The organism is Croceibacter sp., assembly GCF_002716225.1.
GTDB classification, from domain to species: Bacteria; Bacteroidota; Bacteroidia; order Flavobacteriales; family Flavobacteriaceae; genus Croceibacter; species Croceibacter atlanticus.
Map to the genome: position 1 here is coordinate 57,672 of NZ_PAZX01000011.1, position 57,671 is coordinate 115,342.

The following is a 57,671-nucleotide window of genomic DNA, read 5'->3' on the forward strand; positions in this document are numbered from 1 at the left end:
TCTATTTCTGTTTTTGCAGAAGCTANACTTGCTATGCAAAAGGAAAAAAGTATTGCTGTTAACNTGACATCACAATATTTTGAATTGGTTGTNATACAAGACAATGCTCTTAAATTAGCAAACCGATTTACCTACAGTTCTAAGGAAGATTTTATATACTATATATTATTTACGTATGAACAACTAAACTTAGATCGAGAAGAAGATATCCTTTATGTTGCTGGCCTNATTGAAGAAGGAGATGANAATTACGAGATGGCATTTAAGTATATTAGACATATAGNATTTTTAGAGTATTCTGGATATGAGTCTGACACGTCTTTAGAGTTACAACCTCATCAACATTTATTAATTCGCCAAGCCCTAATATGAGAATTGTTTCAGGAAAATATAAAAGTAAACGTATAACAGCTCCAAAAAATCTTCCTGTAAGGCCAACTACAGATATGGCTAAGGAAGGTCTATTTAATAGGTTAAACAACTGGTATAGCTTTAGATCAATTAAGGTATTAGACTTGTTTGCTGGTACAGGAAACATATCTTTTGAGTTTCTCTCAAGAGGTACAGAACATATTGTTGCGGTTGATAATCATAACAACTGTTTAAAGTTTATAAATACTATTGCAAAAGAATTGAACGGTGAGATNACCACTATTAAAAGTGATGTCTTAAAATATCTAGAAAAAGCTTCTGGTTCTTTTGAAGTTGTATTTGCAGATCCACCTTATGCCCTACCACAAGAAGATTTTGAAACCCTAGTACAACTCGTTTTTAAACATAATTGGTTAACCGATAACGGTACTTTAATTGTTGAGCATTCACAACAAACAGATCTTGCACATTTAGAGCATTTTACTGAAGCTAGACGCTATGGCAGTTCTGTCTTTAGTTTCTTTGAAATGTAATCTTCTACTATTCAAAACATTATAACATATTTAGCGTATTAGATTTTAATGTATCTTTAGGTAAACAACCTTAAAAACTAACACCAATGACAACATCTCACAAACCAAATGTCTTNTTCTGGGTAATAGNCATTATTGGCTTAATTTGGAATGCTATGGGCGTATTTCAATTTTTTGCTGAAAANTTTATGAAAGAAACCTTATATGAAGGCTACACTGAAGAGCAAATTGCNNTAATGGACAATATGCCCGCTTGGATTTCTGTAATTTTTGCTATTGCTGTATTTTCTGGATTTTTAGGCTGCGTACTTTTGGTAATGCGAAAAAACACTGCCGTTGCTTTATTCTTAATCTCATTAGTAGCAGTAATCATACAGATGAGCTATTGGTTATTTTTCACCAATGCTAAGGANGTTATGGGTGATGGCGTAGAATATATGCCTATAACAGTAATAGTTGTAGCAGCCATACTCTATTTTTATAGTAAGCACGCTCTAAAAAAAGGATGGCTACTTAAGTAAAAAGAAAAGGCTAGAAATTATTTTCTAGCCTTTTACTTTATAACCATTTCTTACGTTTAAAATACCAAAGTAACCCGAAGAACACAATTAACATTGCTCCCCAAAGATAAAAGTACCCATACTTAAACTGTAGTTCTGGTATATACTCAAAGTTCATCCCATAAATNCCTGCCATAAATGTGAGCGGTATAAAAATACTNGCCATAANGGTAAGTACTTTCATAACTTCATTCATTTTGTTGCTTATGGTAGTCATATACATATCCATAAGACCCCAAATCATTTCTCNGTAAATNTCTACACTTTCATTNACTTGAATAATGTGGTCGTAAAGGTCTCTTAAGAATGTGCTTGTTTTCTCTTCAATTAAAGGACTGTCTATTTTCTCAATTCTATTTACNACTTCTCTTAATGGTAAGGTAGCTCTGCGTATTTTNAGAATTTCTCGTTTTAAATCCTGAATATCTTGAGTTATATCTTTAGTATCTTCTTGTGCAAACAATAAATCCTCAAGAGTTTCTACCTTATCACTTATAGTTTCCATTACTGTAAAGTAATTATCTACCACGGCATCTAATATTGCGAACATNAGATAATCTGCTCCATTGTTTCTTATTCTACCTTTGGAGTTAGCTATTCGGGAGCGTAAGCCATCAAAAACATCNCCATCAGATTCTTGGAAGGTTAATACATAATCTTCTCCCATTATAAGAGACATATGCTCATTTATAAACTCACCATCTTCTCTATGATACATCATCTTAAACACTATAAATAAATAGTTTGCATACTCATCTATCTTNGGTCGTTGTGCAGTATCTACTATATCTTCTAATATAAGTGGGTGTATATTATAATGTTCTCCAAGCTTTTCTATTTCTTCTGTATTATGTAGCCCGTTTATGTTAATCCAAGAAATGTGCTTGGTATTGCGTTTATCAAAAGCATCTTCTATACTGTTAGATTCTTTATACTCGTAATAATCTGNTGTATAGTCGAAAACCTCTATTTTAGTAGGCAAACCACTTTTNTCTCCAGTATACTCTAAGGTTCCAGGAACTTCATTTTTTTTAGATTTTCTCCCTTTCTTTATATTCATCTTGGGAGCTCTAAATTTTGGCTTCTTCATAAGTATCTTTTATAGCACATTAAAGTTAATGCTAATTTCTATTTTAATGTAACCGATTGTAATATTAGACCACTTGCTTGTGCAATATGCGTAAGTTTTATAAACTCTGTTGAGGTAAGTGTCTTCTTAAAGAATTGCATATCAAATTCACCTGAACCTAAATCGAATAAAGCGCCCATCATTAACCGTATTTGGTGTCTTTTAAAACCTTGGCCCACAACTTTTAGCATGTAAGATTTTTCAGGAAAAAAGTTTGCTGTATATACTGTGTTTTCTGATAATTCACAAGCATCTATAACACCAATGGTTTGTGTGTCTTCGGTTGGTTTATAGGTGTAGTTCTTAAAATCATGTTCGCCTTGAAATAACGCTGCTGCTTCTTGCATTAATTCAATATTTAATGGTTTGTTGTAACAAACCATATAAGGTGCACAAAAAGGATGCATTTTTTCTCCGTACGTAAACAGGTATATATATTCCTTTAGTTTAGGGTGCTGTATTATATTAAAATTAGCATCTGTTTCTTTAATAGAGAGTGCTTTAATATCTTGCGGCAAGTTGACGTTAAAGTCTTTAAAGAATGAATCTACCTCTAAGGGTTTATCATCTATAAACAATTCAACAAACGTATTATTTACAGACACTTTAGCATCTGTACGGCCAGATGCTAGCAATTTAAATTTTTTATGCCCTAATACGTAGGCTANCGTTCTCTCTACCATACGNTCTACTGTATTAACATCNGGTTGTTTTTGCCAGCCGTGAAATCTAAATCCTAAATATTGTAATTGTATGATATAATAATAACGTAAACGCTGCACACTTTTTAATTTGCTCAAAGATATTAAAAGTGAATTTTAGGCTTAACTTATGGTAGTTTATATTATACCAACTTTAATAAAACTTTAGCGCAANNACTACCAAAGGATTATCATAAAGCCAGTATCTTTTTAAAAAAAATATATTAAATGGAAAATTTACAAGATAAAGTAGCATTAATTACTGGCGGAAGCAAAGGTATTGGGTTTGGTATAGCAGAATCATTCTTAAAACAAGGGATGAAAGTTGCTGTTACNAGCAGGTCTTTAACTAATGCAGAAGATGTTGCGAAAGAATTAAATGCTAAATATGAAGGAAAAGCAATTGGTATAAAAGCTGATGTGCGTAATTACATAGACCAACAAGAAGCTGTACGTAAAACTGTAGATACATTTGGATCTTTAGATGTGCTTATTGCCAATGCTGGCTTAGGTCATTTTGGAAGTATTGAAGAGATAACAGATAAAGAGTGGAAAGAAGTAATAGACACNAACCTAACAGGTGTCTTCTACTCTATTAAATCTGCAGTAGATGAGCTTAAGAAAAGTAAAGGTTATTTTATTTCTATCTCAAGTTTAGCCGGAACAAATTTCTTTGCAGGTGGCTCTGCATATAATGCTAGTAAATTTGGTGTTACAGGATTTACACAAGCTGTAATGTTAGATTTAAGACAACACGGTATTAAAGTAAGTACAATTATGCCAGGTTCTGTAGCCACACANTTTAANGGTCATACGCCTAATGAAGATGATGCCTGGAAAATACAAAAGGAAGATTTAGGACAACTTACAGTTGATTTACTTAAGATGCCAGAAAATGCATTGCCTAGTAANGTAGAAATAAGGCCTACTACACCNCCAAGTAAATAAAGATTTATCATATTTTAAAAGTCCCAACTGTTTATTTATAGTTGGGGCTTTTACTTTATGTTTTAATTAATTGAATAACCATCTGCTGTTGTTTGATTAGTACCAAAACCAGCTTCAAATGTTTCTGGATCTGAACCTATAGTTGTTAATGTTACATTTCCTGAGATAGTTGTTTCATCTACATCTATATGTGTTGTTCCAGTAGAAAGAGTTGCCACCCAAGATCCATCTGNATCNGTAGTTAAAGTAAATGTAAACCCATTAGATGAAATTATATTTATATCAACTCCTGCAATTCCAATATCATCACCNTTTTGAATACCATCACCATTTAGATCATTAAAAACTTGACCANTAATATAGGTTTGATCACTATAGCCATCTGGTTGAGATTCTGTAGTTGTATTTGTTGATACATAAATAGTTTCCGGATCACTTCCAAAAGTNACTAATTGAACTTGACTTGGAAAAGAATCTTCAAGAACATCAATAGTTACATTACCAGTAGGAGCTATAGCAGACCAATAACCATTAGCATCTGTTTGTACTGTTTCAGAATAGCCAGAATTATTGGTAAGTAACACATCTATACTAGCAGCATCAAGTTCTCCTACGTCATGTACACCGTTGCCATTTTCATCATAAAAAACATTACCTGTTAGTTCTCCTGTATATTCTTCTACTAGAGTTATAGTTGGATCATTTTCTGTAACAGAATCATTGTCAGATAAATCAAAAATGGTTTCTGAAAGTTGATTTAAACCAGAAACTTGAGCTTGGTTTTCTACTTCACCGTTAGCAAAATCATTTTGTGTGATAGCATAAATACCTTCATACACCCAAATTTCATTTGTTTCTAAAATGCTATTTTCATTGTCATCACCACTGGTGTATTGTATTGCTTGCACTATTTGAGGGTCTGTAATTTCAATATTAGAAATTGGAGAATCTCCTACATTATGTACATAAAATGTATAATCAATAGCATTTGCAAAAAACGCAGATTGCAACCCTNCTTTTATTAAAGCGATATNCCCAATAGGTGCTTCTGAAAAATCTTGACAAGAAACTGTTTGTCCTAAAGGTGTTANAGGCTGNTCNAAAGTATTGNTATAATNGGGTGTNGTTAAGTTATTNTCACTATCTANAANTCTGTANGNAAANTTTANATTNTCATCACAATANCCGTAGTTTAATTGAAAGTTACCATTTGTAATNGGANANTAAGATGCTTNAGANTNATANTTNATNAANATATANCCATTAGTAATNGGCTCNTCTTNNCAATTTAANAATGNACCNTCTAATGANGTTTGTANNTAATTANNTGNATTNGNNATNNTNATTTCTATNGAANNATCTTGNGANNANGGACCAATTNCANCNCTTANNANACTANCNCACATTNNNTNATTTCCNCTATNAANANTTAATTGTTCATNAGCAGGAATAATNCCACATACNNNACCATNTTCATTAGTNANNCCACTTTGTAGTANNNTNNAAATTTTCAGAATAAAGATANACAGTTTCATAACTCCTAGGTGTACCATCTTCACCTAAAAGAGTAATACAAAGTGTAACGTACTCAGTTGGTATGTCACAATTCCAGAATGAAAAATGTGCAACGTCTCCTACATACATACCATCTTGCAATGTAGCTTCACCTTCTTCTATCCAATAGCCTAAATCTTCATCAAAATACCATAATGGAATAGTTGACGGAGGACTACCTTGGGATTGTGAAACAGGAAAACGTAATTGTGCAGTAGTATTTTCTGCCAACTGTAATTCTTGACCTTTGCTTCCTCTTAACTCCACAGAAATCATCCCGTATGTAATTAAAGCTGTGGCATTTCCGGCGGTAGTTTGTGCAAATAACATTCCTGGCATTTTATCTGCCATATTCTCATCTTCTGTACTTAGATGATTTAGGATTACATTTACATCACCTGTATAAGTCAAACCACTATCATCTACAAAATCTCCAGAAAAACTTACNGAAGAACCNTCTTCTAAACTTACTGTAGCTGNACTACCGGAAGGTATAATTTGAGTGACAGATGCAGATAGTAACATAATCTTTACAAGATTGTTTCCATTTGTAGGAACAATAGCTCTGGAACCATTTACAAAGCCCAGTTTGGAAGCTTTTATGTAAGCAAATTTTGTAAAAACCGTAGCTTGTGGTACAGAGAATACTCCATTTGCATCTGTTGTANTTGTAACATCTCCTATGGTAATTGTAACATCTTCAATAGGCTCTTGCTGTTCATCTATAATTTGTCCTAAAAACCTAGCTATAATTTCTGGACCCAATTCATCTTGAATTGCTAATGGTTGTTCACCTTGTCCTCTAGGATCTCTATCGCCATTTAATGTTCGGAAATCATTATCATCATCACACGCCGTTAACACACTAAGCGTAAAAAAAATTAATGCAATGTATTTTAGCTTCATAAGAGTCTAGTTATTAAGGTGAAGGATTTTAAATATACTTATTAATTCTGTAATTTGTTTAACTGCCTTAAACTATCATCTATTTTAAGTTGAAGCATTTTATAATCTTTAGGAGAGTTTACACGTAAATCTAATGCTGCTTGGTATTTTTCTGTAGCTTCAACAAAATCTTTTATGCCATAAAAATAATCTCCAACCAATGTGTAAGCTTGCCATTGATGCGGGTTTAAAAGTATAAGCCGTTGTAATAATGCATCTGGCACAGGTTGGTTAAGTTTTATCTGTTCAGCTATTAAATTGTAAAGCGATTTATAAGATGCATATTTGTTATACGTCTCAGAATTTAGAAAAGGATCTTCTGCTATAACTTCTTTTAAATAAGCAACACTAGTAGTTACAGCTACTGTATCTTCAAAACGGGCAAAACTTTCTTTAACATCATAAGACACATATTTTCCCATATTATAAGAGTGTGCAGATACCCACAGCTTATAATCTTGTGGTTTAAAAACAATACCGTGGTGTGCTTTTAATTGATTTATTGCGCGTTTATTGCCAAAGCCTAAAAGAGAATCCTGTAAACCACGCTTTTCTCTTAATACCTTAACTGCTTTTTTAGGAGTCATTTTATCTTCTGCATTTAACAGCTCATACATACGCTCAAATCTATGCATGGAGTTGGTATTATAAGTTGCATCTCGATTGTAAGGGTCATCATAAAATGCATCACTTTGAAAATGATTGGCACAAACTATAGTCGTTGTATTTTCTGCTCTATACACAGCTTGTTGCTCGGCAGACTTTTCAATAATTAAAGCTTCACGTTCTATAGCACTTCCTATTAGGATAGATTCACTTGCAAAGACATTAAAACCTTCTGCTATGCGTCTTGCTTCGTAGGTATTTTTAGAATATTGTAATATTTCTCTAGCCACATAACTTATAGGTGTTTGCGCTTCTTTTTCTGTATGAGATAATCCAGAGTTTATTGTTACCGTTATTCCATATTCATTCATACCACTTACAACGCCCATAAATCCTGGCCAAGAATAAGTAACAAATCGATGTCCCTTATCTGGTTTTATAAACGTAATAAGCTTAGTTTCATTAAAGGCTTCATTTATATGAAAATCATAATTACGAGCAATTATAAGTTTACCATCAAAAGATTTGTTGCCCCAAACTGCAAAAGATGAGCATCCAGACTCAAAGATTTCTTCAAAGTCATGTGCAATATCTGGCAACGCCTGCAAGTACCATAATCTGTTAATAGGTTTTATAAGTGTGTCTAAAGTTTTGTCTGTAAATTTAGCCAAGCCAGATAATTCTCTGTAATACTCGTTAGGTATGCTTTCGTCAATATTAACTGCGTAGGAATTGTAAAATTTTGAAAGTTGATTAGTACTATCTTTTCCAGAAGCAGCATTAGTTATTCTTTTTACTAAAGCTTGTTCTTGTTTTGTTATAAGTTCGCGAGTTAAACTTCCTGCGGCAAGACCTCTTTGATAGGCATTACCTTCTAAATACAATTCCCAAATACCAAATTGGTTTTTGTGTAACTGATTTTTACCTACTCTATAAAATGTATCGTTAACTTTCTCTCTAAGCGTATCGTTAACTGTAATTGTATCAGTAACCTTAGTTGTAGCTACAAAAGGTTTAGCAGTGTTAAAAATAGCTACACTACAACTAATGGTGAAGAATACGAAGACACATAAAATGAAACGTAGTAATAATTTAAGCATCAAGAGATTTAAGAGGTTTTCAAGCTGAAATATACATAATTTAAACTCAAATTAATTTTTACAATTTGTAATTCGCTACATTTTTAAAATGGTTTTAATATTCATAAAAGACTAAGAATGTATATATTTAAATATTAACCAAATTTAACCATATAACCATGTTTAAACCTTTCAGAAAATTATTTTATATAAGCTGTTTAACGCTATTTATAACTTCTTCTGTAACACAAGCCCAACGCATAAATACCAAAATATATGATATTATTGATGCGGTTTCTGCTGAACGTATAGAGGCAGATATCACCACATTGGCAAATTTTGGAACTCGCCATACGTTAAGTGATACCATCTCTAATACTCGAGGAATTGGTGCTGCAAGACGATGGATAAAATCTGAGTTTGACAAGGTCTCCTCTAATTGTAATAATTGCCTAGAAGTGTTTTATCAAAACAATATTGTAAAAGAAGATGGCCGCCGCATTTTTAAAAATGTTAATGTGGTTAATGTTGTTGCTATACAAAAAGGAACAACCTATCCTAACCGCTACGTAATTATGAGTGGTGATATAGATTCTCGCGTAACAGATGCTAATGACGCTACAAGCGACTCGCCTGGAGCTAATGATAATGCAAGTGGTATGGCTGGCACTATTGAAGCTGCACGTGTGTTAAGCAATTATTCTTTTGAAAATAGTATTATCTATGTTGGGCTATCTGGTGAAGAACAAGGATTGTATGGCGGAAAAGGTTTAGCAGAGTATGCCAAGGAAAATGGCTGGGATATTATTGGAGTACTTAATAATGATATGATTGGTAATATTGAAGGTGTAGATGGTGTGATAGACAATAGAAGCTTTAGGATATTCTCAGAACCTGTACCACCAAATGAAACAGAGCGTGAGCGAAATGCAAGACGTTTTTACGGAGGCGAAGTAGATGGCATATCTAGACAGCTGGCACGTTACATTCATAAAACAACTAAAACCTATATGCCAGAAATGAATCCTATGATGATTTACAGGTTAGATCGTTTTGGGCGTGGTGGCCATCATAGACCATTTAACGACGTTGGTTTTCCAGGCATACGTATTATGGAAGCACATGAAAATTATACACAACAACATCAAGACATACGTACAGAAGATGGTATTGAGTACGGCGATAAACTAAAATTTGTAAACTTTAAATATGCTGCAAAGTTAACTGCTGTTAATGCCATAAATTTAGCAAGTTTGGCTTGGGCACCGCCAAGCCCTAAAAGTGTGAGTATTGGTGGTATTGTAGAGCCAAGTGCAAAATTATCTTGGAGCGCTGTAAAAGGTGCCGTGGCCTATAAAGTATATTGGAGAGATACCACTTCTCCTACTTGGGATAATTTTAGAGTTGTAAAAAATGCCACAGAAGTAACTTTAGATGGTATCGTTCTGGATAATTTCTTTTTTGGTGTATCTGCAATTGGCGAACACGGACATGAAAGTGTTGTTGTATTTCCTAACAATATTATGAGATAATATTGGAAAGGCCAGAACTTTATTTTCTCAGAGATGTAGAGTGGCGAGCTTGGCTACAAAACAATTACAATAATTTTCCAAACGTTGTATATTTAATCTTTTATAAATTAGAAAATAACCAACCTTCTATGCGTTGGGAAGAAGCTGTTAAAGTAGCGTTGTGCTTTGGATGGATAGATAGTACTGTAAAAAGCTTGGGACATGGCAAGCGCCAACAATATTTTTGTCCAAGACGAAAAAAAAGTCCTTGGAGTGCTTTAAACAAGTCTTATATAAAAGAATTAACAGCTAAAGGCCTTATACACGAAAGTGGTTGGCAGAGTATAGAGAGCGCCAAAGAAGATGGCAGTTGGACTATGATGGATGCTGTTGAAAACGGTATCATACCAGATGATCTTAAACGCGCTTTTTCTAAACATGAAAATGCTTTTAAAAATTACGAAGCATTTAGTAAAGGTTATAAAAAAAGCTATCTCTCTTGGCTTAATTCAGCAAAACGAGAAGCTACTCGCCAAAAACGCATCACTCAGATTATAAATCTTTGTGAAGCTAATATAAAAACACGCTCTTAAAACTTAAGCGTTAACAACTCATCCCATTGTGTGGTATATCTAGGACTGCGTTCTTTTCTTATAAGTTCCCATTCTTCATTTCTAGAACCTAATAATGCCGACTTTATGGTAGATTTTCCATACTTGGCATTTATAGCATCAAAAGTCTTCATAAAGTCTTTTTGCTTCCAAGATTTAGGGGTCTCAAACAAATTACCTTGCACAAACTCTTTGGGAATAATGCCCGTTAAACAAACACCTACTTTCTTGTAGCGGTAACCTGGCTTATAAATACGATGCAGCGCTTTTCTTGCTTCAGTAATAAGTGTAAAGGTATCATGTGTAGGTACAGATAAGGTTACTGTCGTACTTTTAGAGTACTGCTTGTCTATATCACTATGATAATTAGTATGTATAAAAACTTGCAAATATGTGGCACAAGAGTTTTGTTGCCTCAACGTTTCTGCAACTTCACTTATATAGTAACTACAGGCTTCTTCAATAAGGTCTAAACGCTCTAATTTATGTCCAAAAGACTTAGCTGTGCCTATACCCTTTTTTGTTTTGGGGATCGTTTGTATTTCTAGACACTGTTCTCCTTTTAGCTCTTTCCAAATACGCTCTCCCACTACGGTTAAATGTTTACGCACCCAAGATAAAGACATAGCTGTAAAGTCTAATCCTGTATGTGTACCTAGAGTTTGTAAACGCTCGGCATGCTTTTTTCCAATACCCCAAATGTCTTTTATCTTAGCCCATTGCAAAGCTTCAATACGTTTATCTTCAGTATCTATCACCCATATATAATTAGAGGTTTCAATCTTCTTTGCCATACGGTTTGCCAATTTTGCTAATACTTTAGTTGGTGCTATTCCCACACCAACAGGCAAGCCTGTCTCCTTAAAAATGGTGTCTCTAATTGTCTTGGCCACATCTTCTAAATTAAAGAAGGACATACCAGAAAGATCTACAAAAGATTCGTCTATACTGTACACTTCAACCTCTGGAGAAAATCGTGTGAGAATATTCATGACACGTTGAGACATTTCTGCATAAAGCGTATAATTAGAGGAAAAAAATGTGACATTATTTGCTAGAAGTTGATCCTTAATCTTAAATATCGGTTCAAACATAGGGATGTGCGCCAATGCCTTAGCTTCTTTGTTAGCTGCTATAATACAGCCATCATTATTGCTAAGAACCACAACAGGTTTTCCTTGCAAGTCTGGACGAAATACCTGCTCTACAGAAGCATAAAAGCTATTACAGTCTACAAGTGCAATCATCTTATCGCGTGTATTATATAGGTTACAACTCCCCAAAGCATAAATGCATTTGTTTCAGACTGCTTCGGAATTCTAAGAAGGTTAAATTCACCATCTACAATAACTAGTGCTAAATCATTTTCTTTAGCAAGTAGAGATCGATCTATAATAAGTACATCATTTTCAAAAATGAGATGCTCCGGATAGTTTTCCATAATTCTCACATAAAACGTAGCATCTTTGTTACCTATAAGCTCTTTATTCAAATCTATAACTGCTTCTTGATAATGCGTTGCAGGACTAGGAAATCCAGTTTGTTTAGAGACTTCTGCTTGGTGGCGTTCTGCAGGACGTTGTACTTTATGTGCATTAAAAATTTCCATACCACAAAACTACAAAATTGGATTATTTCCTAAAGTTGGATTATTTCCAACTTATGAACAATTTTAAAAATGAACTATATTCGCTCAAAAAAGCGTTGACAGCACATCAAAAAACTCAGAACCTCTTTAAAAACTATGGCATTGCTGTATTGTGTTTCTTAGCATACTTTACCTTAGTAGGCATATTAACTGTGGTGTTTCCTGAGTTACAATTAGATGCTATAAAAGACACCAGATTAGATGCTATGATTAAAGAGAACCCATTAAAGTTCTTTATTCTAGCTGTTATTCTTGCTCCTTTATTGGAAGAAGGTGTTTACAGAACTTTAATAGCCCCTAAACCTTGGGAAATAGCATTCTTTTTAGCTTGCTTAACATTACTCTTTGCAGGACGTTTTTTTCCAGAAGATGTTTTGTGGTGGCTAAAGTGTATTATTAGCGTGTTGTCTTTAGTTATAATTTATAAATTATTTAGAGAACTATTACCTGTACAACTAACTCAACAAGTCTGTAACATACTAACAAGATTTAAAATTCCTATTGTAATAATAAGTTCTATAATCTTTGGGTTTGCACACGTTTATAACTATGTAGATAGCTTTATAATAACACTGCCTTTATTTATAGCTATTGTGCCTAGAATTATTTTGGGACTTTTATTTGCTAAGGTTAAAATTGAAAACAATGGGCTACCTTGGGCTATGTATTTACATGCTATAAATAATGGTGTCATTTTTATAATAGCATACCTTAACTATAGCTATCAGCCACTTTAGATTCTGTATATTTGACCCCAAATTCATAGGTTATGGCAAATCGCGAAGCGATAAGTATTTTTCATATGTTAAAGATAGGTGTGGGACCTTCTAGCTCACACACATTAGGACCTTGGCGTGCAGCGCAACGTTGGATAGAAGAACTTAAAGAACAAAAAAAGTTTGATAAGGTTACAAAAGTTCAAGTAGATTTATATGGTTCATTATCACTTACCGGAAAAGGTCATGCTACAGATTTAGCATCACTCTTAGGATTAAGTGGATATGATCCTGTAACTATTCCTATTGAAAGTATTGATGGAGAGATAGCGCAAATAAAATCTACAGGAAAACTTCTACTAAACGGAGAAAAACCTATTGAATTCAGCTTTAAAGACGATGTTATATTCAACCGAAACTTTAAAAAATTTCATCCTAATGGAATGACGTTTAGTGCTGTTTTAGATAACCAAAAAACAACAAATAGTACCTTCTACTCTATTGGTGGTGGTTTTGTGGTTAAAGAGGAACGTAAGCGTGCCAAAAAGAAAGAAGAAAAATTTCAAGACTTCCCATTTCCTATAGATAAGGCTACAGAGCTTTTAGCATTTTGTCATCAAGAGAACAAGAAAGTGTCTGAAATTGTTTTAGAAAACGAACGTTCGTTAAGAACAGACGCAGAAATAGATGAAGAGCTAAAAGCTATATGGAATGTCATGTTAGAGTCTATGTTTGTAGGCTGCCATACAGAAGGTACTCTTCCTGGCGGTTTAAATGTAAGACGCCGCGCCTATGACACTAATAAAAGACTAATTGGTGATAAGCCATATACAACTAAAGAAGAATGGATAGCAGCCATAAGAAGCACCGAAGTTAAGTTTAGAGAAATTTTAAAATGGGTATCTTGTTTTGCGTTGGCAGTTAATGAAGTAAATGCTTCGTTAGGCCGTGTGGTAACTGCTCCTACAAATGGAAGTGCTGGTGTTATACCAGCCGTAATTATGTATTATGCGGTTATTGAAAATCACGATGCTAATTTTGAAGATATTAAGCAATTTTTATTGGTTGCAGGAGAAATAGGTAGCCTGTTTAAAAAAGGCGCAACAATTTCTGCAGCAATGGGTGGTTGCCAAGCAGAGATTGGTGTATCTTCTGCAATGGCTGCAGGTGCGCTAACTGAACTTATGGGTGGCTCTCCAGAACAAGTTCTTATGGCTAGCGAAATTGCAATGGAGCATCATTTAGGAATGACCTGCGATCCTATAGCAGGTTTGGTACAAATACCTTGTATAGAGCGAAATGCAATGGGTGCTATAAAAGCAATTAATGCTTGCGAACTAGCATTGGATACCGATGCAAAAAATGCAAAAGTTCCTTTAGATAAAGTAATTGAAACTATGTGGGAAACCGCAAAAGACATGACTTCCAAGTACAAAGAAACTAGTGAAGGTGGTTTAGCGGTAAAGGTAAATATGAGCGACTGTTAATTAACGTTACAGCCTTCTCGTGTTCTGGTATCTACAATTGCAATAACTTCCCAGACCCCATTATTTTTAAATAATGTAAAGTTATTTACGCCACAGTGGCTAAACGTTCCATTAAAATAAAACTCATAGGGCGTCCAAGCTAATGCCATAGCACCGTTTACAGCTATTTGATAATCTAAAATGCGTTCTTCGAAATTTTGAGAAGCAGGAATACTTTGTATAGATGCTACAAAGGCTTTAAAATTTGTGGCAGGCGTTAACTGCGGGTTTCCAGCTTGGTCATTACTTATACTTCTTAATGTCATTTCAGAATGAGAGACAGACTTTAAAATTGAAGAGTCTTGCTTATGAAAACCATCAAAGAACGTAATGATTGTTTCTTTTACCAAAGCACTTTCATCTACCTGTGCAGAGGCTACTACACTTATTAAACAAACAATTACAAATACAAGATGTTTCATGATATTTACTATTTAGGGTTCTTACTAAATTAGTACTTTTACATGAAACAAACTTAATTTTATGTCTACAGCTAAAAAAGAATATAAACGCATTACCGTAAAAAGCCTAGTTGATATGAAACGTAGAGACGAAAAAATCTCTATGTTAACTGCTTATGACTATACCATGGCCAAAATTGTTGATGCCGCTGGAATAGATGTTATTTTAGTTGGAGACTCTGCCTCTAATGTAATGGCTGGTCATGAAACTACATTACCTATTACATTAGACCAAATGATTTATCATGCCTCTTCTGTTGTAAGAGCTATTACAAGGAGTCTGGTAGTTGTAGATTTACCATTTGGAAGTTATCAAAGTGATCCGAAAGAAGCATTAAGATCTGCAATTAGAATAATGAAAGAAAGTGGTGGTCACGCTGTTAAATTAGAAGGCGGAAAAGAAGTAAAAGACAGTGTGAAACGTATTCTAAATGCAGGAATCCCAGTAATGGGTCATTTAGGGCTTACACCACAAAGCATATATAAATTTGGAACATACACCGTAAGAGCTAAGGAAGAGGAAGAAGCTCAAAAACTTAAAGACGATGCATTAATGCTTGAGAAAGCTGGTTGTTTTGCCATAGTTTTAGAGAAAGTACCTGCTAAGTTAGCCAAAGAGGTTGCAGAAAGTTTAACCATTCCCATAATTGGCATTGGTGCTGGTTCTGGAGTAGATGGACAGGTGTTAGTGCTTCACGATTTACTTGGGATGACACACGAGTTTAACCCACGCTTTTTAAGACGATACATGAATTTATATGACGACATGAGTTCTGCAATATCTCAATATGTAACAGATGTAAAAGCTGTAGATTTTCCAAATGAAGACGAGCAGTATTAATTCATAATCCATAATTAAAGTTGAAAAGTGTTTTGAAAGTGTTTCAACCTACTTCAGTTAAATTATTCTTTTATGATTGTTGATTAATGAAAACGTACTCAGACAAAAATAATCTCCAAGTTATTTATGAAGATAATCACTTAATTGTGGTTAATAAACGTGCTGGAGATATTGTACAAGGTGACAAAACGGGTGATAAACCATTAAGTGACGTTGTTAAATCTTATATAAAAAAAAAGTACAACAAACCAGGAGATGTATATCTTGGTGTAGTACATAGATTAGATAGACCAACTACTGGTGTCGTATTATTTTCTAAGACCTCTAAAGCCCTTACCAGATTAAATAAAATGTTCGCTAATCATGAGACCTCAAAAACATATTGGGCTGTTGTAAAAAATAATCCACCTAAAGAAAAGGACAGGTTAGTACACTATCTTAAACGTAATCCTAAGCAAAATAAATCCTACGCTCATAAACACGAAGTTCCTGATAGCAAGAAAGCTATATTAGATTACACCTTAAAATTCAGGTTAAATAATTATAATTTACTAGAGGTTAATCTTTTAACAGGAAGGCATCATCAAATTAGATCTCAGCTTTCATCAATAGAATGTCCTATAAAAGGAGATTTAAAATATGGTGCAGACCGTAGCAATCCCGATGGCAGTATACATTTGCACGCAAGGTTTTTAACTATACAGCATCCTGTAAAAAAAGAACCTATTACTTTTAAAGCACCACTTCCAGAAGATGCTATTTGGAAAGCTTGCGAAGACGCATAAAAAAAGCCTCTAAGTAAAACTTAGAGGCTTTTTATTTATGAGGTAATGTCCTTAAAACATTTCACGTCCAGCAAAATGGAAAGCTCCTTCTATCTGTGCATTCTCATCACTATCACTACCGTGTACAGCATTCTCACCGATTGATGCAGCATATAATTTACGTATAGTACCTTCTGCAGCGTCTTCTGGGTTTGTAGCACCAATAAGAGTTCTAAAATCCTCAACTGCGTTTTCTTTTTCTAAGATAGCAGCTACTATAGGACCACGAGTCATATATTCTACCAATTCTCCGAAAAATGGACGCTCTTTGTGCACAGCGTAAAACGTCTCTGCATCAGTTTGAGTCATTTGAGTTAATTTCATAGCAACTATACGGAAACCCGCAGATGCTATTTGCTCTAATATTGCACCAACGTGTCCTTTTTCAACAGCATCTGGCTTAAGCATTGTAAATGTTCTAATTCCTGACATTTTTATGATCTTTAAATTTGGTGCAAAAATAAGATATTCTATTTCAAAACCAATAGAATTACACAACTTAATGTAAACTTAAAATAAGATGACGCAAGTGCTCTATTTTGTATATTCGCACCTTATGGAAACACAGAAGTTACAAGAGCTTAAGCAGCTCTTAGAAAGCCCAAAGAAAATTGTAATAATTCCACATAGAAATCCCGATGGAGATGCCATGGGATCTACCCTAGCATTATCTTTATATTTAAATTTGAAAGGCCATACTAGTCGCGTAGTTGCTCCTAATGGTTATCCAGATTTTTTAAGCTGGTTACCACACAATGACAGTGTGTTTTTATTTGACAGTAATAATAGGCAATCTAAAGAAGCTATTGAAGTAGCAGACCTAGTTTTTACTTTAGATTTTAATCACCTATCTCGTGTAGGAAATGATATGCAAAATACACTTGAAAGTTGCGGAAAGACATTTGTGATGATAGATCATCACCAACAACCGGACACTTACGCGAAGTTTACTTATAGTGATACCACAATGAGCTCTACCTGTGAAATGGTATATCATTTTATAGACATGTTAGGTGATGCAAACTTAATAACCAAAGAAATTGCAACTTGCTTATATACTGGTATCATGACAGATACAGGTTCATTTAGGTTTAAAAGTACTACCGCAGCTACACATAAAGTAGCGGCTCAATTAATTGCAGCTGGTGCAGAAAACCAAATCATACATCAAAATTTTTATGACACCTATACACCAAGTAGACTTAAACTTTTAGGTATTGCTTTAAAAAACATGGTTGTTTTAGAGGAGTTTAATACTGCTTATATTTCGTTATCTCAAGAAGAATTAGATACAAATAATTTTCAAAAAGGTGATACAGAAGGATTTGTGAATTATTGTCTCACCTTATTAAATATAAAATTAGCCGCTATTTTTATTGAAAAGACTTCTGATAATATCGTGAAAATGTCTTTACGCAGTAAAGGTGATTTTTCTGTAAACGATATGGCAAGAACACATTTTGAAGGTGGTGGCCATACCAATGCAGCTGGCGGAAAATCTGACCTAAGTTTAAAAGATACCATTGCTAAATTTATTAGTATATTGCCAGACTATAAAGCAGAATTAACAGCGTGAAACACTTAATAACCTTAATACTTGTCGCAGTAATTTTTGGTAGTTGTAAACCTCCAGATGCAAGACGACCTATAAGTTCTTCTAGTGGAACAACTATTGAGGCTTCTGTGCTAAGAAATAAAAAGCTTATTGCAAATCAAGAGTCTCAAATTAAAAATATTATTTCTAAAGACTCTATTAATACCTATGAAACTTCAAGTAATGGATTCTGGTATTATTTTAAAACGCAAGACACTACGTCTCAAAAAATGCCAGAGTTTGGTGATTTAGTAAGCTATGATTATACTATAGAATCTCTTAGTGGCGACACAATTTATTCAGAAGAAGAAACTCCGAGTAAAACTTATGCAATGGACCAAGAGCAATTGGCTAGTGGTATAAGAGAAGGTTTAAAGCTAACTACAGAAGGAGATGAAATAGTCTTGTTATTACCGTCTCATAAAGCTTACGGCTATTATGGCGACAAGAATAAAATAGGAAGTAATATTCCTATCACAGTTAAATTAAAAGTAAAATCAATAACAACTCAAAATAACCCACAAGAATGAAACGATTAACATTTATATTAACCAGCATACTTGCGCTCGCCTTATTTAGTTGCGGAGAAAAGTACCCAGATTTAGAAGATGGTCTTTATGCTGAGTTTATTACCAATCAAGGTACATTTGTTGCTAAATTATACGAAGAACAAGCACCTTTAACCATTGCAAACTTCGTGTCTTTAGCAGAAGGTACAAATACAATGGTAGATAGTATATATAAAGGAAAGAACTTTTATAATGGTCTTATTTTTCATAGAGTTATTAAAGACTTTATGATACAAGGTGGTGATCCTGAAGGTACAGGTCGTGGTGGTCCTGGATACAAGTTTCCGGATGAAACTACAGAATCTCTAGCTCATAACGATAAGGGAATATTATCTATGGCTAACTCTGGTCCTAATACAAACGGAAGTCAATTTTTTGTTACTTTAAAAGCCACACCTTGGTTAGACGGTCGTCATACTATTTTTGGTAAAGTTATGATAGGTCAAGAAGTTGTAGATACTATAGGAAAAGTTGAAACTACTAAACCTGGAGATAAGCCTGTTGAAGATGTTGTAATTAATGAATTAAACATTATTAAAAAAGGTAGTAAATACAAAAAATATGATGGTGCAAAAGCTTATGAAGAAACTTTAAAAAACATTGAAACTTCAAAAATTGAGGAAGCTAAGCGTTTAGAAGAAGTTAAGATGAATAAGGCTAAAGAAATTGAAGCACTTAAAAAAGAAGCTACGACTTATGACAGTGGCTTATCTATGGTAATTACTACAGAAGGTGAAGGCCCTAAACCAAATACTGGAGATGCAGTTACTGTAAATTATGCTGGTTATTTAGAAGACGGAACTTTATTTGATTCTAACATTGAAAAGATTTCTAGAACATATAACATTTTTAATGCAAACCGTAAGAAAAAAGATGGGTATACACCAATGCCAACACTTTATAGCCCAGATGCAGGCCTTATACAAGGTTTTAAAGATGCAATGCAGATGATGAAAGTTGGAGATAAAGCTACTGTGTTTATTCCTTCTCATTTAGCTTATGGTGAACGTGGTGCAGGACAAGCAATTAAACCAAATACAGATTTAGTATTTGAGTTAGAGTTGGTTGAGATTACACCTAAGACAAAGAAGTAAAATAACTTTTTCTTGAAATTAAAGCTTAAGCGTCTCACATTAGTGAGGCGCTTTTTTAATTAAAAGTATATTTATACGAACCTGCTAAGCCAAGTAAGTTTCCAGAATAGCTTAAAATATCTAATCCAGTTTTAATGGTAAATTGGCCTACATTTTTTGTTTTATACGTAAGTCCCGCATAAGTATAAAGTGCCTTTCTCTTAGGGATAAAAGGCTGTGCATATGTTCCAAGACTTTCTATATAAGATGCTTTTAATTGTAGCTCAAACGATTTGTAAGATGATAATAAGCCAAAATGATGACCTTGCACCCTACTATTTCCCATAGGGTTATAAAAAGATTGTGGTTGTATAAAAGGTAAACCTATTGTTCTATTCTCATAAGTCCATCCGCTATCATAAATACCATTTCTAAAATAATTGTCATTTCCACTTACTGTACCGAAACCATTTTGATTTTTAGTATGTATATACTCATAGTTTACCGCTTTAAGTATTGAGTTATTAAAGGTTAAATGTGCTCCCCAAATACCATCTGGAAAATTTTTTAAAGCGGTTCCAGAACCATCTTCAAATAAATGTTGGTGGTACAACTCTAATGTTCCTTTATCTAATGTGTAGTTATAAGAAAGGTTATAAGAGCCTAAATGATTTCCTAAAGCGTTAATAACTTCACCTTCTGGAGCATCGTCTGATCCAGATCGTTTAGCGAAAAATACATCTATAAAATCTGAAATTTTACTTGGTTGTTTTCCAAATCTTGGTGAAGTTCCAGCCCATTGTGCAAAATGTTGTATTTCAAAATGAAGCTTACTCTTATCAGAAAGTTTTATATGAGCACCTAAATGTTTATAATGTATGTTCGCTCCTTTTACATAACGATCATCTATAAGTTCATAATGTCCAATTCCCCAATCTAACCCTAGCCAATCCCAAATTTTAATTGGTGCGTTAGCTTCTAATAAAATACCTGGTATAGCTCTTGTATTTCCAGACCAAAGAATATTTTTATTTGTAGATGATATACCATCTAACTCAATGTCTTGATGAAAACTACCAATTCTTGCATTTAGCCAAGAGTTTGTATACTGCAAATAGGCATTATCTATTTGTAATGTCTTCCCTGAAGTACCGTTTTGATATAAAAGTCCGGCATTAACCTTAAGATTTGAAGTTTCAGTTAACTTAAATTGGTGAGATGTTTCTCCTAAAACAAGAACATCTGTAGTTGGATCATTTCTGCCAAATTCATTTGTATAAAACCAAAATGGTGAAGTATCATTCGATAAAAATCCACTTGATGTAAAAGATGATTCTGTTTGGTAATTTTGTGCAGAGAGTGATGTTACAACACAAAATAAAGCTAGAACTAATGGCTTCATTGTCTTTAAAATATAAGCAAATGTAATGTTAGTTTTTCGGAACTGTATTGTTAATTTTGTTTCTCTTAATTTATATAGTATTTATGCTTTCAATTTTTAGCCCAAAAACATTTTTACGAGATTTATTAGTCGGATTCACAGATATTCATAATCATATTCTTCCAGGAATTGACGATGGTGCAAAGACCGTAGAAGAATCTATTGACCTTATAAACGGACTGAATAATTTAGGGTTTAAAGAATTTATAGCTACACCACACACTATGAATGATTATTACCCAAATACATATGAAACAATAACGAACGCGCACAATACAGTACTACAAGCTTTAACTAAAAACTTATCTAATATAAAAATTGGGTACTCCTCTGAATATATGATGGATTCTCATTTTGAGAATTTATTAGAAGACAATAAAATTATACCATTAAAGGATAGTTTAATTCTTGTTGAAATGTCCTATTTACAACCACCAATAAATTTAGAAGAAATAATTTATAAAATTGGTGTTGCTGGCTACGAACCTATTTTGGCACATCCTGAGCGTTATGCCTTTTATCATAAAAATTATGAATATTATAAGACACTAAAGAAATTAGGGTGTAAATTTCAACTGAACATGTTATCCCTAACTACACAATATGGTGAGTCTGTTACCAAAACAGCTAATAGACTATTAAAAGATGGAATGATAGATTATATAGCTAGCGATACACATCATAAAAGACATGTTTCTAAAATAGGATCCCTTAAATTAAATAAGAACCAAGTAACGTATTTAAAACCTATAATTACAGAAACTAACCTTATTTTCTCGTCTTAAAATCTTAATTTGGATTTTAATTTAGTGAAGAACGTTTCTTTTTCTGCACCATACGTGTAGCCATAACCGTACTTATTTCCATAGCCATAATTAGAAACACTAACATTATTAACTACAAATGCCATATTACGTAATTTCTTCTCGTGGTAAAGTTCAACCGGGAATTTAAGAAGTTTTTTATCTGTATATTCTGCTCTTGTTACATACACAGTAAAGTCTGCATGCTGGCTAATTAATAGTGTATCTGTTACTAACATAGTTGGAGCAGTATCTACAACTACGTAATCATACTTATCTTTAACCTCTTCTAATAAGTTTTTAAACCTATCTCTCATTAACAACTCAGCTGGATTTGGAGGTATCCTACCAGATAAAATTATACTTATATCTTTCTTATTAATTTTATAACTATCTGTAACACTTTCAATGGTTACTTTTTCATCATATAAGTATTCAGAAAGACCTTTGCTTTGCTCTGGCCTATCTATGTACCTATGTAATTGTGGGTTTCTAATATCTGATCCAATTAGCAAAACTTTTTTATCTGAAGTTGATAATGTAAGTGCAAGGTTAAATGCTACAAATGTTTTTCCCTCACCTTTAACCGTAGAAGTAACAAAGATTATGTTTTTCTCTTCACCTTTAATAGACTTTACAAAATAGCTTAAGTTGGTTCTTAATATCCTAAAGGCTTCTGCTAAAATAGATCTGTCATTAGTACCAACTGTTTCACTTTCCTTAGTATCAATCTTAGGAACTTCACCTAAAATAGGAATAAGCTTAGTTTCTTTTTCTACATCTGCCCTGTTATGAATCTTATTATCTAATAAATTTTTAACGTAAATTATAAGGAAAGGAATTATTAAACCTAAAATAAAAGCAGCTAAGTATATAATTTGCTTTTTAGGAAATATAGGAGACCTTGAACTATAAGCATCATCGATAACCTTTGCTGAAGGTGCTGTAATTGCTAAAGAAATTGCAGTTTCTTCACGCTTTTGCAATAGGTATAGAAAAAGATTTTCCTTAATATTTTGTTGCCTAGTAATATCTCTAAAGATTAAAGAGTTTTTAGGAACAGAAGAAATTTTAGAATCTAAATTATTTTGTTGGTTAACAATGTCTCTGCGTTTTACCTCAAGAGATTTAGTCTTATTATTTAAGCTAGCTAAAATATTAGATTTTATTACATCTATTTGATTATTCAGATTAATTACAATTGGGTTAGATGCAGTACCTGTTTGTAATTGATTATTCCTCTGAATAACTAACTGATTATACTCACTTATAGAACTCTCTATTCCTGAATCTGTTACACTTAAATTTGCGGGTAATAAATCTGAAGATCGGTTAGTGTCTGTTAAATAATCTTTTATATATTTTATTAACTCAAGTTGAGTTTCTACTTCTACTCTACTTTTTTGAATTTCTCTTATATCTTCAACATAAAGTTGAGCCTCAGAAGGAATATCTGTTATTTTATTTTCAGTTTGAAACTCTTTTTTGTTAGTTTCAACAGAATCTAATTCTTCCTGAATTATTTCTAAACGCTCTGCTATGAAGTTAAAAGTATTTTCTGAAACTAAATTTTTATCTACAATAGCATCATTATTAAATTGCTTAATAATGTTATTTAAAATATCCTCAGATTTTTTTGAATTTTCACTTTGCATTGAAAGTGATATAACGCTACTTCGTCTTCCTGTATTCTCAACTGTTAAAGCACTTTGATACTTGTTAATAGCGCTAAACTGAGGTAATAATCTAACTATATACTTCTTATTTGTCCAAGAGTTATTTTCTGAAAGATTAGTTTTATTTGGAACAATTGTAAACTTCCCGAAACCAAGATTAACTACATCACCAAAACTATGTTCACTACTAGTTTCTGTTGAAACTTCTTTAATTTTATATTTAGAATTAGATATAGGCTCTACCTCTAATTGTCGTGAGTACCCTTGATTGCCTAAAGAATCTTGACCAATAAATGTAAAATCAAATGGTTGACTATTGTAGAGTTCAACTGTTTTAATATTACCTTCTAACAGATATTGTGTTGTAAGGTTAAGATCATCAACAACACCAGACATTAAATTTTTAGACTTTAAAATATGGATTTCATCTTCTACATTTACAGATGAAAATCCTGGCGTACCAGAACCTAAGTCCTCTAATATTGAAGCTTCACCCTTTTTTTCATCCTTAACCAAAATTGTAGCTGTAGATTGATAAATAGGTGTTGCATATCTTAAGTATAAAAATGCACCAGTAAGAGTTATTATAACCCCTAACACAAACCATTTCCATTGAAACAGATACTTATCTATCTCTTCTCTTAAGTTATTATCTTCTTCTTTAAAAATAGGTGAATTTGAGGTACTGTTCATATTGATTTATCTTGAGATAATAACAATTACTGATAATAATAAAGAGGCTAAAGAGAAGAATATTCCTGTATTTGGATTAGATGCAGATCGCTGTACTTTTGCATAATTAGGGTCTACAACAACTACATCATTTTGCTTTAAATAATAATATGGTGAAGTGAATAAATCATTTTTTGTAAAGTCTAACTGAGCAGTAGTTTTACTACCATCTTCATTTTCCCTTATAATTAAAACATCTTGTCTACTTCCAGAAATTTGCATATCTCCAGCTAATCCAATTGCTTCAATAACAGAAACTTTTTCATTTTCTATATTATAAGTTCCTGGTCTGGCTACATCTCCAATAACAGTAACCCTAAAATTTAAAAGTCTAACATTTACAACGGGATCAATTATAAATTCTGTAAGTTTTTCTGTAATCTTATCTACCACTTGAGTTTTAGTTAAGCCGCTAACTTTAATCTCACCTAAACCAGGCATTTTGATAGAACCATTCTCATTAACTAAATAAGCTTGGTTACGCTGAACAGCTACATTTGCACCTATAGCGGTTTCTGTAGAAATTGCAGGCAAATTAAAAGGCTTAGCAGCAGCTTGATCTAATCCAGAAACAGATACAATAATAGATAAAAGATCATTTTTTTGAATAACTAACTTTTCTTGAGCAGCTTCTATAGTTCCTCTTGTTTCAATATCCTGAAAATAAAGCACGTCTTTTTTTGAGGCGCAAGAGGTAAATAACATAGAAAACAGCAATACTCCAATTACTATAAATTGGTTATTAACTGTTAACTTAAAATTTTGTATCATTTTCAGTAATTTTCTGCAAAAATAGACATTCTGTTTATTTAACTGCACTAAAGCTTTTTTATTTTAACGGCGTCCTCATTTATTATCTCGTTAAACGACACCTCTGCATCTAATGACTCATAAGATGAATTCTTACTTTTAAATTCTGGAATCATTTTTTTAAGCTTGTGAACCACACGCACATTATTATGATTATTTGCAGAATTAATAACGCTATCTATACTGCTTGAGATAAACTCATAGTTATCATTCCTATCTTTAGTAATCATAATTTTTTCATGATGAGTAGGTAGAGTTTTAGCTTCATCTGATAGCAGTTCTTCGTATAACTTTTCTCCTGGCCTTAATCCAGTTATTTTAATATGTATATCCTTGTTTGGTATAAATCCAGCCAACTTTATCATTTTCTTGGCTAAATCCATAATCTTGACAGGTTTACCCATATCAAAAATAAATATCTCACCACCTTTACCCATAGCACCAGCTTCCAAAACTAATTGACAGGCTTCTGGGATTGTCATAAAATATCTAATTATATCTGGATGTGTGATGGTAACTGGTCCGCCTTCTTCAATTTGTCTTTTAAATAAAGGGACAACAGATCCATTAGATCCTAAAACATTACCAAATCTTGTAGTTATAAATTTTGTAGCACATCTATCTTTCAGTTGTAAGTTATAATTTAGAGATTGCACATACATCTCTGAAGCTCTTTTAGAAGCTCCCATAACATTACTAGGGTTTACTGCTTTATCTGTAGATACCATTACAAAGTGACCTACTTTAAACTTTGCAGCTAAATCTGCAACTTGTTTTGTTCCAAGAATGTTTGTTAAAATAGCTTCATGAGGGTTGTTCTCCATAAGTGGCACATGTTTATATGCCGCTGCGTGATAGATAACATCAATATCAAATTCATCAAAAACACTTTGCAAGCGAACGTTGTTAGTAACATCACATATAATACATTTGTATTTAAGGTTAGGAAAGTGCTCATTTATCTCCAGTTGTATTTGATGCAAAGGAGATTCTGCTTGATCTAACACTAATAACATTTTAGGTTTGTATTCTGCTACTTGCCTAACAATTTCACTACCTATAGATCCTGCTCCACCAGTTACTAAAACAGTTCTATTTTTTAACTGATGTTCTTTATTTTTTTTATTTAAAACAATTGGCTCTCTTTCTAATAAATCCTCAATTTGCAGCTTTTGTATTTGTGGGGAATTGCCTTCCTCAAAATTTGATAAGATAGGAGAGCTATACATCTTAATTTCATTCTCTAAACACTCATCTACAATTTGCTGCTTTTCTTTTGGATCTATAGCAGAAGTAATTATTATAGCCTTTACATTTAATATTCTTAATGATGGTAAAATAGACTCCTTTACTCTAACAACAGGCTTTTCTAAAATTCTTAACTGTCTTTTAAAGTTATTTCTAGACACAAATCCCTTTACTAGAAAACGTTTAGGATGCTCCATTTCTAATGCTGCAGCAATAGAAATTGCGTTTTCATCTATTCCGAGAATTGCAACATCAATTAGGTCTTCTTCACGTTGTGCTATCTTAAAAAACTCATAGAGTTGTTTAATTGCTATCCTAAATAAAAATAAAATCGAAAATGATATAAATGAATACATTATAAGACCGGTAGTAATAAAAATCTTATCACCATAAGTGCCTTGATAAAATACATTTAACATAAGGCATACAACTGTGGTACTCATTGAAGCTAAAAACAGCTTTAATGCATCCATCATTGAAGAGTGTCTTATAAGTCCTGAGTATGTTTTATATAAAAAGAAGAAGATTACATTAACAGAAATTACAATAGATGCTTGAATGGAATATTCTAAAACATCCAAAGGACTTATTCTAATTCTATTAAGTATTATTATTGATACAATTAAAGAAATACAAATAAGTAATGTATCAATTATTAATACAACCCATCTTGGAAGATATTTAATATTGCGAACATTAATCTTATTTTCACTATAAGACATAATGATTCGAAATGCCTGTTTCAATTTCTCTAACATAAAGCTTAAAACTTAGTGTAAGTTAATTATTTTAATGTTATTCTTGAAAATAATTTAATATACCTTCCTTAATTCTACTAATTTCGTGTTCTCCTAAATTTGATCCAGATGGTAAACATAAACCATATATAAATAAATTCTCCGCTACGTTTGTACCGTAAAATGGTGCATTTGAGAACACTGGTTGCATATGCATTGGTTTCCATAAAGGTCTACTTTCTATATTTAATGTTTCTAAATATACTCTTAAACCTTCTCTTGACTTTCCATTGGTTTCATTTACAATAATTGCAGATAACCAATGATTAGAGTAATAATCTGAATTAGGTTCTTCAAAAACTGTTACATCATCAATCGAAGAAAATAAGTCTTTGTAAAACGAATTCATACGTCGCCTTAGGTTTACATGATCATCTAATACTTCCATTTGACCTCTACCAATTCCAGCACTAATGTTACTCATTCTGTAATTATACCCTATTTGTGTATGCTGATAATGTGGAGCTTGATCTCTAGCTTGTGTTGCCAAGAATACTGCCTTTTCTTTATGCTCCGGTAGTTTTGAAACTAATGCACCACCACCAGAAGTTGTAATAATCTTATTTCCATTAAACGATAAAATAGAAATATCACCTAAGGTTCCACAATTTTTATTTTTATAAGTACTTCCTAAAGCTTCTGCGCTATCTTCTATTATAGGAATATTATATGCTTTAGAAATTTCATTTAAAGCATCTGCTTTGTAAGGCATGCCATATAAGTGAACAGCTATTATTGCCTTAGGCTTTTTTCCTTTTTTTATTCTGTCTTCAATAGCAAGTTTTAAATGCTTTGGACAAATATTCCAAGTATCAGGTTCACTATCTACAAATACTGGTGTGGCTCCTTGATAAATAATAGGATTCGCAGAGGCTGCAAATGTAAAACTTTGGCAAATTACTTCATCATCTTTGCTTACGCCAAGTAAAATAAGAGCTAAGTGAAGTGCGGCAGTTCCGGAACTTAATGCGGCTACCTCTACTCCATTTCCTAAATAAGTTTTGATACTTTCTTCAAAATTATTAACGTTAGGACCTAATGGAGCTATCCAATTTGCATCGAATGCTTCATTTATATAAGAGAGTTCATTACCTCCCATATGAGGTGAGGATAACCAAATTTTAGAATTCATAGGTAATTAGTTTGTGCCATCAAATGGAGCGGTTGTGGCTTGGTTAGCAGCATTTATATCTGATCCTTTAAACACTTTCTCTACTGTTTTAAGGATGATTTTAATATCAAGACTAAAGCTTATATTATTAACATACCAAACATCAAATTTAAATTTTTCAGTATAACTAATAGCATTTCTGCCATTTACTTGAGCCCATCCTGTAATGCCTGGTTTTACAATATGTCGCTTATGTTGTTCTTCTGAATAAAGTTTTAAATATGCTGGTAATAATGGTCTCGGACCAACAATACTCATATCTCCCTTTATTACATTTAATAGTTGTGGAATTTCATCCAAAGAGGTCTTTCTTACAATTTTCCCAAAACTTGTTAGTCGTTCTGCGTCAGACAACAACCTTCCTTTTGTGTCGGTGTCATCACGCATAGTCTTAAACTTTATTATCTTAAAAATTTGACCATGCTTTCCTGGCCGTAATTGATAAAAGAATGGAGAACCTTGATTTACTATTGCCAATACTAATACTAAGATTAAAAATATTGGAAAAGCAAGTACAAAAGCTAGTGATGCAGTAAATACATCTAACGATGGTTTAATAAGTTTTTGATACATCATACGGACTGCAAATATAGGTGAAGAATTATCAATTAAAAGGATAAAAAAAGCACCTTTCTAAAAAGAAAGGTGCTTTTAAATAAAGTATATTGAGTGTTTAGCTTTTTCTTAACTTTTTAACACCAAAATAAGCGCCTATTGCTAAAGCTATAGAGATAAATCCATCTATAGGTGCTTCTGGATTATCTAAAACTTCACCATCTCCAGGTAACTCAATTGGTCCACCATCCTGAGCTAATAAAGAATTACTACTTAGTAGAAGTAACATTAATGCAATAAACATTAAGTTTTTAGGGGTCGTTAATTTACGTAACATATTGCTTTTTTTATTTTATTATAATTCTTTTTGAGATTGTATTTCCTGCTATTGTAGCGTTTACAATATACACACCACTATTTAATTTACTTGTATTAATAGTAGTTTGTTGAGTAGATGTTGACACATTTTCAGATAACACCTTCTGACCTAACATATTGTAAATTTCAATATTAGCATCTCTTAAATTTCCGTTTACTAAGTTTAAAGTTAATTGCCCATTAGAAACTGGATTAGGGAAAACAGTTAATAGAGACTCATTAAAAGTATCTACTCCTAAAACATTTTGAGTAAAAATAATTTCAAATCTATCATCAGATAAACTTTGTGGCTCGTCACTATCTACAGAAAACTGAACCAATGTTTCATTACTATTAGTTAGCAATGTTTGTGTATCTAAATAATTATCAACTAAATAAGCTGTTGTGTTTTCAAAATCACTTATTCTAAACTGTAGTGTATAATCTGTCTTCTTGTAGTTTGAAATAGATAAAGAAATCTCATCACCTTCAACAGGTAAAGCTCTGCTATCTATGCTTAATAAATTTCCTTCAGATAAAGTCCCTAAATTTTCATCAAGATTACCCGCTTTTGAAGCATCTAAATTATCAAAAGAAGAATTATAATTATCATTAAATCTAATTAATGAACCATCTCTTGGTGTCTCATTATTTGTAAAAGCTTCTAAATCATATAATGCGATACTTATAAATTTATCACTAGTTGTATTACTTGTAAAAAAGATATCTGTATTAACTTCATCTGTTACTTTATTTACCTCAGTAAATGTCATTGCTGGAGTTGGAGAACCAACAAGAGGAGTATCTGTATTTACAAATGCAGATTGTCCTGGTTGTAAAAATCTATTAGCAGATGAGTTTGAAGCCATAGCATCTGTATCTGTTAATGGAAATGACAATGAATTTATATCATTAGCTATTACATTACCAAATGTTACAGTTACAAAAGCACCATTATCACCTAATGTAGGATCATATACGTGATAAGCATCAGTTTGTATGTCTGTAGTTCCTGGATTATTTAAAACAGCATCCATATCTACAGGAGCTTGGTAAGGGTTCCCAACTAAAATAGACCCATCTGGATCTGGGTTTAGGTTGCTGGCAGTTACAACATAATCACCGGTATGCACAACTCCAGTTGTTCTTAATGTTACATCACTTACAGTAGCATCATTATTTGTAAGGTCTGTTGAACGGTTACCTCTTACAAGAGTTAAGTAACCAATACCGTGTTTTAAAACACCATCTTCTTCAGCTGAACCATCTCCCATAGTTGTAGATGTTACAGCTACATAAGCTGCAGGAGCTGCTTGCTCATTTACAATATACATAGATGGATTATTTAAAGACGTTGCATCAAATCCATTTGAAGCGCCACCAGTACCCGTAATATGTATACCAAAACCATTATCCGTTATAGGTTGAGCTTCTTGCCAATTAGTATTTATTGTCCCTGTATTTTTAAGTGGAGATGCTAAAAGACGATATGCTCTATTACTTTGAGGTATAAAACGCTCAACAGTTACATTACCTGTAAATGTTGCCGCATTGGTTAAACCAATAACACCTGTAGACATGCTTGTGTTTTTAAAAGTAAAATCATCTCCTGTAATAATTGTTGCACTTGGTGCCACCAAAACTCCAGAAATTGTAACCGATCCACTATTGGTAATACCAGTTACAACTGTAATACCTTGAGCATTTAATGTAGCTCCAGAATCTATTGTTACAGTATCTGCAGAAAAGTCTGCCGCTGTAGTTGCTGTACCAGCTTGTACTAAAACACTATTTGAGGCATCACTAGGATTTCCTGCATCACTTGGATCATTTGGCACCCAACCTGTAGTATCATCTACATAAACATAATCTGCTGCTGGTGTTGATGGTGTACCTGTAATTGTAATACTATCTATAGCTATATCCTCATCACCAGAATCAAGAAAGAAATCTAAAACAATATCAAGGTCATTACCAGTTCCATTTATAGATCTAGAAAATGACGTAAAAGTCTCTGTTATCTCCATACCATCACCAATGCCATCAAAATCTGTATCCACTAAAGGTGCTGAGTTAAAATTAGATCCATCATTTTCAATCCATAATAAATTTTGAGTTGGGCCTAAATCTAAACTGTAATCTATATGAAAGAAATCAGGATTGTCCCAGTCCTGATTAGTACTTTCATCATCTTCTGCTAAAAAAATGGTTAACTCAATATCTGTAAATCCAGTTATATCTAAGGTTGAAATTGTTAAGCTTTGTAATGCACTACCATTACCATTTACACCATCAATATCTTGAGCAGCAAAATAATTACCCATAGTATTGTTGAAAGTGACAGATATATCGCTTCCATCAGTTACTCTAAAATAATCTGTTGTATTTCCTCCAGTATCATTTAAGCTCAAAGTATAGCCAGAGTTATTAGAATCAAAGTCTAATGTGTAGATAGTAGTCTGCCCAAATGAACTAATTGTAGCTCCAAAGCAAACAATAAGAGCTAAAATTAAATTGTGTTTTTGTAAAATTGTTTTCATGCATTAAATAGATTAATTAATTGTATCTCAAAAATAGAGGTATTTTAATACTATATTAAAAACCTTAGTGTTAAGTTAATATCAATTTTGAAACATTAAATATAGAAATAATTTAATAAATAATTAACAATTATAAAATCATATAATTTACTTTTATAAATTATTCCAATAATCTATTATATATGCGTTTTGTCGTAATCCTATTTTTTATAATTCATCACATAGCTAACGCACAACCTAATACTGATGTCTATCTTTTAAATACCGAGACTAGCAATTTGGTAAACATTTCAAACAACAAAGGCTATGATAACCAACCTTCATTTATATCAGACAGTTTGGTTTTGTTTGCTAAATCTAGACAACAACAGACTGATATTATCTTATATAATATAAATTCTAAGGCTTCTAAATGGATATTTCATACAACTCAAGGCTCTGAATTTTCTCCTGTACAAATACCAAACACTAAAAACATTGCAACTGTAAGACTAGATACTACAGGTTTACAACGTCTTTATAGTTATAATACAACTACAAACAAAACAACTCTTGTAAATGATTCTTTAAAAATAGGATATCACGCTTGGAACAATGAACACGAATTAATCACCTATGTATTAGGCAATCCTTCAATTTTAGTATATATCAACTTAAAAGATCAAACTCAAAAACAGATAGTCGACAATATTGGGAGATCTCTTCAAAAAATCCCCAATTCTAATTTAATGAGCTATACCTCCATAAATACAGACGGTATTCATGAAGTTTATCAGTTAGATATAGAAGATGATTTTAGTAGCTACTATGTCTGCGATCTTCCTATCGGAGTACAAGATTATACTTGGTTAAGCCGAGATGTACTCGCCATTGGCAGTGCTTCTTCCCTATTTACTTATGATACGTTTGTAGATGAAGATTGGCAAAGATGGATCTCTTTAAAAGATCATAATATTTCAAACATTACAAGACTAGCAGTTTCTCCTAATGGAAAATTAATAGCTATTGTAGCTGAAGAAACATATAAAGAAAAAAATTAAATGCGAGCTGAAAATTTATGCGCTTAATTTCCTTTTTTGAAGTCTGCTAAAAACTTTTCTAAACCTATGTCGGTTAATGGATGTTTTAACAATCCTTCTATAGAAGATAAAGGTCCTGTCATAACATCTGCACCTATTTTAGCACAGTCAATCACGTGCATTGTATGCCTTACAGATGCTGCTAGAATTTGAGTATCAAATCCGTAATTGTCATAAATTAATCTTATTTCGGCAATAAGATTTAAGCCATCTGTTGAGATATCATCTAAACGACCAATAAACGGAGACACATAAGTAGCTCCAGCTTTAGCTGCCAGTAATGCTTGACCGGCAGAAAATACTAATGTACAATTGGTTTTAATACCATTATCACTAAAATACTTAATTGCTTTTACACCATCTTTTATCATAGGTACCTTAACTATAATTTGGTCGTGTAATTTAGCTAGCTCTTCACCTTCTTTTATAATACCCTCATAATCTGTAGAAATTACTTCAGCAGAGACATCGCCATCTACAATCTCACAAATTTTTACATAATGATTTTTTATGTTTTCAGCTCCAGTAATACCTTCTTTAGCCATTAGTGATGGGTTTGTTGTTACGCCATCTAAAACACCAAGGTCTTGTGCTTCTTTAATTTGGTCTAAATTTGCTGTATCTATAAAAAACTTCATCAGTAAAATTTTAAGGTTGAGTAATAGTATTTTTTGCTAGTGTAAAATTACAATTTATAATGATTTAGAAGCATTTTTTCAAATAGTTTATCTGGTAAAATATGTTTTAAAGCTACAGAAATACGCTGCATAAATGCACCAACTCTATAATGAATTGTGGGATGCTCTGTTAAGATAACACTATGAACTTTTTTAGCCATTTTTATAGGATCTTCACCGTGATCTACATGTTCATCCATTATTGCAAGTGTTCTTCCGTAGTTTTTTTCGTAGGCAGACCCTTTTATTACTGGCGCGTGAAAACGTCCTGCAGCAATGTTAGTTGCAAAATCTCCAGGTGCTATATTGGTCATCTTAATACCAAACTCTTTTAGCTCCATACGGTAGGCTTCTGTCGTAATTTCTAATGCACTTTTAGTTGCAGAATAAATTCCTCGATACGGCAAGCCCATATAACCTGCAATAGATGTTATATTAATTATTGTGCCACTTCGTTGTTTACGCATTTGCGGTAAAACTGCCTTAATTACACGAAGTACTCCAAAATAGTTGGTATCAAAAGCAGCTTGCACTTCTTCATCTGGTGTTTCTTCTAAAGGTCCTGTTATGCCTTTTCCTGCATTATTAATAAGAACATCTAGCTGGCCTTCAATAGCTATTAATTTAGCTACAGCTTCTTTTATACTTTCAGGTTTCGTAACGTCTAAAGATAAAAAATGAATACCATTTAAATGGTCTTGCTTAGGAGATCTAGAAGTTCCGTATACTTTATAACCTTGAAGATGAAGATATTCACCTATAGATTTACCAATTCCAGATGATGCTCCAGTAATTAGCACAACGTTTTGAGTAGAGTTTGCCATAACGGCAAATATAATCACTCTTATAAGATTACAATATATAAGCTCCTTAAGAAAACAAGTCTCAGGCAAAAGTAAGCGTTGCTCACTCAACTCTTGCATATACTCATTCCTACTTTTAGTCAATCAATCATTACTCTAGTTTTATATAAACTTTTAAAAACCAAGACTATGAAACTATTATTTAAAACTATACTGTTTGTATTAATTAGCTTTTCTCTGCAAGCACAAAACTCAATGATTAATGGCATTGTATCAGATGAAGCTGGCTTACCGTTGCCAGGTGCAACTATAATTGTAAAAGGCACAAGCAATGGTACTCAATCTGATTTTGATGGTAAATTTAAAATTAAGGCTGAAGAAGGAAACATTCTTGTATTTACATATGTTGGTTTTACAACCAAGAATATAAAGGTTACCCCAAAAGATTTTAAAGACACATTAATGGTTTCTCTTAAAAATGGAGCTCAATTAGATGAAGTTGTTGTGACTGGTTTAAAAGGGAAAGTGTCTGGTTTAAATATAACTAGTAGAAATAAAGTAAGAAAAAGAAATGTTAGAATTCATCTTAGAGGTAACCGTAGTATACCAGTTTCACAAAGAAATCAGCGTCAAGTTAGAGAGCAAGAATCTTATGCGTTAGTTGAAGAGAATACTTTTAAAACAGCATCTGTTTCACCACTTTCTACATTTTCAATTGATGTAGATCGTGCTAGTTATAGCAACATAAGACGTATGATAAACAATAGTCAACCTATTCCTGTTGATGCAGTTAAGGTAGAAGAAATGATCAATTACTTTTCATATAATTATCCAGAGCCAAAAACTAATGATCCGTTTTCTGTATACACAGAGTTGGTACAGTCACCTTGGAACACCAATACGTCCATTTTAAGAATAGGATTAAAAGGAAAGACTATAAACCTTGATAAGCGTCCTGCGTCTAATTTAGTTTTTCTGTTAGATGTTTCTGGCTCTATGAATTCATCTAACAAACTACCATTGCTTAAATCTGCACTAAAGATATTGGTTGATGAACTTAATGTTAATGATAAAGTTAGCCTAGTAGTTTATGCTGGTGCAGCTGGCTTAGTCTTGCCTCCAACTTCTGGAGCAAATAAAGAGACCATCCTAAATGCAATAGAAAATCTATCTGCTGGAGGTTCTACGGCTGGTGGTCAAGGTATAAAACTTGCTTATAAGGTTGCTGAAGAGAATTTTATTAAAGGCGGAAACAACAGAATTATATTAGCCACAGACGGTGACTTTAATGTTGGAGCCTCAAGTGATAGAGCTATGAAAGACCTTGTGAAAGACCAAAGAGATAATGGCGTATTTCTAACTTGCCTAGGTTTTGGAATGGGTAATTATAAAGATTCTAAGCTAGAAACCTTGGCGCAAAACGGTAACGGAAACCATGCGTATATAGACACCATGCAAGAGGCTCAAAAAATATTGGGAACAGAATTTTTTGGTACTATTTATACAATAGCCAAAGACGTTAAAATACAGGTAGAATTTAATCCGCAACTAGTAAAAGCTTACAGACTTATAGGATATGAAAATAGGTTGTTAGCTAATGAAGATTTTAAAAATGATAAAAAAGATGCGGGAGACTTAGGAAGTGGCCATAATGTTACCGCACTATATGAGATTATTCCTGTTGACACAGAAAGTAAATATATTAGCGAAGAAAACGCTTTAGATCCTTTAAAATATACTACTTCAACTACGTCTCAACATCAATATGAACTAGCTACAGTAAAGTTACGTTACAAAAAACCAAATGAAGATTTTAGCAAAGTGATGCTTGCATCTGTCCTTAATAAGCCAATAAATATAAATGAAGCTTCAGAAGACTTTAAGTTTATGTCTGCAGTAGCATTGTTCGGAATGCAGTTAAAGCAATCTGAATATATTGAACTTAAGGATAAAAAGGCAGTTATAGCTTTAGCAGAACAAGGATTGCATAATGATCCTGAAGGCTATAGATCAGAATTTGTGAGGCTTGTAAAAAGTTATAGAAAGTAGAAAGAGGATATGTTTCTAAACAAAACATTACTGCATAAAAAAAGGCAAGTACCTACATCACACCGCTACGACCGAATACCTTTGCTTCGTTCCCGACCTGGAGGATTCAACGGGAGCTGGTTGTGTAGGACTTGCCAGGTGCAAATATACAATGTTTACATATTCTGACAAGTAATTTTATATCTGATTTTCATAACTTCGTCTTCTGTTAAAATTGACGACTATGAACCTTTCAACAAAATTATACATACTACTAAGTTTTCCTTTATTTTTCCTCTCTTGTAATGATGATGCAACAAGTTATTCGTTACAAATATCAAATTCTGATAATAGCTTAAAATTAGGAGAATCCTTAACTGCAACTATTAAAAATCCTAAAGAAAAAGTAATTGATTCTGTTACCTATACTTTAAACGGTAAATCAATTGCATCTCATAAAAACAATAACCCATTATCTGTAGCGCTAACTAACAATAAGTTAGGAGAACACACGCTGATAGCAACAGTATATTCTGAAGCTAAAGCAACAGATGTAAATGCTAATTTTAAACTTTTTAATAATAAGCCACCCGAAAGTTATACGTTCGAGATAATTAATACCTATCCACACGATGCCAATGCCTTTACGCAAGGTTTAGAGTTTTACAACGGTAATTTATATGAAAGTACAGGAAGAAACGGACAGAGTACTATAAGAAAGGTAAATTTAGAAACTGGTGAAGTATTGCAGTCTTCAGACTTAGACATCGATTATTTTGGAGAAGGCATCACAGCTTTAAACGATAAACTTTATCAATTAACTTGGCAAGGCAAAAAAGGCTTTGTTTACGATATTAATACGTTCAAGCAATTAGATTCTTTTAGCTACAATGCTAGTAAAGAAGGTTGGGGATTATGTAATGATGGTTCTAAACTTTATAAAAGTGACGGTACATCTAAAATTTGGATTCTTAATGCTGAAACGTTAGCAGAAGAAGATTACATACAAACCGTATCTCATAAAACCATTTCAAAAAAACTAAATGAATTGGAATGGGTTAACGGAAAAATTTACGCTAATAATTGGCAGATAGATTTAATTAGCATCATAAACCCTAAAAATGGTGCTATTGAAGGACTGGTAGATTTTAGATCTTTAAGAAAGCAAGTATCTTCTGCTACAAAAGAAGATGTCCTAAATGGTATTGCTTATAACAAAGAAACCAGTAAACTTTATGTAACTGGTAAAAATTGGGATAAGCTGTTTGAGGTTAAGATTATAAAAAAGTAAGTTCACTCAACCAAATAAGGCAGTCACTAATTCTACATTTAAAAACCTTTGCTCTCTATTTAAGTTTATAGTCTAAACTAAAGACTATGACACCAAAATTTAAAATTAGCATTCCAGAACCTTGCCACGAAGATTGGTCTAAAATGACTCCTACAGAAAAAGGACGTTATTGTAAAGCCTGTTCTAAAGAAGTAATAGACTTTACACATTTTAGCAATGAGGCACTGCACAAACGTATAACTCAAGGCGAGTCACTGTGTGGTCGTTTTTTGCAACATCAATTAGATACACCTTTAACTATAGAGCGTAAAAAGAACTCAATTTCATTTAGTAAAATTGCAGCAACGTTAGCATTACCACTTAGTGTTATATCTACCAATATTAGTAATGCACAAGAATCTAAACCCAAGACTGAACAAACAATAAATACCAGTAAAACTTATACGTCCTTAGGTATAGGTATGCAACATAGGCCTTTAAAACCATTAACCTCTACTCTATCTGGTACAGTAACAGATGAAAGTGGTTTACCGTTACCAGGCGTAAATATTATTGTAAAAGGTACAACTCGAGGTACACAAACAGATTTTGATGGTAATTATTCCATTTCAGCTTTAAAAGATGAAATACTAGTATTTAGTTATTTGGGTTATGAGACTATTGAAAAGACTATTAAAAGCAACACAACTCTTTTAGATGTTATACTTGATTCCGACAATTATCAAGGAGAATTAATTTATTTGGGTGGTTTCAATATAGTTGAAGTAAAAAGCCACAAAATAGATCCTGAGTTTTTAGAAGAACAAAGAGCTCATAGAGCAAAACTAAAAAAAGCAAGAGAAAATCGTGTGAGATTTATGACACGTAAAGCTAAAGAGCGTAAGGAAGCACGGCAATTAAAAAGAGCTAAACGTAAAGAAGAGAGACAAAAAAACAGAGATTCTTAGATACTATTAAGCTCAGTAAAAAGTTTTACTTTTACTAAAACTTTTTTTGAATGCGTATTCTATACACTTTACTCCTATTTTGTTGTATCATATTTTGGAGCTCTTGCAGAAATGATTTTGAATTTGAACCAAGTACTGGTCAATTAGAGTTCTCTAAAGACACGGTCTATTTAGATACCGTATTTACTAATATAGGATCTAGTACTTATAATTTAAAAGTATACAACCGTAGTGATCAAGATATACGTATTCCTAATGTACAACTTAGTCAAGGAGAAAGTTCTAGTTATCGCCTTAATGTAGATGGTGTTGCTGGGAAAGTATTTAGGGATGTAGAAATCTTAGCTAATGACAGTATTTTTGTTTTTGTTGAAACTACTGCAGATATACAGGAACTTTCTCAAAATGCATTAGAATTTTTATATGAAGATGCCATTCTTTTTGATGGTGGAGAAAACACCCAACGTGTAGAGTTAGTAACACTTATTAAGGATGCTGTTTTTCTATTTCCTGAGCGTGATGCAATGACAGGTGAAGTTGAAACCTTGCAACTAGGTACAGATCCTAATGGCGACCCAATTTTAATTGAAGGATTCTTTTTAGAAGATAATGAGTTAACCTTTACCAACGAAAAGCCATACGTAATTTATGGTTTTGCAGCTGTTGGCTCAAACAAGACGTTAACAGTTAATGCTGGTGCACGAGTGCACTTTCACGCTAACAGTGGTATTATTGTCGCAGATCAGGGTTCTATGCAGGTTAATGGAGAATTAAGTACAGATCCAGAACTGTTAGAAAACGAGGTTATTTTTGAAAGTGACCGTTTAGAAACTGCCTATAGCAATATTCCAGGACAATGGAGTACTATTTGGTTAACGGCAGGAAGTACAAACCATAATTTTAACTATACAACTATTAAAAATGGTACTGTTGGTTTATTAATGGACTCAAACGATGGCGGTGAAGATCCTACACTAACTATAAGAAACTCACAAATCTATAATTCATCTAACATTGGGTTATTATCTAGAACTGGTAGCATTCTTGGAGAAAATCTAGTTATTGCAGAAGCAGGACAAAGTGCTATGGTTATAGAGTTAGGCGGATCGTATGAGTTTAACCACTCTACTTTTGCTAACTATTGGTCACGCAGTTTTAGACAAACGCCAGCTGTTGTTATTTCTAACACATTTGGAGAAACGCTAGCTGCAAATTTAGATCAGGCTAATTTTTCTAATTGTATAATTTATGGTCGTAATGATGTAGAGTTTGGGTTTTCTAAAGCAGATGAAGCAGCATTTAACTTCAATTTTAAAAATTGCTTATTACGAGCAAATGATCCAAATGGAAATTTAGAAGATGATCCTCTGTATAATTTCTCAGATATGGCATTGTATGACTCTGTTATATTAAATGAACAGCCTTTATTTTTTGATACAGATACTAATAAACTTCAAATAAGTTTAGAATCTCCAGCAAGCGCTCAAGGTGATCAAGCAACGGCAAATCTGGTACCTTTAGACCTTATAGGGACTAACAGAACAACAAACCCAGATATAGGTGCTTATGAAACTATTATGTTTCCAGATGAAAATTAAATCTATGTTTTTAAAAAATATTAAACCTTTAGCAATTTTATTAATTGTAAGCTTCTTTTTAAGTAGTTGTAACAGCAGCCCAAATTTAGATGCATTACCATTACTAAATGGCTATTGGGAAATTGCTTCTGTTGAAACGGATAAAGGAAAAGAGATTGAATATAAATTTAATGAGACAGTAGATTATTTTGAGCTAACTGCTAAAAATGGTGTGCGTACCAAGGTTAAGCCCAAACTAGATGGAACCTTCATAAAAACTAATGATGCAGAAGGTTTTACTGCTAAAATGCAAGACGACAAATTGACATTAATTTATAAGACTACTTGGGATACTTGGTCAGAAACCATTTTGTACCTTAACGACTCAAAATTGGTTACACAAAATGACCAAGGAATAAGATATACTTATAATCGCTTTAAAGGATACCTAGATAATGTCGAAACGAACTAATGAACACCTTAGTATTGCAGATGCTCTTAAAGAATTTGTAGACAAGAATAAACTTCAAAAGGGATTAGACAAAGTACAAGTTCGAGATGTATGGAACGACCAAATGGGACCTGCAATTGCTAAATATACAACCAACATCAAATTAGATAGAGATACATTATATGTACAACTTAGCTCTTCTGTCTTAAGGGAAGAATTAAGTTACGGCAAACAACGTATAATTGATAATTTAAACGAAACGCTTGGTAAAACACTTATTACCAAGCTCATATTAAGATAACTACCATTACACCATAGATTAAATTTAGTTTATCATTATTTAAACTATAAATTAAATCAATAGTACTCTTCTCAATTTATATTGAAAATTGATAGTTAAATGTTTAATTTTAGTGACATTTGAACCGTTACTTAACTAAAAATTTTAATTATCATGGATAACAACAATTCTAATGTATGGGACATTAACGATCCTAGCGCTATTGCAAAATGCCCTTTTTTAGGAGGTGCACAATCTAACACAGCAGGACACGGCACAACTAATAGAGATTGGTGGCCTAATGAACTTAAGCTAAATATTTTACGTCAAAACTCTTCTAAATCTAACCCAATGGGTTCAGATTTTAACTATAAAGAAGCTTTTAACAGTCTTGATTATGCAAAATTAAAGCAAGATGTTATTCATTTAATGACAGATTCTCAAGATTGGTGGCCTGCAGATTATGGTCATTATGGTCCTTTTATGATACGTATGGCTTGGCACAGTGCTGGTACTTATAGAATTGGTGATGGTCGTGGTGGTGCAAGTTCAGGAACACAACGTTTTGCCCCTTTAAACAGCTGGCCAGATAACGGTAACTTAGATAAAGCTCGTTTATTATTATGGCCAATTAAAAAGAAATATGGAAACAAAATTTCTTGGGCAGATTTAATGATTCTTGCAGGTAACTGCGCATTAGAGTCTATGGGCTTTAAAACATTTGGTTTTGCTGGAGGTCGTGAAGACATTTGGGAACCAGAGCAAGATATATATTGGGGTTCTGAAACTGAATGGTTAGGTAATGAAGAACGCTATGCAGATGGAGATTTAGAAGCACCACTTGGTGCTGCACACATGGGATTAATTTATGTTAACCCAGAAGGACCTAACGGAAACCCAGATCCGCTTGGTTCTGCTAAAGATATTAAAGAAACGTTTGGCCGTATGGCTATGGATGATGAAGAGACTGTAGCATTAATAGCTGGTGGTCATACATTTGGTAAAACTCACGGTGCCGCAGATCCAGATAAATATGTTGGTGCAGAACCTCACGGTGCTCCAATTGAAGAAATGAGTACAGGTTGGAAAAACACCTATGGTACTGGTGTCTTAGACGATACTATTACTAGTGGTTTAGAAGGTGCTTGGACCCCTAACCCTACACAATGGGATCACGATTATTTTGAAGTGTTATTAAACTATGACTGGGAACTTTCTAAAAGTCCTGCAGGTGCACACCAATGGATTCCTACAAAAGCTTCTAATGCAAGAATGGCTCCTAAGGCTGGTGATGCCAATGCTAAGCAAGGTCTAATGATGTCTACTGCAGATATGGCACTTAAAATGGATCCTGATTATTTAAAGATTTCTAAGAAATTTCATACAGACCATAAAGCATTCGAAGATGCATTTGCTCGTGCTTGGTATAAGTTAACGCACAGAGATATGGGACCTATTTCTAGATATTTAGGACCAGAAGTACCTCAAGAAGAATTACTTTGGCAAGACCCTTTACCAGCTTCTAACTTTACACCTTCAGAAGAAGATGTAAATTCACTTAAGTCTGCAATTGCAAATACAGAGCTATCTGTTTCAGAGTTAGTTTCTACAGCTTGGGCCTCTGCTTCTACCTTTAGAGGATCAGATAAACGCGGTGGCGCTAATGGTGGTCGCATTCGTTTAGCACCTCAAAATAGATGGGAAGTAAACAATCCAGAGCAATTACATAAAGTGTTAAATGTATTAAAAGGCATTCAAAATGATTTTAATACAAATGGTAAAGACGTTTCAATGGCAGATTTAATAGTACTTGCAGGATCTGTAGGTGTTGAAAAAGCTGCTGAAAAAGCTGGACATTCTGTTACTGTACCATTTACTGGTGGTCGTACAGATGCAAGTCAAGAACAAACAGATATCGATTCTTTTGGTTACCTAGAGCCACAAGCAGATGGTTTTAGAAACTTTATAAAGGATAACCAAAAAGCAGCTGCAGAAGATTTACTTGTAGATCGCGCTCAATTGCTTACGCTTTCTATTCCTGAGATGACTGTTTTAGTTGGCGGATTAAGAGTGTTAGGTGCTAACTATAATGGATCTAACTACGGTGTGTTTACAGATAGAAAAGAAGCATTAACAAATGATTTCTTTACAAATTTATTAGATTTCACATATACTTGGAAAGCTATTACAGATGATGATACTGTTTTTGAAGGTAGTGATCGTAGAACGGGTGACAAGAAGTTTGAAGCTACAAGAGCAGATTTAATATTTGGTTCTAACACAGAGCTTCGTGCAATTGCAGAAGTATACGGAACAGAAGATGCAGAAGAGAAATTTGTAAAAGATTTTATTGATGCTTGGACTAAGGTGATGAATTTAGATCGTTTCGATTTATAATTAACACGTAGTATTATACTTAAAAAGGCGATTCCTAATTGAATCGCCTTTTTTTTTATTAGTATCATCTAAATTCAATATCATCTTTCTTACAATACCACTTAGGTGAGTTTGCATATATAACACAACCACCTAGTTTAATCTTACCTTCATCACTTTCTTTAAAACCTTTAGGTGTAGGCTTTCCGTAGCTTATTGGTATCACATCTTTATTTGAGTCGCATTTAGGACAATATTTAGGAGCTCTATAACTCATTGAGATACATATTTTAAACCAACAATAGAACTTATTAGTGTAACTATAAAAAATAATCTCCAAAACGTGGCTGGTTCTTTAAATACAAAAATTCCTACAAGTACAGTTCCCACTGCACCTATTCCTGTCCAAACTGCATATGCAGTACCTATTGGCAGTTCTTGAGTTACTTTTACAAGTAAATACATGCTAATAGCCAAGCAAACTAAAAATCCTGCATACCAATACATACTTTCTGTACCACTAGCCTCTTTAGCCTTACCAAGACAGGTTGCAAATGCAACTTCAAAACAACCAGCAATTATTAGTAAAATCCAATTCATATTATTGACCTGTCAAATTCCATTAAATTGAAAATGGTATTAATAATCGAATCTTTTTCAGCTGAATGCTTTAAGATTATATCCTCACCTTTAGAATTTAAAATAAAAAATGAATTATAGTTAATTTCATGATACTGCTGTTTTTTATTAATCTTGTAGGTTTTAGCTTTATAATTATCCCCAGAAACTCCTATAGTATAAGGCTCGTTAGACCACGATAATAATTTAATGTTATCCCAAATTAATAAAGGTTTGGAGCGGTTTATACTAACTGAATCATCCCACTTTCCATAAACTTTATACATTTCATGAGATAGGTCTTTTTTAGCTTGTTTATGAAAATACCTAATTTCCGACACTTTTAAGAAATCACCAGATTTTAATTTTAGTGTAGTAATTATACCTTCATGCAAAACATAAGTATGATGACTTGTACCACTTGCACAAGCCGTTATGAGCAGCCCTATTATTAATAAATATATGTATTTCATAATCCTAATCAAGCATTTATGTCATAAACCAACAATCGATGGCATCTGTTAACATATGAAACAATAAACCAATACCTATAATTCTAAAAGGTTTCTTGAAAAATAACAAGATAACATAAATAACCATAACATAATAGGTATGAAACCAATGTAAGTTAATGCTACAACGGTTGGCTTCAAAAATTGGTGTTGCCCACAGATGGTCTATATCTACCAACATAGTTGCTAATAAAATAAGGTAGGCTTTTTTCCACTGGGTTTTACAACATAAAAAGGCAATACCTAATGGTGCAATAAAATGTAATGTATAATGAATTATGGTTTGCATCTTCTAAATTAAATCATCTACGTAATTTTTCTTTAAGTGCGTTTATTAAAGCATCTTTCTCTGCAATAACAATTTTTGTGTGTTTTGTATTAAAGAATAAATACAGTAATATACTAACTGAAATTAACGTATTTAAATCATATTCAAAAAAACGTGTTAGTAAATATGAAAGTGCAAATATGGCCAGTGTAATATATGTTCCTGCTAAATAAAATTGTTTCATTAATTATAAAATTTAGTAATCTCTAAATATAGTTTTATGCTGTCACACCACAAAAAAAGGGCTGCCTAAACACTACATTTAGACAGCCTCTTACAAATTTTCGAATTAAAATGACTAGGACGACATTGCCACTACTTGTTGTTCCTTAAGTTGTTTTTTTGTTAAGTCTCTAGTTAACCATCCGCTACGTCCTGCTGTTGCAATGGCATACGGTGTAATCCAGAATAATGTAAATGCATAAAATACACTGTAAGGATATGCCCAAAATGATTCTGAAATACTATGTTTTTTAGCAAAGAAAAATGCTTGCATACTTGAGAACACTAAGATACCTGCTAGTGTAGAACACAAGAATAATACTGGATATGTTATAATGAAGAACAGCATTAATAATATTGCTGGATATGCCATAGTCATTTTTAACCATTGGTTTAATAACAATATTCTTGTTCCTGTTTTAGCACCATCTCTAAAGTTTGAGAATGCAAATTTGTTCATTGCTATATTTTCTCTAACGTTACTTCTTTCCCAACGTATAAACATCTTGTAAAGGTTTTTATAACGTTCTGGAATGTTTGTATATACATAAGCCTTACGTTGAAATAACACTTTATAACCTTGCTTTAGGATCATATTTGTCATTGCTCTATCTTCTCCAATTTTAGAAACTTCACCCATAAAGGTTTGGCTAATCCAATCTTCCAAGCAATTAAATACAGCTTCTCTTCTATAAGCAGATAATGCGCCAGGTGTACATAAAACAGAACCTAAACGACTTTGAGCAGATCTTACAAACTCAAAACTAAATGCAAAACTTACATTTAACATTCTAGGAATTAATGCTTTTTTATTGTTTAGAACCTTCACGTTTCCTGCTACAGCACCACAATCTGGATTAACCACAAATGGGCTAGCCATAATACGTAACGTGTCTGTTTTTACTATTGAATCACTATCTACAGTAATAAACACATCTCCAGTTCCTAAGTTAAAACCTCTGTGTAACGCGTGTCTTTTACCCATATTTTTTGGTTGCTGATATATAGCAACGCGGTCGCCCAACTCTGCTTTTGCTTTCTGCATCCATTGCCATGTATTATCCTGACTACCATCATCAATTGAAATTAATTGAAGCTTTTCTATTGGATAATCACTGGCCACAAGACTTTTTAAGGTCTTATAAACTAACTCTCCTTCATTGTATGCTGGTACGATTACAGTACACGTAGGAAGCTCTTCGTCTGATACTGATGCTATTGACTTATATTTTAAATATAATGTGAGAATGTATCCTATAAATGCTAGCTTAATTGTTAGGAGTGTAAAACCCATAATCATTATAGCTTGTCCCCAAATTGTATTCATTCGGTCTAAATGTACCTCTTCAAAATAAGGTTGCATAATAAAGAACAATGCTACTGCTCCAAAAAGCAATATAAATGTTCCTGCTAATACTAATGAAGAAGATGAGTTGTTTACAAACTTCTCCACAGGATTAAGGGGTTTAGTTTGCGGTATATTAGGATCTGTTGTTACAGTGTTTATAGAGTGATTCATTATGCGTTTATTGTAAATTCTTAATAGTTACATATTACTTGGCAACAGTAGTGCCAATTAAGAAAACGCTTAATTACAACAGCTTATAGAAGAGTAGAAAATTGAATGTGTAAAATTATTATACACTTGTGTATAAAGTGATAGTATTTAAAATGCCTAAGGGCAACAAATAATCAGAATTTATTAAACTTTAGACTTATGCTTTAAATTAAAGTATGACATAAATGAAGAGAAAATTCCAAAACATATAAAGTTGTAAATGATATAAGAAACATCTATATCATCGTAAGATAAAAATTCAAAACCAGCCATTCCTAATGCATAAATAAATCCGCCAACTAAACCAGAAATAAGTATTGTTTTATAGTGCTTTTTAAAAACTTCTTTTAAACTCATAATTTAGTTTTACAAATTAAAGTGGTTTATAGGTCCACGGCCTTCTCCTAACTGTTTATTGCTGCCATTAAAAATTGCTGTGTTTACATAATTACAGCCTTTTATAACGGCAGACTCTAAAGACTCTCCTAAACTTAGGAAAGCAGCAATACTAGATGATAGGCTACAACCTGTGCCGTGAGTATGATCTGTTTTAATTTTAGGGTTTGTTATAGTGACAATAGTATCATCTTCTACAATATAGAGAATATCCTGAACATGGTTATTTGTAGTACTAACGTGACCACCTTTTAATAAAACAGAAACTGAATAAAGCTTACCTATTTCTTTAGCTGCTTTAGATAACGTATTGGTAGAGGTTTTTTTACCTAGTAAAATTTCCGCTTCTGGAATGTTAGGTGTAATTAGTGTAGCCTTTGGTAAAAATGCCTTTAGTCTAGCTATAGCTCCATCTGTAATTAAAGCATCACCAGATGTGGCGACCATTACAGGATCTAAAACAATATGCTTTGCGTTATATTCTACTAATCTTTCTTCCACTATCTGAATAACTTCTGCAGAGTGTAGCATTCCTATTTTTATAGCACCAAAAGAAATATCACTTAACACAGCATCTAGTTGATGAGCAATATGTGCTATTGGTATTGCATGAATATCTATCACACCTTTAGTATTCTGTGCAGTAGTTGCAGTTATAACAGACGCTGCAAAAGCACCACAAGCACTAATGCTCTTTATATCTGCTTGTATACCAGCACAACCGCCAGAATCGCTTCCAGCAATAGTTAGTACACTTTTGTAAGACGTTATATTTTCCATTGCTCTTTATTATAGGCACTATCCCAGAACATCCATTCTAATTGAGAAGCTTTTCTAAATGCAGTATTCATTCTTAGGAGTGTTTTGTCATTTGCATCTTCAGCATACATATTGGTAATATCAATAGCATGATTTACTGATGTTGCAAAATCTTCACCTCCATATGTATTAATCCAATCTTGGAATGGGTTATCCTCTTTGTTGGTTTGGTTTTTAAGAATGTAATCTCCTATTTCCTTATAAATTGTAAAACAAGGTAATACTGCCGCTAAACCTTCTTCGACAGATTGGTTGCAAACTACACGAGATAAGTAACTAGTATACAACTCACACGTAGGAGATGGCTCTGCTATAACAGTATGGTTTTTAAGAAAGGTTTGGTGTAAAGCATTTTCAACTTCTATAATACCTGATGCTGCATTTATGAAAAATTGAGTTTCGGAGCTTTCTGTACATTTTACACCAACTTGTGTAAGTATCTTTTTATATTCAGAAAGGTACAAGGCATCTTGTTCTATATAAAATTGAAAAACATCTTTTGGTAAAGTACCATCCATAAGCTGAGTAATAAACTCTTGTGATTTTATAGATTCTAATATAGATTCTGTTTGTTTTCGTACTGTATTAAACCAGTTTAACATACTTTAGTTTTTAATGTTCTTGTTGCTATTTCAGGGTTTTCAGCTTTAGATATTGCAGACACTACGGCAATACCAGTAGCGCCATTTTTAATTATCTCGGTAGCATTGTATATATGTATTCCTCCTATACAAACTATAGGTTTTTTATAAACTTCACAAATTTTAATAAGTCCTGCAATTCCTAAAGGAGCGTCTAAATCTCTTGTTTTTGTCTGTGTAGCAAAAATTGGAGATACACCTATATAATCTATTTCACTAGCTTCGTGAGCTTGTATTGCTTGAGAGACATTACTTACAGAAAGACCTATAATTTTTGTACTTCCCAACAAGTTTCGTGCTACCTTAAAGGGCATGTCTGTTTGTCCCAAGTGAACTCCATCTGCATTTACAGCGAGAGCAATATCTACACGATCATTAATGATTAATGGCACTTTATAAGTTTCACATAGAGATTTAGCTTGTAAAGCTCTGTTGTAAAACGTCTTTGTGTCGCAGGTTTTTTCTCTTAATTGAATACATGAAGCACCACCAATTAAAGCTGCTTCTAAAATCTCGAAAAATTTAATGTCATTTGTAATGCTATCATCTGTTACATACATTAATGACAGGGCAGCATTATTCATTTAAGATTAAGTATTCTGAAAGTTGATCTGAAGTTAAAAGGTGAAGGTTATCTAAAAAATTCATTTGAAAACTACCAGGACCATTAGATGCTTTCTTAGTAATATCTCCAGTAACACCCATAATTGCCATTGCAGCTGTAGCTGCTAAATGTGTATTGCCTTCAACTGCTATACACGCACCTACCATTGCTGTCGCAGTACAACCCATACCTGTAATTTTAGCCATTAATACATCTCCGTTTGAAACTGTACTTACCTTTTCACCAGTAACTATAATATCTTTTTCTCCACTAATAACAATTGTATTTCCTAATTCTTTAGAGAGTTGTTTAGCAGCTTGTATGGCATCTAAGGAGTTGTGAGTACTATCTACGCCTTTAGTAGACAATGTAGAATTTGTTAACGCCATAATTTCTGAAGCGTTACCACGTATAACATCTGGTGTATGTGTAGCAATAATTTCTTGAGCAGTTTCTGTTCTGTAGGTAGATGCTCCTACTCCAACAGGATCAAACACAAATGGTGTTTTTGTTTTGCTTGCTTTTTGAGCAGCTAGTTTCATAGCCTCTACCCAAGTTTTGCTTAAAGTTCCCATATTGATAACTAAAGCTGAAGAAATTGTCACAATATCTTCTACTTCTTCTTTAGCGTGAGCCATAACTGGAGATGCGCCTATAGCAAGTAAAGCATTAGCCGTATTGTTCATAACAACATAATTGGTAATGTTATGTACTAAAGGAGATTTTTCCCTAATGGCAGTTAAAATAGATGGAATTTGATTCATGTCTTAGTGGTTAATTAGTTGGTAAAATTCACTAAGTAAAGAAAAAAACTGTTTGTGTTAATTACAAACTAAAGCATAGGTTTTTAAACATTGTATGTAAGATAGAATAAAAGCTCAAAAATCAAGGAGTGATTATAGCCTAAAGCTAATCTATCTCATAGTTAAGTTTCATTGTGATTGATGCCGTTTTTTCTCTAGAACTTGTATTATAAGTGCCGCCCCAAGAATAATCTTCATTTGAGTTTTGACCTGTAATTTGAAAGATTCCCATTCTTGCAGATTGTAGTTCACCAAGGTTTCCGCCAGAGAATTCAGATATTTTTTCTGCTCTTATTCTTGCATCTTCAGTAGCTTTTGAAATCATTTCAATTTTTAGATCTGCTAGTTTTGTATAGTAATAGCGTGGTGGTTCAGAGTAAAACTTCACACCTTGGTTTAATAATTCAGTTATTTCTCTAGACAGTTTTTCTATCTTATCTACATCTTTAGATTCTATTTTAATAGATTGTGTAAGTTCATAACCAACAAATTCTTCGCCTACATAGTTTCCATTTTCAGAATAAACTTGTTTGTTTTTTTGATTTGTTTTTACTGCACTATAAATTAACTGATTGTCATTTATACCTTTAGATGATAAGTAATCATCTATAGTTGCCTTATTTTGCTCTAAGGTTATATAAGCTTGTTTAAGGTTAATGTCCTGTGCTCCGAACCTACCTTCCCAAACTATAAGATCTGAAGAAAAGTCTGCTTTTCCTAAGCCTGTTACTTCTATACTGTTATTTACCTTGTTTCTATCTGCATAGGCATTTCCTAAGAAGATTGAAGCTACAACTATTGCAATTGCAAAAATAATGGCACTTAAATATTTCATAATATGTGTAAGATTTGGACAAGTAATTTAATTAATTATTACAAACCTTTAAGTTAGCCTTGTGTTAAATGGTAAGAATTTTAAATGAAATGATTTTGGTTTCAATTATTTATTTGCGGAGTAATTGCACTCATCTCCTACCACAAGCTTTTTATCAATTTTTTGTATACTAATAAGTCGCTCTCTAAAGTCTAAATTGCCATCGTAATCTACTAAGTAACGTTCTTTAAAAATTCCATTTGGTATAGAATGCTCTTTATTAAATTCATTATATGCTGTAGTATGAATTAAAAGTGGCAAATGAAATGCTGTACTATCCTCTATAATATAAAATAAGGTTGCAAGTTTATGGCGTTTGGTCCTTTTAGGTTTTATTGATGTAAGCTTATAACGCTTGTAAGACATGTCTTTAAGTAACGTGTCATTTAAATTTATAAAATCATAATGCTTAGTTTGGTAATTAAACCTATTACTTAACTTTTTCACATATTTACAATCTACATTTATAAACTCTGCATTATCAAGATCTTTTTTTAGTGCTGTTACATTTAAAGAGACGCCTAGATTATCTGTAAAAATTAATTGATATGTTAGCGTATCTAACTCTGTAATTTCAGCTTTATAATTATTAAACTTTGAGTTAGTTAAATAATATTTTTTTAATGTCTTTCCGTTTTGTAATGTATCTGTAATACCACCTTTTTCTGAATATTTGTAATAAGTAACATCATACTCTAGAAGATAGTCGAAGTTATAGTGTTTTTGAGAAAAGCTATAAGTTGAAATTAATAAAAGTAAAATTGTAAGGTATTTCATGACAGTGAATGTATTGATTATAGTAAATAGTAACAATACATTGTGGCAGTAATCCTGTTTGTACCTAATTTAACTACTTATCAAGAAATTACCAGTTAATTTGAGCTTTGAGATAAGGACCATGTTGTAATACAGATGTTCCATTAAATGAAGATTGGTAATACTCGTCACCATCTGGCTCTTCACCTTCAATTGCTGCTGTAAGGAAGAAAAATGCTCTAAAACTATAACCAGCGGCAACGGCAAAAGCAATTTTCTTATTTTCATCTTTAGAGGTATATGCGGCTCCCAATCTTGTGTCTGAAGAAATACCAAATCCCCAAGAACCTTTCTTTTCTGAAGAGATAAAACCATTAGGATTACCATCCTCGCCATTAATACCATTTCTCAATACAGATTCTAGTTGATCTTTACCAAAATCACTTGCTTTTATAGTTACAATTCCTGCAATGTTTGCGCTTGAGAAATCAACTCCAAATTTGTTATCCACAGAAGTTATTCGAGTAAGACGGCCATACATATTATCAATTTTTTGATGAAAGGCGTAAAAATTATAATTGGCCCTAGGATCTACATATTCTATACTTCTAAAATCTCCGAGCTCAACAGATGCTCCAGCAGGTAAGTTTAGTGACGTAAAACCAATACCGTATTGACTTAAATAATATTCATTAGCATCATCAATACCTGGAGAATAAAATAGAACAAAGCTTTTGTAATCATTAGAAAAATCGCCAATTGGAATTGACGGCCCCATATTATCACCTATTTTAACAAATGAATTGTCCAGACTTCCTTGAAAGTTCCCTGTTTCGTAAGAAAATTCTAATTTTTTGATACCTATACGCAAAGCGGTATTAATGAGATTATCATTTTCGCTATTAAAGTTTACGAAACCACCTATTTTTAACCATTTTGCTAATTTAAAGCTACCTTCAAATTTTGTAAAAAGAGATGCTTTACCATCAATACCATCTTCTAAATCATCTTCTAATGAGTTAAAAGCATCGTAAATTGGTGTAAAATATCTAGCGGTAACACTAAAGTAATTTTCTCGTTGCGCTACTGCATTAAACTGTATTGATACTAAAAAAATAATATTACTGCATATTTAAGGTTGGTGTTCATAGTTTGTTTGGTTATGCTCTTTTAAATAAAGCTGTTATCACTAATTAAGACGTATTAAGTGATAAAATTAAAACCAAGGATGCTCTCAAAAAATACCTTAAATTAAGTATATTTTTTTTTCAGTTTTAAGTAAAGTATTACATCACATAGGAAAAAAATCTTCTAAAAACCTTTAGTTATATTAAATAACACATCTCATTGTTAGCCTATAATTTTCAGAAAAACTTTATTAATGCTTAATCTATCTTAGGGCTAATATGTAATGTTTTTCAACACATAAATTGAACTTACTTAGACTTCAAAAACACCTATAAATTGAGTACCTTTGCAGTCTTAAATTATGGCATACCAAGACGATACAATAGAGGTATTTGGCGCACGCGTTCATAACCTAAAAAATATAGATGTTACAATTCCACGAGAGCAACTTGTGGTTATAACTGGATTATCTGGCTCAGGTAAATCTTCCTTAGCTTTTGATACCATATACGCAGAAGGACAACGGCGATATATAGAAACGTTTTCGGCATATGCCAGACAGTTTTTAGGAAGTTTAGAACGTCCTGATGTTGATAAGATAGATGGCCTTTCTCCAGTTATTGCAATAGAGCAAAAAACTACAAGTAAAAGTCCGCGTAGTACTGTAGGAACTATAACAGAAATTTACGATTTTTTACGTTTATTATTTGCTCGTGCTAGTGATGCTTATAGCTACAACACTGGAGAGAAAATGGTAAGCTATAGTGATGAGCAAATTAAAGAGCTTATCACAGAAGACTTTAAAAACCAGCGCATTAATATTTTAGCGCCAGTTGTACGTTCTAGAAAAGGACATTACAGAGAACTTTTTGAAAGTATCGCAAAGCAAGGTTTTGTTAAAGTTCGAGTAGATGGAGAAATTCGTGATATTGTAAAAGGTATGAAAATAGACCGTTACAAAACTCACGATATAGAGATTGTAATAGACCGATTACAAGTTTCTGAAAAAGAAGATATTCAAAAAAGACTTGCAGAGAGTATACATACCGCTATGTATCATGGTGATGATGTTCTCATGGTAATTAAGCACAACGAAAATGAAGCGCGCTATTTTAGTAGAACATTAATGTGTCCTACCACTGGTATATCTTATCCAAACCCAGAACCTAACAATTTCAGCTTTAACTCACCAAAAGGTGCTTGTCCTAAATGTAATGGTATTGGAACGCTGTATGAGGTTAATGAAAATAAGGTAATTCCAGACAGAAGTAAATCAATTAGTGGTGGCGGATTGGCTCCACACGGAAACAAAAAGAAAAACTGGATATTTAAACAACTTGAAAATATAGCAGAACGTTTTGATTTTAAACTAACTGACCCTATTTCTAAAATACCAAAAGATGCTTTAAATATTATTCTTTATGGTGGTAAAGATAGTTTTGAGGTAGAAAGCAAATCCTTAGGTGTTACCCGTAAATATAAAATAGATTTTGAAGGTGTTGCTACTTTTATAGAAAACACATACAACAATAATGAAACAACATCATTAAAACGTTGGGCTAAAGAATATATGGATAAGGTAACCTGTCCTACCTGCGAAGGTTCAAGGTTGCGTAAAGAATCTCTATATTTTAAAGTTAACGCCTTAAATATAGCCGAGTTGGCTAATAAAGATATAAATGAGCTTGCAGCTTGGTTTGATGATTTACCAAATCATCTTTCTGATAAACAGGAACAGATAGCTTCAGAAATTGTAAAGGAAATAAGAACACGCCTTCAGTTTTTAGTAGATGTTGGTCTTACTTACCTTTCTTTAAATCGTGGTAGCAAATCTTTATCTGGTGGTGAAGCTCAACGTATACGTTTGGCAACACAAATAGGATCGCAATTGGTAGGTGTCTTATACATTCTAGATGAACCAAGTATAGGATTACACCAACGTGACAATGAAAAGCTAATAAATTCTCTTGAAGCCTTACGTGATGTTGGGAATAGTGTTATTGTAGTAGAACACGATAAGGATATGATTGAGCGCGCAGATCACGTGATTGATATTGGTCCTCGTGCGGGAAAACATGGCGGACAAATAATTAGCCAAGGTACACCAGAACAATTACTAAAGGAAGATACACTTACAGCAAATTATATGTCTGGTAAGATGGAAATTGCAGTTCCAGAAAAGAGACGTGAAGGCAATGGTAAATTTATCGAGCTTAAGGGTTGTACAGGAAATAATTTAAAGAACGTATCAATTAAACTACCGTTAGGACAAATGATTGCCGTAACGGGAGTTTCAGGTAGTGGTAAGAGTACATTAATTAATGAGACGCTCTACCCTATTATGAATGCCCATTATTTTAATGGTGTAAAAAAACCAATGCCTTATAAAAGCATAAAAGGTTTAGATGAATGTGATAAGGTTATCGATATAAACCAAAGCCCTATTGGCCGCACACCACGAAGCAATCCTGCAACATATACTGGTGTATTTTCTGAGATACGTAGCATCTTTTCTAAAACTACAGAAGCAGAAATTAGAGGTTATAAACCTGGACGTTTTAGTTTTAATGTAAAAGGTGGCCGTTGTGAAACTTGTGGCGGTGGCGGTTTACGAGTTATTGAAATGAACTTTTTACCAGATGTTTATGTAGAATGTGAAACCTGCCAAGGCAAACGTTTTAATAGAGAAACGCTTGAAATACGCTGGAAAGGTAAAAGTATTGCCGATGTTTTAGAAATGACAATTAATGAAGCTACCGAGTTTTTTGAGAATATTCCTAAAATACACCGAAAACTTAAAACAATACAAGATGTAGGTTTGGGTTACATTACTTTAGGACAACAAAGTACTACACTGTCTGGTGGAGAAGCCCAACGTATTAAATTGGCAACAGAATTATCTAAAAGAGATACAGGAAATACCTTTTATATATTAGATGAGCCTACAACTGGACTTCATTTTGAAGACATTCGTGTTTTAATGGAAGTTTTAAATAGATTAACTAATAAAGGAAACACCGTACTCATAATAGAACATAATATGGATGTTATTAAGATGGCAGACTATATTATAGATATTGGTTACGAAGGTGGAAAAGGTGGCGGAAAAGTAGTTGCTAAAGGTACACCAGAACAAGTAGCTAAAGACAAGAAAAGCTATACAGCAAAGTTCTTAAGACAAGAATTAGCATAGTTTTAAAAAAATGTATGTCTTCAGAAATTTATCTCTAAATTATTTCTCGACACACTTAATTAGCAATGCTTTTATAAAACTGAAAATCACTCGAAATGACATTAAATATTTTATAGTTTCATATAAAAAAAAGTAGTCTTTTCGAGTGATTTTAAAGGATGTAAATTTATATGGGTAGCAGTTGTTACTCCTTAAAATTACCGTTAAACACAAACTCAGTTTGTGATTTTCGTTCACGTGTTGTTTTAAGCTCTGTTTCTTTTAAATCTTCACCTAAATCATCAGGATTACCACCTTGGTATCCTATTGCTATTCCGGTTGCAACGTGATAATTATCTGGAAAATTAAATTCTTTTTTAGCGCCATCAAAATCTATTCCTGCCATTTGGTGAACAGCCATATTCATAGATGTAGCTTGTAAACTCATTGCCATAGAAAATGCTCCTAGATCATGTAGTGCGTGAAAATTTTCTTTCTCACCATTAGGCATATCTTTCTTAAAAGCTCCTAATGCCAAAACCGGTGCATGTTTTGCCCAACCTTGGTTAAACTCCACCAAACAGTTGTAAATCCTATCATACATTGGAGTACCTTTTATACCATAAATAATAACCCAAGGCTGAAAATTATTTGAACTTGGTGCCCAACGACCAGCTTCAAACAATCGTTTAACGTCTTCTTCTTTAGGTATCTCTTCAGAAAAAACTCTGGGACTCCAGCGCTCTTTTATTAAATCTATTATCTCGTAATCTGTAGGTGTTGTTTTATTTGGTATCATAGTTTTTCTTTTTAAAATACAATCATTTTACTAAAATGAAAACCTTAAAATACACTTTAAAGTTTTTTTAGGCTTTGATTAATCTTTTAGCTTTCGCTCTATAGCTTGTATTGCATCTTCAACCGTTTGCATTTGTTCAATATCATCATTAGAGATTTCAATATTAAACTCATCTTCAATGTCTAAAACAATATCAACTAAATGGGCTGAATTTATATTAAGCTCATTCATTAAATGACTGTCTTTAGTTATATCATTAACCTCAACATCTTCAGGAAGATAAACGGTTATTATAGATTTTAGCTTTTCGTAAATAGTATTCATAAATTAGGGTTCAAATTTTGAAAAAATAACCACGGCATTTACATCTCCAAAACCAAAACTGGCTTTGGCAATATGTTGTAAAGGTGTCTTTTTAGTAGTTTGTAATATAGCTTCTTTTGGAATTAGCTTTTGAATATCTGGATGTACATCTGATGCATTTACATTTCCAAAGAGCGTTTGATGCTTTATTTGTAGTACAGTTGCTACACACTCCATACTTCCCGAAGAAGCCAAACCGTGACCAATAAGTCCTTTTAATGAATTTATTGGTGGGAAGTTAGCAGCTTCTATTTTTAGAGTTCGTTTCCAGTTATACAGCTCTTCAGAATCTTTTTTAGTAGCTGTTAAATGTCCATTTATAGCGCTTAATGCATCATGTTGAACACGTGATTCTTTTAAGGCCTTAGAGATACAACGTCTTACTGCTTGACCATTAGGTGCTGTCATACTTCCTCCAGCAAGCTGACCTCCAGAATTAAGATGACCACCAGAAATTTCAGCATATATTTTAGCTCCGCGCTTTTCTGCGCTTTCTAAAGATTCAATGACCAATGCGCCAGCACCACTACCAGGTACAAATCCAGAAGCTGTTGCACTCATTGGTCTTGAGGCTTCTGTTGGTTTATCATTATAGTCGTGCGGTAAAATACGCATAGCATCAAAACCACCCCAAACAT

At 33.0% G+C, this 57,671-nt stretch carries 57 protein-coding genes, 1 other RNA gene and 1 pseudogene (2 of these 59 cut by a window edge); 23 read left to right on the forward strand and 36 right to left on the reverse strand.

Annotated features, from left to right (window positions below):
* Together CL818_RS08815 and CL818_RS08820 are read left to right on the forward strand one after the other, a co-directional pair.
* On the forward strand, positions 1 to 372 hold the final stretch of the coding sequence (locus CL818_RS08815; RefSeq protein WP_286972734.1) for a DUF3822 family protein. Its footprint begins 435 nt before the window's first position; 372 of the gene's 807 nt are visible here — the last part of the coding sequence; its start codon lies off the left edge, out of view; it ends in the stop codon at positions 370 to 372.
* Positions 369 to 905 (forward strand): RsmD family RNA methyltransferase, encoded by a 537-nt coding sequence (locus tag CL818_RS08820; RefSeq protein WP_286972735.1) that lies wholly within the window; start codon positions 369 to 371, stop codon positions 903 to 905. Before CL818_RS08815 ends, CL818_RS08820 begins: the two co-directional genes overlap by 4 nt.
* A 558-nt stretch (positions 906 to 1,463) precedes the next feature.
* Here CL818_RS08820 and corA read toward each other — a convergent pair.
* Both corA and CL818_RS08830 read right to left on the reverse strand, forming a co-directional pair.
* Positions 1,464 to 2,555, reverse strand: coding sequence for a magnesium/cobalt transporter CorA (corA, locus tag CL818_RS08825; RefSeq protein WP_286972737.1), 1,092 nt, complete (start codon positions 2,553 to 2,555; stop codon positions 1,464 to 1,466).
* Between the two features lie 38 nt (positions 2,556 to 2,593).
* A complete protein-coding gene (locus CL818_RS08830; RefSeq protein WP_502692240.1) occupies positions 2,594 to 3,376 on the reverse strand; it encodes a tRNA pseudouridine synthase A in 783 nt (260 codons plus the stop codon).
* 147 nt (positions 3,377 to 3,523) lie between these two features.
* Between CL818_RS08830 and CL818_RS08835 the strand changes: the two genes are divergently transcribed.
* Complete coding sequence (locus tag CL818_RS08835) at positions 3,524 to 4,243, forward strand: SDR family oxidoreductase (protein WP_286972740.1); 720 nt, start codon at positions 3,524 to 3,526, stop codon at positions 4,241 to 4,243.
* Positions 4,244 to 4,305: 62 nt separating this feature from the next.
* Here CL818_RS08835 and CL818_RS13595 read toward each other — a convergent pair.
* Positions 4,306 to 5,796, reverse strand: a pseudogene (locus CL818_RS13595) (CLIPPER-2 domain-containing protein).
* Between the two features lie 948 nt (positions 5,797 to 6,744).
* Entirely contained in the window at positions 6,745 to 8,448 is a 1,704-nt protein-coding gene (locus tag CL818_RS08840) for a C45 family autoproteolytic acyltransferase/hydrolase (protein WP_272973765.1), read from the reverse strand.
* 158 nt (positions 8,449 to 8,606) lie between these two features.
* Between CL818_RS08840 and CL818_RS08845 the strand changes: the two genes are divergently transcribed.
* Both CL818_RS08845 and CL818_RS08850 read left to right on the forward strand, forming a co-directional pair.
* Positions 8,607 to 9,959 carry a M28 family metallopeptidase gene (locus CL818_RS08845; protein WP_272973766.1) on the forward strand — a complete coding sequence of 451 codons (1,353 nt, stop codon included), beginning with the start codon at positions 8,607 to 8,609 and terminating at the stop codon, positions 9,957 to 9,959.
* Positions 9,959 to 10,531, forward strand: coding sequence for a YdeI/OmpD-associated family protein (locus CL818_RS08850; RefSeq protein WP_414646440.1), 573 nt, complete (start codon positions 9,959 to 9,961; stop codon positions 10,529 to 10,531). The genes CL818_RS08845 and CL818_RS08850 overlap by 1 nt, the downstream gene beginning before the upstream one ends.
* Here the strand turns inward: CL818_RS08850 and CL818_RS08855 are convergent.
* A complete protein-coding gene (locus CL818_RS08855) occupies positions 10,528 to 11,796 on the reverse strand; it encodes a Y-family DNA polymerase (RefSeq protein ID WP_272973768.1) in 1,269 nt (422 codons plus the stop codon). The two genes, CL818_RS08850 and CL818_RS08855, sit on opposite strands and share 4 nt — an antisense overlap.
* A complete protein-coding gene (locus CL818_RS08860) occupies positions 11,793 to 12,158 on the reverse strand; it encodes a S24 family peptidase (protein ID WP_013187874.1) in 366 nt (121 codons plus the stop codon). The genes CL818_RS08855 and CL818_RS08860 overlap by 4 nt, the downstream gene beginning before the upstream one ends.
* Positions 12,159 to 12,211: 53 nt before the next feature.
* Between CL818_RS08860 and CL818_RS08865 the strand changes: the two genes are divergently transcribed.
* Both CL818_RS08865 and CL818_RS08870 read left to right on the forward strand, forming a co-directional pair.
* On the forward strand, positions 12,212 to 12,934 hold the full coding sequence (locus CL818_RS08865) for a CPBP family glutamic-type intramembrane protease (RefSeq protein ID WP_272973769.1): 723 nt from the start codon (positions 12,212 to 12,214) through the stop codon (positions 12,932 to 12,934).
* Positions 12,935 to 12,966: 32 nt separating this feature from the next.
* On the forward strand, positions 12,967 to 14,400 hold the full coding sequence (locus CL818_RS08870; RefSeq protein WP_272973770.1) for an L-serine ammonia-lyase: 1,434 nt from the start codon (positions 12,967 to 12,969) through the stop codon (positions 14,398 to 14,400).
* On the opposite strand, the gene CL818_RS08875 is transcribed toward CL818_RS08870, so the two are convergent.
* Positions 14,397 to 14,861 carry a nuclear transport factor 2 family protein gene (locus CL818_RS08875; RefSeq protein ID WP_013187877.1) on the reverse strand — a complete coding sequence of 155 codons (465 nt, stop codon included), beginning with the start codon at positions 14,859 to 14,861 and terminating at the stop codon, positions 14,397 to 14,399. The genes CL818_RS08870 and CL818_RS08875 overlap by 4 nt on opposite strands.
* A gap of 61 nt (positions 14,862 to 14,922) precedes the next feature.
* Here CL818_RS08875 and panB point away from each other — a divergent pair, with 61 nt between their 5' ends.
* On the forward strand, positions 14,923 to 15,741 hold the full coding sequence (panB, locus tag CL818_RS08880; protein WP_272973771.1) for a 3-methyl-2-oxobutanoate hydroxymethyltransferase: 819 nt from the start codon (positions 14,923 to 14,925) through the stop codon (positions 15,739 to 15,741).
* Positions 15,742 to 15,827: 86 nt separating this feature from the next.
* Complete coding sequence (locus tag CL818_RS08885; RefSeq protein ID WP_272973772.1) at positions 15,828 to 16,526, forward strand: RluA family pseudouridine synthase; 699 nt, start codon at positions 15,828 to 15,830, stop codon at positions 16,524 to 16,526.
* Between the two features lie 51 nt (positions 16,527 to 16,577).
* Here the strand turns inward: CL818_RS08885 and CL818_RS08890 are convergent, their stop codons facing one another.
* Positions 16,578 to 16,997, reverse strand: a complete 420-nt coding sequence (locus tag CL818_RS08890) for a nucleoside-diphosphate kinase (RefSeq protein WP_041240995.1) — start codon at positions 16,995 to 16,997, stop codon at positions 16,578 to 16,580.
* A 124-nt stretch (positions 16,998 to 17,121) separates the two neighbouring features.
* On the opposite strand from CL818_RS08890, the gene CL818_RS08895 reads away from it, so the two are divergent.
* From CL818_RS08895 to CL818_RS08905, 3 genes are read left to right on the forward strand one after another with little or no spacing between them, the layout of a single operon-like run.
* Positions 17,122 to 18,141, forward strand: coding sequence for a DHH family phosphoesterase (locus CL818_RS08895; protein WP_272973774.1), 1,020 nt, complete (start codon positions 17,122 to 17,124; stop codon positions 18,139 to 18,141).
* Positions 18,138 to 18,689 (forward strand): gliding motility-associated peptidyl-prolyl isomerase GldI, encoded by a 552-nt coding sequence (gldI, locus tag CL818_RS08900; protein WP_272973775.1) that lies wholly within the window; start codon positions 18,138 to 18,140, stop codon positions 18,687 to 18,689. The genes CL818_RS08895 and gldI overlap by 4 nt, the downstream gene beginning before the upstream one ends.
* A complete protein-coding gene (locus CL818_RS08905) occupies positions 18,686 to 19,822 on the forward strand; it encodes a peptidylprolyl isomerase (RefSeq protein ID WP_272973776.1) in 1,137 nt (378 codons plus the stop codon). Before gldI ends, CL818_RS08905 begins: the two co-directional genes overlap by 4 nt.
* Positions 19,823 to 19,877: 55 nt before the next feature.
* Here CL818_RS08905 and CL818_RS08910 read toward each other — a convergent pair whose 3' ends face one another.
* Positions 19,878 to 21,203 (reverse strand): capsule assembly Wzi family protein, encoded by a 1,326-nt coding sequence (locus CL818_RS08910; RefSeq protein ID WP_272973777.1) that lies wholly within the window; start codon positions 21,201 to 21,203, stop codon positions 19,878 to 19,880.
* Positions 21,204 to 21,286: 83 nt separating this feature from the next.
* Here CL818_RS08910 and CL818_RS08915 point away from each other — a divergent pair, with 83 nt between their 5' ends.
* On the forward strand, positions 21,287 to 22,027 hold the full coding sequence (locus CL818_RS08915) for a tyrosine-protein phosphatase (RefSeq protein WP_272973778.1): 741 nt from the start codon (positions 21,287 to 21,289) through the stop codon (positions 22,025 to 22,027).
* On the opposite strand, the gene CL818_RS08920 is transcribed toward CL818_RS08915, so the two are convergent.
* The 7 genes from CL818_RS08920 to CL818_RS08950 all read right to left on the reverse strand — a co-directional run bounded on the left by CL818_RS08920 (position 22,024) and on the right by CL818_RS08950 (position 31,931).
* A complete protein-coding gene (locus CL818_RS08920; RefSeq protein WP_272973779.1) occupies positions 22,024 to 24,414 on the reverse strand; it encodes a GumC family protein in 2,391 nt (796 codons plus the stop codon). The genes CL818_RS08915 and CL818_RS08920 overlap by 4 nt on opposite strands.
* 6 nt (positions 24,415 to 24,420) lie before the next feature.
* A complete protein-coding gene (locus tag CL818_RS08925) occupies positions 24,421 to 25,224 on the reverse strand; it encodes a polysaccharide biosynthesis/export family protein (RefSeq protein WP_272973780.1) in 804 nt (267 codons plus the stop codon).
* A 47-nt stretch (positions 25,225 to 25,271) separates the two neighbouring features.
* Entirely contained in the window at positions 25,272 to 27,233 is a 1,962-nt protein-coding gene (locus CL818_RS08930) for a polysaccharide biosynthesis protein (RefSeq protein ID WP_286972847.1), read from the reverse strand.
* A gap of 73 nt (positions 27,234 to 27,306) precedes the next feature.
* Positions 27,307 to 28,440, reverse strand: a complete 1,134-nt coding sequence (locus CL818_RS08935; RefSeq protein WP_272973782.1) for an aminotransferase class I/II-fold pyridoxal phosphate-dependent enzyme — start codon at positions 28,438 to 28,440, stop codon at positions 27,307 to 27,309.
* A 6-nt stretch (positions 28,441 to 28,446) separates the two neighbouring features.
* On the reverse strand, positions 28,447 to 29,052 hold the full coding sequence (locus tag CL818_RS08940) for a sugar transferase (protein ID WP_272974109.1): 606 nt from the start codon (positions 29,050 to 29,052) through the stop codon (positions 28,447 to 28,449).
* 100 nt (positions 29,053 to 29,152) lie between these two features.
* Positions 29,153 to 29,371, reverse strand: a complete 219-nt coding sequence (locus tag CL818_RS08945; protein WP_272973783.1) for a PID-CTERM protein-sorting domain-containing protein — start codon at positions 29,369 to 29,371, stop codon at positions 29,153 to 29,155.
* Between the two features lie 10 nt (positions 29,372 to 29,381).
* Positions 29,382 to 31,931 (reverse strand): T9SS type A sorting domain-containing protein, encoded by a 2,550-nt coding sequence (locus tag CL818_RS08950; RefSeq protein ID WP_272973784.1) that lies wholly within the window; start codon positions 31,929 to 31,931, stop codon positions 29,382 to 29,384.
* Between the two features lie 182 nt (positions 31,932 to 32,113).
* Between CL818_RS08950 and CL818_RS08955 the strand changes: the two genes are divergently transcribed.
* Entirely contained in the window at positions 32,114 to 32,971 is an 858-nt protein-coding gene (locus CL818_RS08955) for a TolB family protein (protein ID WP_272973785.1), read from the forward strand.
* Between the two features lie 23 nt (positions 32,972 to 32,994).
* On the opposite strand, the gene fsa is transcribed toward CL818_RS08955, so the two are convergent.
* Together fsa and CL818_RS08965 are read right to left on the reverse strand one after the other, a co-directional pair.
* Entirely contained in the window at positions 32,995 to 33,648 is a 654-nt protein-coding gene (fsa, locus tag CL818_RS08960) for a fructose-6-phosphate aldolase (protein WP_013187894.1), read from the reverse strand.
* 47 nt (positions 33,649 to 33,695) lie between these two features.
* Entirely contained in the window at positions 33,696 to 34,511 is an 816-nt protein-coding gene (locus tag CL818_RS08965) for an SDR family oxidoreductase (protein WP_041241000.1), read from the reverse strand.
* A gap of 168 nt (positions 34,512 to 34,679) precedes the next feature.
* Between CL818_RS08965 and CL818_RS08970 the strand changes: the two genes are divergently transcribed.
* Entirely contained in the window at positions 34,680 to 36,539 is a 1,860-nt protein-coding gene (locus tag CL818_RS08970; protein WP_272973786.1) for a vWA domain-containing protein, read from the forward strand.
* Between the two features lie 39 nt (positions 36,540 to 36,578).
* On the opposite strand, the gene ffs is transcribed toward CL818_RS08970, so the two are convergent.
* Positions 36,579 to 36,676: signal recognition particle sRNA small type (gene ffs, locus CL818_RS08975), an RNA gene on the reverse strand.
* An 86-nt stretch (positions 36,677 to 36,762) separates the two neighbouring features.
* On the opposite strand from ffs, the gene CL818_RS08980 reads away from it, so the two are divergent.
* The 6 genes from CL818_RS08980 (at position 36,763) to katG (ending at position 43,461) form a co-directional block, all read left to right on the forward strand.
* A complete protein-coding gene (locus CL818_RS08980; RefSeq protein ID WP_272973787.1) occupies positions 36,763 to 37,809 on the forward strand; it encodes a glutaminyl-peptide cyclotransferase in 1,047 nt (348 codons plus the stop codon).
* 86 nt (positions 37,810 to 37,895) lie between these two features.
* Entirely contained in the window at positions 37,896 to 38,756 is an 861-nt protein-coding gene (locus CL818_RS08985; protein ID WP_272973788.1) for a carboxypeptidase-like regulatory domain-containing protein, read from the forward strand.
* Between the two features lie 50 nt (positions 38,757 to 38,806).
* Positions 38,807 to 40,354 carry a hypothetical protein gene (locus CL818_RS08990; protein WP_272973789.1) on the forward strand — a complete coding sequence of 516 codons (1,548 nt, stop codon included), beginning with the start codon at positions 38,807 to 38,809 and terminating at the stop codon, positions 40,352 to 40,354.
* Positions 40,355 to 40,358: 4 nt separating this feature from the next.
* A complete protein-coding gene (locus CL818_RS08995; RefSeq protein ID WP_286972751.1) occupies positions 40,359 to 40,805 on the forward strand; it encodes a lipocalin-like domain-containing protein in 447 nt (148 codons plus the stop codon).
* Complete coding sequence (locus CL818_RS09000; protein WP_013187900.1) at positions 40,789 to 41,085, forward strand: DciA family protein; 297 nt, start codon at positions 40,789 to 40,791, stop codon at positions 41,083 to 41,085. The genes CL818_RS08995 and CL818_RS09000 overlap by 17 nt, the downstream gene beginning before the upstream one ends.
* Before the next feature lie 153 nt (positions 41,086 to 41,238).
* Entirely contained in the window at positions 41,239 to 43,461 is a 2,223-nt protein-coding gene (gene katG, locus CL818_RS09005) for a catalase/peroxidase HPI (protein ID WP_272973791.1), read from the forward strand.
* 64 nt (positions 43,462 to 43,525) lie between these two features.
* On the opposite strand, the gene CL818_RS09010 is transcribed toward katG, so the two are convergent.
* From CL818_RS09010 to CL818_RS09075, 14 genes are all read right to left on the reverse strand, one after another.
* On the reverse strand, positions 43,526 to 43,717 hold the full coding sequence (locus CL818_RS09010) for a hypothetical protein (RefSeq protein ID WP_013187902.1): 192 nt from the start codon (positions 43,715 to 43,717) through the stop codon (positions 43,526 to 43,528).
* Positions 43,714 to 44,040 carry a DMT family transporter gene (locus CL818_RS09015; protein WP_013187903.1) on the reverse strand — a complete coding sequence of 109 codons (327 nt, stop codon included), beginning with the start codon at positions 44,038 to 44,040 and terminating at the stop codon, positions 43,714 to 43,716. The genes CL818_RS09010 and CL818_RS09015 overlap by 4 nt, the downstream gene beginning before the upstream one ends.
* The gene (locus CL818_RS09020) at positions 44,037 to 44,531 is read right to left on the reverse strand and encodes a hypothetical protein (protein WP_272973792.1); all 495 of its coding nucleotides are present in this window, start codon (positions 44,529 to 44,531) and stop codon (positions 44,037 to 44,039) included. The genes CL818_RS09015 and CL818_RS09020 overlap by 4 nt, the downstream gene beginning before the upstream one ends.
* 16 nt (positions 44,532 to 44,547) lie before the next feature.
* Complete coding sequence (locus CL818_RS09025; RefSeq protein WP_272973793.1) at positions 44,548 to 44,859, reverse strand: DUF6122 family protein; 312 nt, start codon at positions 44,857 to 44,859, stop codon at positions 44,548 to 44,550.
* A gap of 13 nt (positions 44,860 to 44,872) precedes the next feature.
* On the reverse strand, positions 44,873 to 45,082 hold the full coding sequence (locus tag CL818_RS09030; protein WP_272973795.1) for a hypothetical protein: 210 nt from the start codon (positions 45,080 to 45,082) through the stop codon (positions 44,873 to 44,875).
* A gap of 114 nt (positions 45,083 to 45,196) precedes the next feature.
* On the reverse strand, positions 45,197 to 46,639 hold the full coding sequence (locus CL818_RS09035; RefSeq protein ID WP_272973796.1) for a glycosyltransferase family 2 protein: 1,443 nt from the start codon (positions 46,637 to 46,639) through the stop codon (positions 45,197 to 45,199).
* Between the two features lie 183 nt (positions 46,640 to 46,822).
* Positions 46,823 to 47,035: a hypothetical protein gene (locus CL818_RS09040; protein ID WP_272973797.1), complete on the reverse strand. Its 213-nt coding sequence runs from the start codon at positions 47,033 to 47,035 to the stop codon at positions 46,823 to 46,825.
* Between the two features lie 9 nt (positions 47,036 to 47,044).
* Positions 47,045 to 47,854, reverse strand: a complete 810-nt coding sequence (gene thiD, locus CL818_RS09045) for a bifunctional hydroxymethylpyrimidine kinase/phosphomethylpyrimidine kinase (protein ID WP_272973799.1) — start codon at positions 47,852 to 47,854, stop codon at positions 47,045 to 47,047.
* Positions 47,842 to 48,495, reverse strand: coding sequence for a thiaminase II (tenA, locus tag CL818_RS09050; protein ID WP_272973800.1), 654 nt, complete (start codon positions 48,493 to 48,495; stop codon positions 47,842 to 47,844). Before tenA ends, thiD begins: the two co-directional genes overlap by 13 nt.
* Positions 48,489 to 49,118, reverse strand: coding sequence for a thiamine phosphate synthase (gene thiE, locus CL818_RS09055; protein WP_272973801.1), 630 nt, complete (start codon positions 49,116 to 49,118; stop codon positions 48,489 to 48,491). The genes tenA and thiE overlap by 7 nt, the downstream gene beginning before the upstream one ends.
* Positions 49,111 to 49,902: a hydroxyethylthiazole kinase gene (thiM, locus tag CL818_RS09060; RefSeq protein ID WP_272973802.1), complete on the reverse strand. Its 792-nt coding sequence runs from the start codon at positions 49,900 to 49,902 to the stop codon at positions 49,111 to 49,113. Before thiM ends, thiE begins: the two co-directional genes overlap by 8 nt.
* A 145-nt stretch (positions 49,903 to 50,047) precedes the next feature.
* Complete coding sequence (locus CL818_RS09065; RefSeq protein WP_219360203.1) at positions 50,048 to 50,776, reverse strand: SIMPL domain-containing protein; 729 nt, start codon at positions 50,774 to 50,776, stop codon at positions 50,048 to 50,050.
* 105 nt (positions 50,777 to 50,881) lie between these two features.
* Positions 50,882 to 51,592, reverse strand: coding sequence for a hypothetical protein (locus CL818_RS09070; RefSeq protein WP_272973804.1), 711 nt, complete (start codon positions 51,590 to 51,592; stop codon positions 50,882 to 50,884).
* An 88-nt stretch (positions 51,593 to 51,680) separates the two neighbouring features.
* On the reverse strand, positions 51,681 to 52,442 hold the full coding sequence (locus CL818_RS09075; RefSeq protein WP_286972755.1) for a hypothetical protein: 762 nt from the start codon (positions 52,440 to 52,442) through the stop codon (positions 51,681 to 51,683).
* A gap of 10 nt (positions 52,443 to 52,452) precedes the next feature.
* Here CL818_RS09075 and CL818_RS09080 point away from each other — a divergent pair, with 10 nt between their 5' ends.
* Positions 52,453 to 52,605: a hypothetical protein gene (locus tag CL818_RS09080; RefSeq protein ID WP_286972756.1), complete on the forward strand. Its 153-nt coding sequence runs from the start codon at positions 52,453 to 52,455 to the stop codon at positions 52,603 to 52,605.
* A 455-nt stretch (positions 52,606 to 53,060) separates the two neighbouring features.
* Positions 53,061 to 55,892, forward strand: coding sequence for an excinuclease ABC subunit UvrA (uvrA, locus tag CL818_RS09085; protein WP_272973806.1), 2,832 nt, complete (start codon positions 53,061 to 53,063; stop codon positions 55,890 to 55,892).
* A 184-nt stretch (positions 55,893 to 56,076) separates the two neighbouring features.
* Here uvrA and CL818_RS09090 read toward each other — a convergent pair whose 3' ends face one another.
* The 3 genes from CL818_RS09090 to CL818_RS09100 all read right to left on the reverse strand — a co-directional run.
* Positions 56,077 to 56,670, reverse strand: coding sequence for a nitroreductase family protein (locus CL818_RS09090; RefSeq protein ID WP_272973807.1), 594 nt, complete (start codon positions 56,668 to 56,670; stop codon positions 56,077 to 56,079).
* Between the two features lie 78 nt (positions 56,671 to 56,748).
* The gene (locus CL818_RS09095; protein WP_013187917.1) at positions 56,749 to 56,994 is read right to left on the reverse strand and encodes an acyl carrier protein; all 246 of its coding nucleotides are present in this window, start codon (positions 56,992 to 56,994) and stop codon (positions 56,749 to 56,751) included.
* A 3-nt stretch (positions 56,995 to 56,997) separates the two neighbouring features.
* Positions 56,998 to 57,671, reverse strand: the 3' portion of a protein-coding gene (locus tag CL818_RS09100; protein ID WP_286972757.1) for a beta-ketoacyl-[acyl-carrier-protein] synthase family protein. 604 nt of this gene lie beyond the right edge of the window; 674 of the gene's 1,278 nt are visible here — the last part of the coding sequence; the start codon falls outside the window, past its right edge; its stop codon occupies positions 56,998 to 57,000.

Excerpts from the sequence above, each read along its gene's own strand:
- CL818_RS08840 (WP_272973765.1), bottom strand. The coding sequence starts at position 8,448 with ATGCTTAAATTATTACTACGTTTCATTTTATGTGTCTTCGTATTCTTC.
- CL818_RS08845 (WP_272973766.1), top strand. The coding sequence starts at position 8,607 with ATGTTTAAACCTTTCAGAAAATTATTTTATATAAGCTGTTTAACGCTA.
- CL818_RS08855 (WP_272973768.1), bottom strand. The coding sequence starts at position 11,796 with ATGATTGCACTTGTAGACTGTAATAGCTTTTATGCTTCTGTAGAGCAG.
- CL818_RS08860 (WP_013187874.1), bottom strand. The coding sequence starts at position 12,158 with ATGGAAATTTTTAATGCACATAAAGTACAACGTCCTGCAGAACGCCAC.
- CL818_RS08865 (WP_272973769.1), top strand. The coding sequence starts at position 12,212 with ATGAACAATTTTAAAAATGAACTATATTCGCTCAAAAAAGCGTTGACA.
- CL818_RS08870 (WP_272973770.1), top strand. The coding sequence starts at position 12,967 with ATGGCAAATCGCGAAGCGATAAGTATTTTTCATATGTTAAAGATAGGT.
- CL818_RS08875 (WP_013187877.1), bottom strand. The coding sequence starts at position 14,861 with ATGAAACATCTTGTATTTGTAATTGTTTGTTTAATAAGTGTAGTAGCC.
- panB (WP_272973771.1), top strand. The coding sequence starts at position 14,923 with ATGTCTACAGCTAAAAAAGAATATAAACGCATTACCGTAAAAAGCCTA.
- CL818_RS08885 (WP_272973772.1), top strand. The coding sequence starts at position 15,828 with ATGAAAACGTACTCAGACAAAAATAATCTCCAAGTTATTTATGAAGAT.
- CL818_RS08890 (WP_041240995.1), bottom strand. The coding sequence starts at position 16,997 with ATGTCAGGAATTAGAACATTTACAATGCTTAAGCCAGATGCTGTTGAA.
- CL818_RS08895 (WP_272973774.1), top strand. The coding sequence starts at position 17,122 with ATGGAAACACAGAAGTTACAAGAGCTTAAGCAGCTCTTAGAAAGCCCA.
- CL818_RS08905 (WP_272973776.1), top strand. The coding sequence starts at position 18,686 with ATGAAACGATTAACATTTATATTAACCAGCATACTTGCGCTCGCCTTA.
- CL818_RS08910 (WP_272973777.1), bottom strand. The coding sequence starts at position 21,203 with ATGAAGCCATTAGTTCTAGCTTTATTTTGTGTTGTAACATCACTCTCT.
- CL818_RS08915 (WP_272973778.1), top strand. The coding sequence starts at position 21,287 with ATGCTTTCAATTTTTAGCCCAAAAACATTTTTACGAGATTTATTAGTC.
- CL818_RS08920 (WP_272973779.1), bottom strand. The coding sequence starts at position 24,414 with ATGAACAGTACCTCAAATTCACCTATTTTTAAAGAAGAAGATAATAAC.
- CL818_RS08925 (WP_272973780.1), bottom strand. The coding sequence starts at position 25,224 with ATGATACAAAATTTTAAGTTAACAGTTAATAACCAATTTATAGTAATT.
- CL818_RS08930 (WP_286972847.1), bottom strand. The coding sequence starts at position 27,233 with ATGTCTTATAGTGAAAATAAGATTAATGTTCGCAATATTAAATATCTT.
- CL818_RS08935 (WP_272973782.1), bottom strand. The coding sequence starts at position 28,440 with ATGAATTCTAAAATTTGGTTATCCTCACCTCATATGGGAGGTAATGAA.
- CL818_RS08940 (WP_272974109.1), bottom strand. The coding sequence starts at position 29,052 with ATGTATCAAAAACTTATTAAACCATCGTTAGATGTATTTACTGCATCA.
- CL818_RS08945 (WP_272973783.1), bottom strand. The coding sequence starts at position 29,371 with ATGTTACGTAAATTAACGACCCCTAAAAACTTAATGTTTATTGCATTA.
- CL818_RS08950 (WP_272973784.1), bottom strand. The coding sequence starts at position 31,931 with ATGAAAACAATTTTACAAAAACACAATTTAATTTTAGCTCTTATTGTT.
- CL818_RS08955 (WP_272973785.1), top strand. The coding sequence starts at position 32,114 with ATGCGTTTTGTCGTAATCCTATTTTTTATAATTCATCACATAGCTAAC.
- fsa (WP_013187894.1), bottom strand. The coding sequence starts at position 33,648 with ATGAAGTTTTTTATAGATACAGCAAATTTAGACCAAATTAAAGAAGCA.
- CL818_RS08965 (WP_041241000.1), bottom strand. The coding sequence starts at position 34,511 with ATGGCAAACTCTACTCAAAACGTTGTGCTAATTACTGGAGCATCATCT.
- CL818_RS08970 (WP_272973786.1), top strand. The coding sequence starts at position 34,680 with ATGAAACTATTATTTAAAACTATACTGTTTGTATTAATTAGCTTTTCT.
- CL818_RS08980 (WP_272973787.1), top strand. The coding sequence starts at position 36,763 with ATGAACCTTTCAACAAAATTATACATACTACTAAGTTTTCCTTTATTT.
- CL818_RS08985 (WP_272973788.1), top strand. The coding sequence starts at position 37,896 with ATGACACCAAAATTTAAAATTAGCATTCCAGAACCTTGCCACGAAGAT.
- CL818_RS08990 (WP_272973789.1), top strand. The coding sequence starts at position 38,807 with ATGCGTATTCTATACACTTTACTCCTATTTTGTTGTATCATATTTTGG.
- CL818_RS08995 (WP_286972751.1), top strand. The coding sequence starts at position 40,359 with ATGTTTTTAAAAAATATTAAACCTTTAGCAATTTTATTAATTGTAAGC.
- CL818_RS09000 (WP_013187900.1), top strand. The coding sequence starts at position 40,789 with ATGTCGAAACGAACTAATGAACACCTTAGTATTGCAGATGCTCTTAAA.
- katG (WP_272973791.1), top strand. The coding sequence starts at position 41,239 with ATGGATAACAACAATTCTAATGTATGGGACATTAACGATCCTAGCGCT.
- CL818_RS09010 (WP_013187902.1), bottom strand. The coding sequence starts at position 43,717 with ATGAGTTATAGAGCTCCTAAATATTGTCCTAAATGCGACTCAAATAAA.
- CL818_RS09015 (WP_013187903.1), bottom strand. The coding sequence starts at position 44,040 with ATGAATTGGATTTTACTAATAATTGCTGGTTGTTTTGAAGTTGCATTT.
- CL818_RS09020 (WP_272973792.1), bottom strand. The coding sequence starts at position 44,531 with ATGAAATACATATATTTATTAATAATAGGGCTGCTCATAACGGCTTGT.
- CL818_RS09025 (WP_272973793.1), bottom strand. The coding sequence starts at position 44,859 with ATGCAAACCATAATTCATTATACATTACATTTTATTGCACCATTAGGT.
- CL818_RS09030 (WP_272973795.1), bottom strand. The coding sequence starts at position 45,082 with ATGAAACAATTTTATTTAGCAGGAACATATATTACACTGGCCATATTT.
- CL818_RS09035 (WP_272973796.1), bottom strand. The coding sequence starts at position 46,639 with ATGAATCACTCTATAAACACTGTAACAACAGATCCTAATATACCGCAA.
- CL818_RS09040 (WP_272973797.1), bottom strand. The coding sequence starts at position 47,035 with ATGAGTTTAAAAGAAGTTTTTAAAAAGCACTATAAAACAATACTTATT.
- thiD (WP_272973799.1), bottom strand. The coding sequence starts at position 47,854 with ATGGAAAATATAACGTCTTACAAAAGTGTACTAACTATTGCTGGAAGC.
- tenA (WP_272973800.1), bottom strand. The coding sequence starts at position 48,495 with ATGTTAAACTGGTTTAATACAGTACGAAAACAAACAGAATCTATATTA.
- thiE (WP_272973801.1), bottom strand. The coding sequence starts at position 49,118 with ATGAATAATGCTGCCCTGTCATTAATGTATGTAACAGATGATAGCATT.
- thiM (WP_272973802.1), bottom strand. The coding sequence starts at position 49,902 with ATGAATCAAATTCCATCTATTTTAACTGCCATTAGGGAAAAATCTCCT.
- CL818_RS09065 (WP_219360203.1), bottom strand. The coding sequence starts at position 50,776 with ATGAAATATTTAAGTGCCATTATTTTTGCAATTGCAATAGTTGTAGCT.
- CL818_RS09070 (WP_272973804.1), bottom strand. The coding sequence starts at position 51,592 with ATGAAATACCTTACAATTTTACTTTTATTAATTTCAACTTATAGCTTT.
- CL818_RS09080 (WP_286972756.1), top strand. The coding sequence starts at position 52,453 with ATGAGATTATCATTTTCGCTATTAAAGTTTACGAAACCACCTATTTTT.
- uvrA (WP_272973806.1), top strand. The coding sequence starts at position 53,061 with ATGGCATACCAAGACGATACAATAGAGGTATTTGGCGCACGCGTTCAT.
- CL818_RS09090 (WP_272973807.1), bottom strand. The coding sequence starts at position 56,670 with ATGATACCAAATAAAACAACACCTACAGATTACGAGATAATAGATTTA.
- CL818_RS09095 (WP_013187917.1), bottom strand. The coding sequence starts at position 56,994 with ATGAATACTATTTACGAAAAGCTAAAATCTATAATAACCGTTTATCTT.